Genomic DNA, 53,703 nt, shown 5'->3' with positions numbered 1-53,703 from the left:
TGCTAGCTGCCGAAGCCAAAGAAGGAGCGAGACTTTGTCTGTGGAACATTCCGACGGCATTGAGCCGGAAATCGAAGAACGTCCGGTCGACAGCAGTGAAGATGGCGAAATCGTCGAGCAGTGGAAGGACGGAGAGCATGTTGCTTACGTGGTGATCCCGGCAAAGACCGGGAAACGACACACAGTGGTTGGTGACCTGGGTATAGCCTATAGGACACTCGGAGAGCTGAATTCCGGCAAGGAAGCGTGAGTAGCCGCATACGCCTCAGCATGACGGATACGCTTCGGGTTCATGAGCCCTTTTGCACGTAAGTCCACAAAGACCGGGTCGTCGAGCTTCAAGAGAGCCCCCTCGCCCCATTCCGCCTCGATGGCCAGCCCTTTCTTCGCGACTTCCTGCCATCGTGCATACTTCGCCCTGACATCCTCCGACGCCGAGGTCGCCAAGTCCGAGAAGTTCCCTTTCAAGACGTTGGCCATCATTCTGACACTGCCGGACCGCTCGAGTTCGGCGAGGACACTAAGCTTTTCGTCCTCGGTCAGCCTGCAGAAATACCGTGGCTCGTTTTCCATCGCGTAACCTTTCTGTTCTCGATGAAGAAAGGGTCAGGCGCCAGGTTGCTAGCGTCAACCCGTGACACGAGCCTTTCTGGTTTCCGTCCTTACCAAGGCGTGAGGGCGCTCGGCAGCGAGGAAGAAGCCTCAGCGGAGGGATCTCGCAATAGGTGTCGAAGATGCCGTCTCAGCCAGGATTTTCAAACCATCGCGGTGACCGAATTCGATCAAATGCTATCGTCAGATAGACGGTAGTAGGGACGGCGAGGCGTCAGAGGCATCGCGTGTCCAGCAGAAACTGCAGCCAGCCAGATAAAGCGAAACTGGTAACCTAACACCGTAGAAATCTTAGGCAGGCGCCGTCGATGCTTCCTGCACCCAACTCGCCTTCTGGCGTTACTTTGAGCCGACTGGAAGCCTCCGGGAGGGTCGGAAAACTTTCACATGGGCTAGAGAGGGCGCCGATGCTGGTCTTGAAAGCCGAAAACAGCCTTCAGAAAACCTTCGACAGGCACTCAGGTATACAACTTTGCGTCTGGCAGGTACACAACTTTGGGTGTGGAATATCTTCCTAAAAAATTAGCCAATGATTTCAATAGGTTTTGGAGGGGTCAGGATACAACTTTGGGTGTCCGACCAAAAAATGGTGCCACACTCAAAGTTGTGTACCTGGAAGCCAAAGTTTTATACCTGCAGGATTCCTAATGGAATGTGCAAGGATTCGTAGCATTTGGCCCCTGCCCTCTTAACCCTCATGAGGGTCGGGTGAACAGTTCCGCTCCAGTCTCGTAGCCGGCTCCGCAGGATCTCGCAAGGGGCGCTGGAGAGCAGGGTTAACAACGGGCGTCTTGCTCCCTCCCGTTGCTGAAGAACGTAGTGGTGAACGACATCGGTCGAATGGCGTCGACCTGGCTGGCAAACCAGGTTTCAATAGCCACGGCATGCGGTCTAACGAGCGTGGGAGGAAATGATGGGTATCGTTAATTTGACCGATCTGGAGAAGCAGTCGCTTCAGGCAATAGATGTCCATGAAATGGATCGCCTGATCGAGAAGGCGATCCAAGAAGAGAACGCGTTGGTGCTCAACGGATTACCCCTGCACTCCTGCGGAGAATACGTCAGAACGGAGCTGTATCGCTTCGAGCAAGCATTGAGGGAACTTAGGGCAGCGAAGTCCAACAAGAAACGCGAGGAGGCTCTCTATCGCGTCCAGAGAGCCCGCGAGCCCTTGTCAGGATCAGTCTACGGCATGAAGCATCGGATGGCGGAAGACGAGAAGGAAGCTGAGCTTTTCCGCGTCAACGACCACGTCTTCCACCCTCACAGTTTCTTTGATCGAACGTTGGAGGTTCGGGTCTCATATGAGTGGCGGCGATCCAAGGACGACGAAGAGTGGAAATACGGGGCTATAACCTTCACTCATGAGGTCCTGCCGCAGCGTCCCCGTTATCCTCAAACCGCTCCCAAGAAGAAGCCGAGTGCCTCAAAGCAGCGCCATATACTTGGGAGCGCATGATGGAAAAAGCGCTATACGCGGTTCGTGATTATTTCCGGGAGGGCCGCGACGGGAGCCTGATCCCGGAGAGCTTCAAAGCGAAGCCTGACCCTTATGGTGGGTACTTGAATAATAGCAGCCTCAGGTTCTGGGAATAGGTCTAACGAGGTAGCTTCGTGGTCATCGTTGGGGCATACCGATACGACCTGTCAGGTGGCACGAATACCTAGCCGAGCGCGAGATAGACTTTCCGGCACGGAATGGCCTCGACACTGATCTTGAAGGCAGAAAACCACCCGGGAAAACCTGCTGAGCCCACTCAGGTATACAACTTTGCGTCTGGCAGGTACACAACTTTGGGTGTGGAATATCTTCCTAAAAAATCCGCCAATGATTTCAATAGGTTCCAGAGGGGTCAGGATACAACTTTGGGTGTCCGACCACGAGGCGCTAGTCTAAAACCCAACGTTGTCGGCCCGGTCGTAAGATCGGGCCGAAGTATTTTAAGGGTAGCGATCAGGTGAGTCTCCCCTTCTCCCCTTGTGGGAGAAGGTGGCCGAGCGAAGCTCGGTCGGATGAGGGGTGCTGGAAGGGTCACCGCGCCCAAGCCGTAAAGATTTAAAATCATTCGATATTTTATAACGCCCAGTTTCTTCCAGCACCCCTCATCCCACAAGGGGAGAAGGGAGAGTCGCCCGCCTAATCCGGATCAGCCCCTACCCCGCCGGCAACACCTGCAGGGTCTGCTCGTCAAACAACGGTTCGTCCTGGCCGATGCGGACGAACAGCAGCTTGTGCGCCGCACCCGCCGGCACCTCGAAATACTGGATGCCATCAGGCATTTCGCCCCAATCGCCGCAGGGTGGATCGGGGACTTCATTGGGATCGGCCTTCGCTTCCAGCTCTTTCGCATAAGCAGCGTCAGGGCTGAATGTGTAGCGTTTGATGCCGGCGGGCACGGTGCCCTCCTTGTAAGGTGCCAGCACGCAGCGGGCGCTGACGGCCTTGTCGGTCTTTTCCAGGAACAGGCGCTGCAATGCGGCCTCGGCGGTTTCGCCGGGCTTGATGTCATACAACTCGACAAGAGGATCGGCCGCCCCGCCATCGCTGTATTTGATGGCGAGAGCGTTGCCGGTGAATTCGAAATGGATCTTACGGAAGCCGAAATCGCAGCGCTGCACCCAGGCGGCAAGCCCGACAGTTTTGTCCGTCAACTTCTCCCAGACGCATTTGTCGATGGGCGGGCGCGACGGAGCACCCTCGTCAGCCCAAGCCACGGCGGATACCGTGACGCATGCAAACAGGGCGCAGGCCCAGGTGATCGATCTCATGGCGCTATTCATCGCTGCATCCTGTCAAAGTAAAGGCGTCCCATGCCGAGCCATTGGGATTGGCGTTGGCGAAATCGGCCCATTCGGTGAAAGCGGCGCCGAAATCGGGCAGCAACAGCCCTTTCGGCGCTGGTGTCGCTTCGCTCGAATTCAACTGCTCGGCGCCGCCGCCGGTCAAGGCATAGACCTGTCCATCCCATATCCTGCACAGGCCGCTGCCATCCTGCAGCCCCGCTTCGCGGTCGTCGTCGGTGCAGGGGTGGCGTATGGTGCCGAGCGGAAAGGAATTCTTGCCGTTGGTCCAGGTGATGTCGGCCGGCAGGTTTTTGTCGGTGTTGGGCACGCTCAGCGAGAACACCTGCACCGTCAGCGCCGCCGGCTCATTGTCCAGTGGCCGAAATTGCAGAACGGCGCCCGAGCGCGGCTCGCGGTAGGTGGCGTGGCTCAGCAAGCATTCCTTGGCGCTCGCTCCCTGGATCGGGACGAGCAGGCCCAGAAAAACAAAGGCCAGTTTGCGAATGATCATCAAATGTCTCCGGGAGAGCGTTGCCGAAGCCAAAAGCCTGTCCTCACACCAGCCCGACCAGAAAGGCAGCGCCGCCGAGAAATTCTGCCGAACAGACCCACAGCAGCCAGAGCCCGCGCACCCGGCATTCGAGCACGGCCGAGCCGGGGTTGGCGGGATCATAGTGCACGTCGACCTTGCTGCCCTCGACATAGCGACGCGCCTGGCCACCGACGAGGCCGGGCAGCGAAGCCGTGACCGTGGCGCCGAAGGTGACGCGGTCGGCGCTGTAGCGCTGGCCGGCGACGCCATAGCTGTAGACGATGCGAGATTTGAAAACAGTGCGCCAGCGTTGATAGCTTGAATGACTTCGCAGCGCCTGCAGACCTGACGCATCGATGCGGCCGGCGGCGACCGGCCATTTTGCCGCCTGCTCGGCAAGCGACTTCTGGGCAAAGCCCATGCGCAGGGCGAACAGGCCCATGAACAGCAGCAATGCCGCGGCACCGAGGTTTTGCGGTTTGGGCAGATGCGGCCGGATCGCCTCGAGCACGCCGCCGACGGAAAACACCAGAACCGCCGTGCCGATCACCAAACCGGCCGAGAGCTGGACCATGAACTTGAAGGCACCATCCGGCATGGTGCGCTCGATTACGGCTTTGCTCGGGTCGGCTGGATTGTAGAAGACGGTCACCTCCGCGCCGCGGGGAAACTGCGCAAGGGTTTCGGGGACTTCAAAGTTCCCCAAATTCTCCTTCACGCTGTAGCGCGAGCTTTGAAATTTCTTGCCGCCGACTTTGTATTCGAAGGTGATGGCCGGGAAATTGCGCATCTCCGTGGTATCGGTGCTGTCCGAGCCAGCGCCCGAGCTTCTGACCTCACGCGCCTCGACGCGTGACGAGATGATCTTTCCCGGCGTCGGCAACCAGCGGCTGAGGGTCTGCACCTCGCGCCATTTCACGAAGGTGATGAGCGACAGCATGCCGGAGACCGCGCAGGCAAAGCCGACAAGCAGAAATTTGAGTTCCAGCTCCACCCTGATCCCCCCGGAGTGCAGGAACAGGCACTAGACAGCACTGCGGCGGCAATGTCTCGCCTATTCGCAAAAATCGGAGGTGACGGACCCAGTCACGACGGTCTCACGGCCAGGAACGTGTTCCACTCTTCGTTGTTGCGGCCGATGTTGAAGTCGTCCCTGATAAGGACCAGCCCAGCGGCTTCGATGCGGGCGGCGAAGTCGTCCCTGCGCCAGTAGACCGTGTGATATTCGCCGCCCGTCTCGCCATCGCCATTGCGCATCGATACCAGGAACGCGCCGCCTGGGCGCAGCGACCCGGCTATCTTGGCAAGGACCTGGTCGGTCTGGTCGCGAGGCACATGGATCAGGACGCACAGGGCCAAGACTGCGTCGTAGGGGCCGCCGAGATCATCGGTGATGAGATCGAGCAGTTCACCCTGCTTGCCGCGCGCGGCCTGCAGCTCAAGAAACCGCCTTGTCGCGTCGGTGCGCCGAACCCTGGCGCCCAAGGCCTCCAGAAAGTCGGCGTCGTATCCCGCTCCCGAGCCGACCTCCAGAACCTGGCCGCCTGTGCCGGCGATCGCCACGAGGCGCTTTAGCGCTGCCTGCTCCCTCTGGTTGGGAACATGCCGCACGATTGCATCATACTGTTCCGCATAATCCTCGTAGGAGGAGATCGTTTGACGGCTCTTCGCCAGGGCCTCTGCAGATACGTTCATCTTTTCCTCCCGTTTGCACCAGTCGATGCACGCAAGTCAGCGGGGCACGCAAGTCAGCGGGTGCTGCCGGCAGAGGCGTGTCCGTCGAGCATGCCGATATCGCGCAGGAAATGATCCGACAGCGCACGCTGGTCGAGCAGGCCGCGTGTGCGGGGTCTGAACGGAGCGGTGAAGAGGTCGAGCACCGGACGACGAAGTGTGTTGTAGAGGGTCATTGCCGTGTCCTTTCGGGTTCGAGTTGATGACCAGAGTATGCCTGTTCGCGGCCTTGGCTTCCAATCGAACGTCGCGTACTATGCATCAGGAGGATTGATGCGTCATGAGTTGGGAGCTACCCCCACTGGGCGCCATTCGCGTCTTTGAAGCCGCGGCGCGGCTGGGCAGTTTCACCAAGGCGGCCGAGGAACTCGGCATGACACAGTCGGCGGCCAGCTATCAGATCAAGGTGCTGGAAGAGCGCGCCGGAACGCCGCTTTTCATAAGAAAAACAAGGCAAATCGCCTTGACCGAGGCCGGACAGCAGTTGGCGCCGCACGCAACGGGCGCATTCTCGGCCCTGGCCGACGCGTGGGTCGCCACGAAGGGTGGAGCGACTGGCGTGCTGTCCGTCACGACCTCGGAAACATTCGCATCGAACTGGCTGGCCGTTTGGCTCGGAACATTCCAGCTGATGCATCCCGATCTCGCCGTGAAGGTGAATACGTCGTCCCGGCTGGTCGATTTCACACGCGAGGACATGGATATCGGGATCAGAACCGGCACCGGAAAATGGCCCGGCCTGACGGCTCATTACCTGTTCAAAGCAGACTATACGCCAATGCTCAGCCCGAAACTGGCCGAGAGCGTGGGCGGCATTCGCCACCCCGAGGATCTCTACAAGGTGGCGCTGTGCTGTGCCGACGATCCCTGGTGGAAAATCTGGTTCGAAACAGCCGGCGTACCCTTCGAGCCCGATCGCGTCATGGCCGGACCGAACCTGGGTTCGCAGGCTTACGATGCAATGGCGGCGCTAACCGACCAGGGCGCCGCGATCCTGACCCGCAACATCTACAGCGCCCTGCTGGCAAAGGGCCAGTTGATACAGCCATTTGAAGTGCTGGGATCAGATGGCGACGGCTATTGGCTCGTCCACCTGGAAAGCCGCCGCAACACGCCGAAGATCAAGGTGTTCCGGGACTGGGTGCTGGCCCAGACGGCTGACATACGCCAGCGTGAGGTACGCCGGGCCTGATAGGCTGGCCTCAGTCGGCGTCGGCGACGGAAATCCGTCCGCCGGCCCAGGCGCGCCATTGCCGTTCGTCGCCATGGAAGACGTTGAGGTCGATGCGGCCGGTGACACCGTGCGACAGACCGGAACCGGAATACTGCCAGAACAGCCATTTGCGGTCGGGGTAGACCTTCGACGGATGCCGCGCCACCGCGCGCACCCAGAACGGATAATCGAGAAATTCGCCCCGGAGATTGTCGCGGTAGAAATCAGGCGCGGTGTAGATGATGGGCCGCTGGCCGTAATGACGCTCCAGCTTGTCCATGAACACCTGCATCTTCTCCAGCACCTTTTCGCGCGACGGCCGCCGCTTGCAGCTGGATTCGCCGTTCCATTCGACGTCGATCACCGGCGGCAGAGCGCCATCCATCTTAGGCACGTTGCGGATGAACCAGTCGGCCTGTTCGCCCGCTGTGCGGCACCAGTAGAAGAAGTGATAGGCGCCGCGCTTCAGGCCGGCGGCGTCGGCGTTGCGCCAGTTCTTCATGAACATCGGATCGAGATGGTCGCCGCCATCGGTCGCCTTGATGTAGGCGAAGTTGGCGCCCTGCGCGCGCAGCTTTTCCCAGTTGACGTTGCCCTGCCAGCGAGAGACGTCCACGCCATGCACGGCAAGGTGCCGGGGCGAGGACCGGCCAAAATTGATCGGCTTGGCATCGCGAAAGCCGTAACGGGTGACCGGCCCGGCGAGCATGGGCGGTGCCGCGCGGCTCAACAGCCTCGGCGGCGACACGAGCGCAGCCGGCTCGACTGGCGGTTCGGCGCTGTCGGGCAGCGCCGGAAATGACACTGTCTCTTCTTCCGCCAGGCCGAAAGGCCGAGTATTTTCGGCGGCAGCATTGTCGTCTTCCAGACCATTGTCAGGCTCGGGCGCCCTTTCGGCCCTCGGCGCGCTCCTGGCCATCGCCTTCGGAGCCGCGGCGATCGGCGCGGGCGGCCGTATCACGGAACTGGTGGTTTCGTTCGACGGTTTCTGCAAATCCAGCGCGTCGACGCCGGCCGTCGAGGTACAGCCGGCAAGGCATAGCGATGCGATCAAAAAACTGATGGCGCCCGGTATCCGCATCTGGACCTGTACTCAAAACACAACAGACCGAGGGCAAAACGACGGCCGACGGACAAACCAGATCGAGTTATGAACGAGAAATTACCAATAAAGTTTGAATCAAGTTTTTTTCGAGCGCGCCAGGCCGCGAAATCTGGCTTCCAGTGCGAGCGATCGGCGGGGCAAGCGGGTTGGCAAAGCCGCTAGGATTTCCTGAAGACGCCGATCATCGGCCCGAGATTCCAGTAGTCGTCGTTGCGGCCGATGGCCGGCGCGAACAGGCTCGATATCGTGCCGTCGAGGAAAAGCGCGTTGTCGCAGCCGAGCGCATCGCGGAAAAGACGGGCAAAGGCATGGAAGGTCACCGTGCCGTTCGAAATGGCAAAGACGGCGACGCCGTCCTTCCGCACGCCGACACCGTCGCGGGTCTTGCGCGAGGTGCTGTCGGCCTGGAATTTCGGATGCAGCTTGCCGTCGATCACCAGCATCGGCCCGGATTGCGTCGCATAGTCGAGCGGCGGTCGCTTTTTCAGGAAGTCCCTGGTGGCGCGGACCGTGGCCCTGCCGTTGCTGATGTAGAAAATGCCGTTGGGCTGTAGGGAAAAATTGCCGCTTCCCGATCCCGTCTTCACCGATGCCATTTCGTTGCCGCGCTCGACATACAGACCGACCGGATCGAGGTCCGGGTGATACATGCCGGCATTGATGGCAAACAGCATGGTGCGCCCGGCCGCCTGCTCCGAGGCATTGAGATTGTGCAGCGATTGAAACGGCTTGCCCGCCGGATCTTTCCAGAACAGTTCGATCGAATACCGTTTCGGGTCGACCTCGCAGACGAGGTAGCTGGTCGCCTCAAAGGCAAAGTCGCGGCATGGCGGCAGCGAAGCGACCCATTGGCCAAATCCCATGCCGAGCGCCGCCACCGACGGCAGCGCGCCCTTGGCGAGCGCCAGCAGCAGCGGCAGCGATTGCAGGAGGGTCAAAAAATCCATGCGTGTACCGGAATCGAAGTTCAGGAGGATCCGGTAGGGATATAGCCCGTTTCAAGCGAGACTGTGAAAGTGCCCTAGGCAAGCCATCCCATCGCCACGCAAAGCAGCAGGACGACGCCAAGCAGGCCGCGATAGACGACGAACGGCCAGGCCGAAAAACGCTCCAGCACGCGCATCAGGCCCCATATGGCGAAGAAGGCGGAAACCGAGGCGACGACCAGTCCGACGATCAGAACCGACCAGCCATGCGCGTCGAGATGGACCTTGTGCAGTTCCCAAAGCTCCTTGAGGCCGGCCAGTGCAATCGCGGGCAGCCCAAGCAGGAACGAGAACCGCGCCGCCTCGGCCCGCTTGAAGCCGAGCCCGAGTGCGGCCGTCAGGGTCGAGCCGGAACGAGAGACACCCGGAATCAGCGCGCCGATCTGGGCGACGCCGACTAGCAGCGCGTCAGTCAGCGATGCCTCGCCGACGGTGCGCCGGTGGCTGGCAAAAATCTCGGCCAGCGCCAGAAGGATCGCCATCACGATACAGGCCCAGCCGATCACCGTCAGGCTGCGCAGCGGCGAGTTGCAGGCGTTGAGCACGCCCGACAGCGCCACGCCGGCGATGACGATCGGGATGGTCGCCAGCACGATCCACAGCGCCAGCCGGAAACGCCGGTCGCCGAAATCACGTCGCGTCAGGGCGTCGAGCGAACCAAACAGGATATCCCTGACATCGCTCCAGAAATAGCTGACCACCGCGGCCAAGGCCGCAAGCTGCATGGCGGCGGAGAAGGCGGAGCCCGGATCCTGCCAGCCGAGTACGGCCGGCACGATGCGCATATGGGCGGTCGAAGAGATCGGCAGCAATTCGGTGATGCCTTGCACCAGGCCGAGGAACGCCACCTTGGCGAATCCCAGCCCGACAAAGCCGGTGTCGACGCCTTGGGTGCAGATGTCTGCCATATCGAGCCTTTCTGTCAAACAATCGTGAGGGGCGATCCCCGCCGAGCCATAGTCTGGCGATCCCCGGAATCCAATTTACGGATTTGTAAGGCGCCGCTTGACAAGCCACGCGGTTATATTAAAATCCGCTAATCTTACACTGTAAGGCATATGACGGAGGAGAGCCATGCAGACCGCCCTGTCAGAATTGCAGCCCCTGCCCGAACCATGCCCGCCTGTCATCGCGATCGAGGATGTCTCGCGCGACCTCAGCCGTATTATCGAGCACGCCGAGGTGAATGCCTGGCTCGACCTCTACGCCGCCGTGCCTGCCGATTTCGCCGCAAGCCAAGGCCTTTCGATAACGGAAGAAGGCGGCCTCGCCTGGACCAACTGCACGACAATTCCGTTCGTCCATTTCAACTGCGTGAAGAACTTCGGCGTCGACAGCCCGGCCACCGAAAGCCAGCTCGACGCGCTGCTGGCGCACTACCGCGCCGCCGGCATTTCGCGGCCCTGGTTCTATGTCAATCCGCACACTGAACCATCGCGCCTCAGATGCTGGCTCGAGGCGCGCGGCTTGCAGCGCCAGGGCGGCTGGGAACGGATTTATCGCAAGGCGGAACCGCTGCCATCCGAGCCGCTCTTCGCGGCTGACGGGGTTTCAGTCGAACCGGTAACAAAGGCATCGGCAAGCGAATGGGCCGGCTTCATCGACAGCCGCTACCGGCTGCCCACCTCACCATGGCTGATGGCTCTGGTCGGCCGGAAAGGCTGGCATCACTATATGGCCAAGCGGGACCGCGCGGTGGCGGCGGTGCGCTCGCTGTTCATCGGGCCCGACGGCGCGGCCTGGAGCGGCATCGACGCGCCGGTGCCCGGCGTCATGGCGCCGAGCTTCGATCTCGACGCGGTGGTTGGGGAAGCGCTGGTGCGCGACGGGATTGCGGCCGGCGCGAAACTGTTCGTCGCCGACATCGAGGCGCCGCACGAGGAGCGCGACGGCCCTGCCTATCGCAACTACGCACGCATGGGCTTCAGAATCGCCTATTTCCGCAGCCATTACAGCTATTTGCCGGCCAGCTCCAACTGACCGTACCTAAGTAAGCAGCCATTGCTGGAAGCAGCTTTTGGCCACCATATGGGCCGGCGGCACCATAGGCTCGTCGACGGAAGTCCGGCGAACCCGTTCGAGCAGCATGCGCACCTGTTCGGGGCGCACACGATCGCGCTCCATCACAAGCAGGACCATCGGATCGCTCAAAAGCTCGTCCAGGGTGCTGATGCTGTCGTTCATCCGTCGTCTCCTCGAATGCCGTGCCCGCGCCCCATAAATAGGGAGACGATGATGGCCCGCCAATGACGCTTTGCCGGCTATCTCGTGTCTCTTTCGATTAAATTTTGTTCATGCTTGCGCTCCCCCTTGGCCCGCCTGGGAGAAGGGAAAAACCTAGCCTGGAGGCGGTGCGCCTTCATACTGCGGCAGGCCATCATCGAGCACCACCCAAGGCTGCTTCGAGGCCGTGAAAATATGCATTTGCGGTTTGAAAACGGTCGGATCGTCGAGCGAACCGGTGGTGATGCCGATGATGCCGGCGGAATCGCGCCGGGAGAACATCGTCGTGCCGCAGCTTGGGCAAAAGCCGCGCTTGAGATCCGGCGAGGTGTTCACGGTCGCCAGCGGCCCCTCGATCGCCACTTCATCGATGCGAAACAGCACGCGTGCGTTGAAGGCGGCGCCAATCACCTTCTGGCACAGCCGGCAGTGGCAGACGCGTTCGTTGATGGGGGCTGCGTCGACGCGATAGCGCACCGCCTTGCACAGGCATCCGCCTTGATATTTGGCCATCGTCCTTGATCCATAGATGGAGAGAATAGGCGGCAAGGTAATGGCCGACCCGATTGGGTCAATTGAAAAGCTTTGATACAACGCCATCGCTTATCGTGATGCAGTGGACCTGAAGCCATGACACCGGAGATCGAAACTATCGGCATTGCGGATCTGTTCGGGCCGCCCTCGACCGCCCGTGACCGCACCGACGCCAGGATCATGGCCGCAGCTTCGGGGATCGGCTTCATGGCCGTCCGCGACTTTCCCGGCGATGACCGGCTGACGCCGGAAGGAAGAGCGCAATTGCTGCGCATCTTCGCGCTTCCCGACGAGGAGAAGCAGAAATTGCTGCGCTGGAATTTCGACCGCAGCAAAAAGAACGTCTATCGCGGCTGGTTCCCTTTGCAGCCGGCAGCCGTTTCCTACAAGGAAGGCATCGACATGGGTCCGGACCTTGCCAATCCGGCCGATGCCTCGGTTTCCGACGATCCGTTGTGCGAGCCGACACCCTTGCCGGCCGAAGAGGCCCTGCCCGGCTGGCGCGCGGCGGCAGCCGACTACTACCGCGCCATGGAGACGGTGGGCAACGCGCTGATGCGGTCGATCGCCCGCGGACTTGGCCTGCCGGAAACGATCTTCGACGCCTATTTCGATCACGGCATCTCGACGCTGCGGCTGATCCGTTACCCCTTGCGTGACGCCAATGCCGGCGTCGACACCAGCGGACCGGAGTTTGCGGTGGTGCACAAAGGCGAGACGCGCACAATCATCGGCCGCGAGCATGCCGATTCCGGCTTCGTCACTTTGCTGGCGCAGGACGGCGTAGAGGGCTTGCAAGCAAAGAACCTCGACGGCGAATGGATCGACGTGCCGCCGGCCAATGGCACACTAGCTGTCAATTTTGGCCAGTTGCTGGAGCGCTGGACCGGCGAACGCGTCCGCGCGACGCGACACCGGGTGATCGCGCCGAAGACGGCGCGCTTCTCGATCCCGTTCTTCTACGAGCCACGCGTCGACGCCGAGATCGCGCCGCTGCCGTTGACCGACGCGGACCCTTTCGAGCCGTTCCTCTACGGCGACCATCTTTGGGAGGCGGCGACGAATTTCGTCGAGATGAGCGGCATCAAGCATCTCAGGCAGCCGCGCCGCGCAAAAGCCTCGTAAGCAAACCAACGGCCGCCTCGATCGAGACGGCCGTTGGGGACGGCAGGCAGTTATTCCGTTTCGCTGACGACCTCATCCCAAGTCTTCACCTTGGTCTCGCCGTTGAGAAACGGCAATGCGGCAGCGGTCAGTTCGGGGGCGAAGAAGACGTCGTAGTGGGTGCGGTTGGGCAGGATCGCCAGGCGGTTCTGCGACAGGTTCTCGCGCATCCAGCCGGCGTCCTTCAGGCCGCCGCCGAGCATCTGGTAGAACTTGATCTCGTGCTCGGGCCGGTACATGTCGCTGTCGCCATAGGCCAGCATGACCGGCATCTTCAGCTTGGCGACGTCGGCGGAGTAATCGTAGTTCTGACGCATGAAGTTGCCGAGCGTGTCGAGGAGCCTGGGGAAGTCCTCGGGATGCGGCGCCACCGCGACGTAGGATTTGTACATCGGCGTGTCCTTCATGAAATCGGCCGCCGCCGCGCTGACTTGCGCCTGCTGGCCGCGCATCTCGGCGTAGAAACCGTCCGCGGCGTAGCCGGTCGAAACCAGCACAAGGCGGCGCACCGTTTCAGGATGCTGGACCGCCATGCGGAAGGAGACGCCGCCGCCCAGCGAATAGCCCATGACGTCGACCTTGTCGTAGCCGAGCGCCTTGACGAGATCAGCCATGTCGTCACCGATCGCCTCCAGGGTGAACGGCCGATCGCCGAGTGCCGTGCGGCCATGACCCTGCAGGTCGACGCCGATGACGGTGCGGTTCTCGGCAAGCTTCGGCAGGATCGGGGCGAACATGTCCGTGGTGCCAAGACCGCCATGCAGCAGAAGCAGCGGCTCGCCCTTGCCGTAGACGGCGTAATAGTAGTTCAGGCCGTTGACCGGCAGCAGGCCAGATTTTTCCGGCTTCGGCAGTGGGTTCGTAGCGGTCGTCATGGCGGGTTTTGCCTCCTCTGCATTGGTGGGGCCGGGTGAAGCAAGAAGCGCTGCAGCCGAAGCAAGAATGGCGAAAATCAGGGTTTTGAACATATCGATCTCCTCCTCGTCCCGGCGGTATCAAAGCGTTCTGGCGAGCTCTTCGAGCTGGTCGGTGCACTGGCCCCAGCCTTCGTGAAAGCCCATCTTCTCGTGCTGCTCGCGGTCGGCGGCATTCCAGTGCCTGACCCGTGCAATGTAGCGGGTCTTGCCATTGCCCTCGTCCTCGAAGGTCAGCACGCCGGTCATGAACGGCTTCTCCGATGGCTCCCATGCCTTTGTGTAGGCGTCGGTAAAGACGATCTTCCTGCCGGGAACGACTTCGAGGAAAACGCCGGGGTTGGGGAATTCATTGCCGTCGGGGCCTGCCATCACGACAAGGCTCGAGCCGCCGGTGCGCACATCCATTTCGGCGCGTGGCGTCGTCCACGGCTTTGGCGCGAACCACTGCGTAACCAGTTTCGGGTCTGTCCAGCAGCGATAGACGTTCTCGCGCGGCGCATCGATGATGCGGGCCAGAACCAGTTCGCGGTCATTGGCGGGGGCGATGTCGAGCTTCGTGGTCATGAGGGGGTCCTTGCATGGTTTGATCTGGCTTCCGTCCCTAGGACGAACGGATGACGCGCAAGTCGACATCGCCAGAGAAAAAATCTGGGCCAGCGAAAAAACCTGGAGAATGCGCCTGCTGGATAGAGATCACGAACGAAGGAGCGTCAGTGGCGCTTGGCTTGCACCAGATAGGCGTCGATCTCGGTCTCGCCGAGCCATTTGGCCGCCTCCAGCCGGTGCAGGCCTTCGACCAGGATATGGCGCTTGCCGTCATGGCGGACCTGGATCGGTGTTTTCATGCCGTTTTCGAGGATGTCCTCGGCCAGATGTCGGACGGTCTCTGGATGTAGCGTCTTCTTGCGTGCCGTCGGCACGTAGATGTCGTCGACCTTGACCTTCTGGATTCTCAGCATGCCGCCTCCGGTGGCGGAAAACGCCGCCCTTTGTGGAGATAGTCTTTTTGGCCACAGGGGCCAAGGGCGCGGCTAACGAATGCTGGCCCGATGGTTTCCATTTGACGCTCGACCGCCAGATCGCCGAAATGGCGCCTTTGAAACTTCAGGGCTTCATGATCAACCTTCCGACCGAATTCCCCGATTTCGGACTGACGCCGGAGCAGCGCCGCCACGCGGTACGCGGCCATTACTACGAATGGCCTGGGATGGATGGCGAGCGCGGCGAGATCTGGTGCTACAGCGACCGGTTTTCCTATCGCACCGGCGAGACAGTGGCGTTGCATGTCAGTTCGACGGCTCCGGCATTCAACATGGCGATCGTCCGCGACGGCGGCACCGAGACGAAAGTGTTCGAGAAATCGGGCATCACGGCGCGCTGGCAGGACAGCCCCGACCAGTGCTCGGGCGAAGGCTGCGGCTGGGAAGCCTCGTTTGAATTCCGCATCGGGGCAGACTGGCCGTCCGGCGCCTATCGCGTGACGCTTGAAGCGGACGGCCGCAACGGCAAGCCGATCCATTGCCATCATCTGTTCATCGTCAGCCCCGAACCCGGCAAGAAACCCGGCCGCGTGCTGCAGGTGGCGGCGACGGGCACCTGGCTTGCCTACAACACCTGGGGCGGCTCCAACCACTACCAGGGCATCACCGGGCCGGACCGCAACCAGTATTCGCCGATCGTGTCGACGCAACGCCCGTGGTGCCGCGGTTTCGTCGTGCTGCCGAAAGATGCGCCGCGTGTGCCGCTGGAAGTCGCCGTACCGCCAAAGACGGTGCCGCGCTATCCGCACATGGAATGGGCGCTCGCCACCGGTCATTCGAAGAAATACGCCTCGTCCGGCTGGGCCAGCTACGACAGCCATTTCCTCCGCTTTGCCGAACGGGCCGGCTATGGCGTCGACCTCGCCAGCCAGCACGATCTGCATTTCTCACCTGAGATTCTCGACGGTTACGACTGTGCCGTCTTCGTCGGCCATGACGAATACTGGACCTGGCAAATGCGCGATGCGGTCGACGCCTATGTCGAGCGCGGCGGCCATGCGGCGCGCTTTGCCGGCAATTTCATGTGGCAGACGCGGCTGGAGGACGAGGGCCGCCGGCAGGTCTGCTACAAATACCGCGCACGTGCCGAGGACCCCGCCTATCTCCACGGCGGCGACGTCACCCGCGCCACCAATTCCTGGGAAGCGCCGGAAATCGGCCGGCCGGGTTCAGCGACCTTCGGGCTCAACGCGACGCGCGGCGTCTATGCCGGCTGGGGTGGGTGCGCACCAAGGGGCGTGCGTGGTTTTCCGGTCTACCGGCCAGAGCACTGGGCCTTTGCCGGCACCGGCATCTATTATGGCGACCTGCTGGGCGCCGACAGCCATGTCTATGGCTATGAGGTCGATGGGCTCGACTTCGAGATACGCGGCGGCCTGCCCTACCCCACCGTGACCAGCGGTGCGCCCGACGGGTTGCTGGTTCTCGCCGTTGGCATGGCATCCCAGGTCGAGGAAAGTGCCGATATCCCGATAGAGGACCAGTTCCTTAGCGACGAGGATGGCCGCTTCACCGCCGAAACGCTGTTCGGCGAGGCCAGCGACGCCAATCTGGAAAAAGTCAAACGCGGCAACGGCATGATCGTCAATTTCCCACGCGGCAAGGGCGAGGTGTTCCATGCCGGAAGCTGCGAATGGGTCGCCGGCCTGCTAAGACAAGACCCGATGGTCGAACGCGTCACCAGGAATGTCCTCGACCGTTACCTCGGCCGAAAAAAGAGGGGCGAATGATCGCTGTGCAGTCCTTTGAAACCGACCGCCGACCGAACCTTTTCCATTTCACACGAATCCAGCGGCCAATTGTGGACCGCGCCGATGGGATCTACCTATGGGACAAGAGCGGCCGCCGTTACATCGACGGATCGAGCGGCGCGGTTAACGTCAACATAGGTCATGGTAACCGCAACGTCATCGACGCGATGACGCGGCAGCTTGATCGCGTCAGCTTCGCCTACATCTTTCAATTTGAGAACGAACAGGCCATCGAACTCGCGCGGGGGCTGGCCGATCGGCTGCCGAACGGACTCGACCGCATCTATTTCGTCTCGGGCGGCTCTGAGGCGATCGAGGCCTGCCTCAAGCTTGCGCGGCAATGGGCGGTAGCAACAGGTCAGGACAAACGCTGGAAAGTCATCGGACGTATGCCCTCCTATCACGGCGTGACGATCGGCACGCTTGCCGTCACTGGCGACGACATCCTCACCAAGACTTTCGATCCGATCGGTCGGCCGATGCCTTTGGTGCCGGCCCCTTTTGTCCATCGCGATCACGACAATCTGTCGATGGAACAGCGTGGCATCCGCTACGCCGATATGCTGGAGGAAAAGATCCTGGAGGAAGGGCCGGAAAGCGTGCTCGCCTTCGTCATGGAACCGATCGGTGGTGCCGCGACCGCAGCGCTGGTGCCGCCCAACAGCTATTTTCCGCGTATCCGCGAAATCTGCGACCGCTACGGGATCCTGTTGATCCACGACGAGGTAATGACTGGCATCGGACGCACCGGAAAATTCCTGGGTGGCGACCATTGGTCCTGCCGGCCGGATATCGTCGCGCTGTCGAAAGGCCTTTCATCTGGCTATGCCCCGCTTGGCGCACTTGCCGCGACACAGAGGATCGTCGGGCCGGTTGTGGAGACCGGTGGCTTCCTGCATGGCCACACATATGGCGGCAACCCGGTCGCTTGTGCAGCGGGCGTTGCGGTGCTTGGAGAGGTCGACCGCCTTGGCCTGGTCGAGAATTCGGCCAGCATGGGCGAATTGCTGAGGGGTGAACTCAAAGCCCTGACTCGGCGCTTTCCTTTCATTGCCGACGTGCGGGGCAAGGGGCTGTTCATGGGAGCCGAAATTTACGCGGATCCGCTGGCCAAAGAGCCATTGCCACAGGGCCTCAACGCCAATTTGAGGCTCATCGATCTGGCGTTCGAGCGCGGATTGATCATCTATTCGCGGCGCGTGCGTGGCGGGCCAGTGAGCGACAATTTCATGGTCTGCCCGCCTCTGATTGTGACCCGCGATCAGATTGGTGAGATCATCGCGGTCCTTGGCGACTCGCTGCAGGCGCTGGCCGCCGAACTCGACCTGCCGGTCGAAGGCTGAGGGGCAAAAATGGCAGCGCGAAAAGTCATCATCACCTGCGCCATCACCGGCTCGGTGCACACGCCGTCGATGTCGCCCTATCTGCCGGTGACGCCGGACCAGATCGCCACCGACGCAATCGCGGCCGCCGAAGCCGGCGCCTCGATCCTGCACCTGCACGCCCGCGATCCCAGGGATGGGCGGCCAACGGCCGATCCGGACGTGTTCATGCAGTTCCTGCCGCGCATCAAGCAGGCCACCGACGCGGTGATCAACATCACCACCGGCGGCTCGTCGCTGATGACGCTCGACCAGCGGCTAGCGGCGCCGCTGCGGGCCGAACCCGAAATGTGCTCGCTCAACATGGGCTCGATGAACTTCGCGCTGTTTCCGATGCTCGACAAGCCAAGGGAATGGCTACACGAGTGGGAGCCGAAGCTGCTCGAAGCCACACGCGACACCATCTTCAAGAACACCTTCGCCGACATGGAGGGCGTGCTTGAGCGGCTGGGCAAGGGCTGCGGCACGCGCTTCGAATTCGAATGCTACGATGTCGGGCACCTCTATTCGCTGGCACATTTCCGCGATCGTGGGCTGGCGTCGGGACCGCTGTTCATCCAGTTCGTGCTGGGCATACTGGGCGGCATCGGTGCTGACCCGGACAATCTCGTCCACATGAAGCGGATCGCCGACAAGCTCTTCGGCGATAGCTATCAGTTCTCGGTGCTGGCCGCCGGCCGCAATCAGATGCCGCTGATCTCGATCGCCGCGGCGATGGGCGGCAATGTCCGCGTCGGGCTGGAAGACAGCCTCTATGATGGCCGCCAACTGGCGAAGTCCAATGCCGATCAGGTGCGCCGTATCCGTGGCATTCTCGAGGGGTTGTCGCTGGAGGTTGCCTCACCCACCGAAGCGCGCGACATGCTGGCGCTCAAGGGCGGCGACCGGGTGGCGTTCTAGGACAACCGGAGGAGCTGACATGGAAAAGGTTCTCGTCTCAGCCTGCCTGCTCGGCAGCAAGGTTCGCTACAACGGCTCCTACCGCCTCAACGACCATCCCATTCTTGCTCGATGGCAGGCAGAGGGGCGGATCGTGCAGATCTGCCCGGAGGTTGCCGCAGGCTTCTCCACGCCACGTCCTCCAGCGGAAATTCGAGGCACAGGCGACGGCCGCGCAGTGCTGCACGGCCAAGGCCGCGTGGTCGAGCAAACGGGAAACGATGTGACCGCACTCTATCTCGAAGCCGGGCAACTTGCACTCGATCTCGCCCGAGAAACAGGGTGTCGGTATGCGGTTCTTACCGATGGCAGCCCGTCCTGCGGCAGCAGTTTCATCTATGACGGGAGTTTCAGGGGTACCCGGGTGGCTGGCCATGACACGACCACCGCGCTGCTGGAAGCGAACGGCATTCGCGTCTTTTCGGAAGACGGCATTGATGAGCTTGATGACCTTCTGACCAGACCGGGCCCGGCCGGCGCCGCGGCCTGACCCATGCCAGAGAAGACCCAAGCGATGACCACCGACACCGTTATCCGGCCCGGCCGGATCGACGACGTCGACACCATCCATGCGGCGATCCTGAAACTCGGCACGCACATTGGCGCGCCGGAGGAGATCATCTCGACGGCAGACGATCTCAGAACCTACGGCTTTGGCGAAAAGCCTGCTTTTTCCACCTTGATTGCCGAAGTGGGTGGCGAATTCGCCGGCCTGTGCCTGCATTTCCCGATCTTCTCGACCTGGATGGGGCGGCCTGGCGTCTATGTGCAGGATCTCTATGTCGAGGACCGGTTCCGTGGTCGCAAGATCGGCGAGCGCCTGCTGCGGCATGTCGCGGCGCAGTGCCGGAAGGAAGGCGGCGTCTATCTGCGGCTATCGGTCGACACCGACAATGAGGTCGCCAAGGCGTTTTATGAAAGGCTGGGCATCGCCTGGTCGAGCTACGAGCAGACGCAGAAGATCATCGGTGATGCCTTTTTTGCCTTTGCCGACGCGCCGCAGAATGGGGAGCAGGAATGAAAGCCTTCTATGCCGAGGAACAGAAGCGCCATGACCCCAAGGCCTTTCTTTCGAGCGGTGCCGCGAAGCCCAATCCGGAACAGCCCGAACGGGTCGAACGACTGTTGGCCGGCGCATTATCTGCCGGCTGCACGATCGAGCGGCCGCGCAATCACGGGCTTGACCCGGTCTCGGCGGTGCACACGCCGGAATATCTCGACTTCCTCGAGCACATTTTCGAGCGCTGGCAGCGCATCGAGGGCGCGTCGGCCGAGGTGATCCCCAACATCCACCCGATCGCGCGGTCAGGCAGCTATCCCGCCTCGGCGGTCGGCCAGGCCGGCTATCATATGGCCGACACTGCTTGCCCGATCTCGGGCGAGACATGGCAGAGCGCGCTTTGGAGTGCATGGAGCGCGGTCGAAGCCGCTGAAGCCGTGGCATCAGGCGCGCCGGCCGCCTATGCGCTGTGCCGCCCGCCCGGCCACCATGCCTTTGCCGATGTCGCCGGCGGCTTCTGCTTCATCAACAATTCGGCGGTCGCCGCACAGACCTTGCGCAAGCAGGCTGCGCGGGTGGCGATCCTCGATGTCGACCTGCATCACGGCAATGGAACGCAAGGCATCTTCTATGCGCGGCCGGATGTGCTCACCGTCTCGCTGCACGCCGATCCGGTGCGCTTCTATCCATTCTTCTGGGGCCATGCCGACGAGCGCGGCGAAGGCCCGGGCCTTGGCTACAATTTCAACCTGCCGCTGCCACGCAAATCCGCCGATGCGGCGTTTCTCGAAGCGCTTGCGGTGGCGTTCCAGCGTATCCGCGCCTTTTCGCCAGACGCGCTGGTCGTGGCGCTCGGCCTCGACGCGTTCGAGGGCGATCCGTTCGGCGGGCTTTCGGTGACGACACCGGGCTTCTCACGCATTGGCGAGGCCATCGCCAAGCTCGGCCTGCCGACCGTCATCGTCCAGGAAGGCGGCTATCTCTGCGACGAACTCGGCGACAATTTGACGGCCTTCCTCACCGGTTTCGGTGGCAAGAAGGCGTGATTGGTCAAGCTGGCGTCAGGTTCGCTGCTGCCTGAGCATGGCGATGACCCGGTGCACGCTCTCCAGCGTCTCGTCTATTTCGGCCGCCGTGTTGTAATGCGCGATGCCGATGCGCACGACCCCATGTTCGGCCGGAATGCCGAGCTGGTGGACGATCTCCCAAGCGTAGTTGTGGCCGGACCACAGGAAGATGTTTTCGGCGTTCATCTGCCGAACGATCGTCTCCGGCACAATGCCGTCGACGGTGAAGGACACTGTCGGCACACGTTCGGCGAGCCGCTTCGGATCGGTGATGCCGTGAATGGTCAGGCCTGAAATGTCCGACAGGCCGTCGATCAGCCTTTGCGCCAGCGGGTTTTCGTAGGCGATCGACACCTCGAACGCCTTGGCGATCTTGCGCCTTCGCGACCCACCCTCGCCCGCTGCCGCACCCAATCCTGAGAAATAATCGACCGCGGCCGTGAGGCCCGCCATCAGCTCGATCTGCGGCGTGCCGAGTTCGAACCGCTCCGGCAGGCCATTCGACGAACAGCGGCATTTGTAGGGTTTCAGACCATCGATGACATCGCGCCGCCCCCACAATATGCCCATGTGCGGACCGAAGAATTTGTAGGCCGAGCAGATCAGGAAATCGCAGCCGAGATCTTTGACGTCGATCAGGCCATGCGTCGCAAACTGCACGGCGTCGACATAGACCAGGGCGCCGGCATTGCTGGCGATGGCGGTCAACGCCTTCACCCGGTTGATCGAGCCGGTCAGATTGCTGGCGTAGTTCAGCGCGACCAGCCGGGTCTTCTCCGAAAGCAGACCCGCCAGCGTCGCCTCTTCGACCTGCCAGCTCTTTTCGTCGAACGGCAGCCAGTGCACCACCAGGCCAAGGTCCTCTGCCAGTTGCAGCCAGGGCGAGACATTGCCCTCGTGGTCCATGCGGGTGAGGATGATCTCGTCGCCGGGCTTCATCGTGCGGCCGAGCGTGCGCGACATGTGATAGGTCAGCGTCGTCATGTTGGCGCCGATGATGATTTCCTCAGGGGTTTCCGCACCGAGGAAATCGGCCATCGCCTGATGCGCCTCGTCGACGACGGCCTGCGCTGCGACAGTCGTTTCGAAATAGCCGCCAAGGTTGGCGTTGGTGGTCAGAAGGCAGCGCGACACGGCGTCCGCGACTGCCTGTGGCACCTGCGTGCCGGCAGGATTGTCGAGATAGATGCGCCGCCGCCCCTTGTCGGTCAGGGAGAGCGCCGGAAACCTTCCACGCACTGCCTCGATCGGAAAATCCATCATTGTCTCCACCCCTCTGTTATTCCTGGATAATTCTGTCCCCCATCAAGGACACGGATTGCCGACGCGCTGATGGATCGCGTCCACCGCCTTCTGCATCTCTTCGGTCCAGACGACGTCGATCGAAGACAACGCCATGTCGAGCTGCGCAAGGGTGGTCGCGCCGACGATGTTCGAGGTGACGAAGGGCCGGCTCGAGACATAGGCATTGGCAAACAGCGCCGGTTCGAGGCCAAAGGAGCGCGCCAGCTCATTGTATTCGAGCTGTGCCTCGGCCGCGTTGGGTGTCTCGTAGCGCTGGCCGCGGTTGAAGAGCTGCGTGCGCGACCCCTGAGGGCGTGCGCCATGGTCGTATTTGCCGGTCAGATAGCCCTGCGCCAGCGGCGAGTAGGGAAGCAGCGACACCTGTTCGCGCTCGCAGACCTCGGCGAGGTTCACTTCGAAGGTGCGGTTGACGAGATTGTAGGCGTTCTGGATCGACGCGACGCGGGGACCGATGCCTTTGTCGGCCTCCGCCAGGAACCGCATCACGCCCCAGGAACTTTCGTTCGATAGGCCGAAATGGCGGATCTTGCCGACCTTCACCAGTTCGTCGAACACGGCAAGCGTCTCGGCGATCGGCGTTTCGTCGGTTGGTGCGCCCACAGAATCGGCGCGGCGCGGTACAGCGCCGACGCGCGTCGGGTTGGCGCCCCAGGGGATGTCCCGTTCCGGCCAGTGGATCTGGTAGAGGTCGAGATAGTCGGTGCCGAGCTTGGCCAGCGATTTGTCGATGGCGTCAAAGATATCGGCACGCACGAGTTGCGACGGCCTGTCGCCGCGGAACCAGCCGTTGGCGGTGCGGCCGACGACTTTCGAGGCCAGGATCACCTTGTCGCGGTTGCCGTTGGCCTTCATCCAGCTGCCGATGATCTTCTCGGTTCGCCCTTGCGTCTCCGCCTTGGGCGGGATCGGGTAGAGCTCGGCGGTGTCGATGAAATTGACGCCGCGCGAGAAGGCCAGATCCATCTGGGCGTGGCCATCTGCCTCGGTGTTCTGCTGGCCCCAGGTCATGGAGCCCAGGCAGATCTGGCTAACAAGAAGATCGGTCCGACCGAGACGGCGTTTGTGCATGGAATTCTGCTCCGGAGGGAAAGCTTGCGTGGCGGCGTGGGAAGGAAGCCGCATCTATAGGGAAAGCAGAGGCGCTCTCCAAGCCTCGCCAGCCCGACTTTTGGGTGAACCAGTGGCGCCTAGCGGCGAGCGCCAGCCAGCGCGCGGCGCTTTGCCTCGTCGATCAGCATATTGGCCACCTGCATGCGGATCATGGCGCGCTGGCGCAGGTGCGGAGCGACACGGTCCGGATGGTTGGCAAAGGCGAAGCTGCGGCGCATGCGGCCAAAATCGGCGACCTGCTTGGGCTGATTGAGGCCAAGTTCGACGGCAATGGATTCCGGATCGATCGGCGGCAGGCTTTCCTCGGGCTTCAGCTCTTCGCCGGCGAGTGCCAGTCTGGCATGCTCGAGCAAGGCGGCGAATTCGGTCGCCAGATCGGCGCCGGCCTCGCGATATTCAGTGGAAAAGCTGCTGCCCGAAACCTTGATGCGGCCGGAATGGAGTTCATCGGCCACCGAGAGATAGTCGAACGGGATGGAAGGACGAGCGCCGGACTCTTCGCCCTCGATCCCGTCGAGCTTGTCCGAAGCGACGAAGAGGTCGTCGAGCAACGAAGCGAAATCCCGCTTGGCGCCAGTAGCGATGTCAGCCTCCCCCTTGCTCGACTATCCAAGCTTCAGACCATAGAACCGGCCCGTTAAAAATGCATGCCACCGATGTTAACGAATTTAGCCGTTGCCGGGACCAAAGCTGCGGTATCTGCCGTCCCAAAACAAAAGCCGGACTGCACTTTCATGCAGTCCGGAATTCGCCAGGAGTGGCGAGGAAAAGCCGGCCATGTGCCGGCGTTCAGCCTACGGTGCGCATCGGGAAAAAGTTTCACCCGCTCGCAAAACTATGCTCGGAAAAATCATCAGGACATGGCAGGCATGCAAATGCTGCACTGCACAATCGTCACGATTCACCTATATTAGCAGCCGTGGAGGAATCAACCAGGAGCCTGAACCATGGGTTTCTTCACTGAAATGTTCGCCCGGCCGCGGCCGCAGGAACATCTGAGATACCGCTCGGCACTCGCACTGCTTCATTCGATGAGCAATGCCGACCGCGCCGACATCGGCATCAAGCCCGCCGACTTTCCGCGCATCGCCCGCGAAATGTCCATTCGCTAAACACATACGCTTGCGAGATGTCCCGGATCCGTCCAGGACATCTCAAAAACCTCAAGTCCTCAGCGCGCGCCGAGGAACGTCGCCTTGCCCAATGGCACGCCATTGTGGCGAAGGATGTCGTAGGCGGTGGTGAGGTGGAAATAGAAGTTGGGCATGGCCACATGCAGGAGATACTGCAGGCCGGGCATCGAGCGTTCGCGCCCGCCAAGCTTCAATTCGATCACCTTGTCATCCGACCCGTCGAACTCGGCGGCTGAAAATGTCGCCAGCAGGTCCAGGGTCTTGGTGATGCGCGCCTGGATATCGGCAAAACTCGCCTCGTTGTCCTCGTAACTCGGCACTTGCCGACCGGCGAGCCGCGACGGCGCACCCTTGGCATGGTCGGTGGCGATCTGCACCTGCCTGGTGAGCGCAAACATGTCGGGCGCCAGCCTGGAGGTCAGGAACACCTGCGGGTCGATCTTGCGCTCAAGCGCATTCTGTTCGGCTGCCGCCAGTATGGTGGAAAGGGCTTTCAGCCTCTCCGTAAACACAGGCACGGATACCTCATACATCGATATCGTCACGTCAAATCTCCTTGTCCGGCCGGAACGCCGGCGGATGGACGTAGCGCCTTCAGGCACGATTCTTCAAGCACCACCAGCGCCACGTCACCACGTTGCCGCAATCGCCATAGTAGAATCTCCCCATCGAGCGGAGATTCCCGATGAGACGCGCCCTTTTCGCAGCGACTGCCTTTCTCTCCCTTGCTACAGCAGGCCAAACAGTACTGGCCGCCGACGATACACCCGAAGCGCCGTATGTCGACGATCGATCAAGCGCCGACGCCGTCGTCCGCTCACTTTACAGCGCGATCAACCGGCATGAATTCGCTCGCGCCTGGGGTTATTTCGGAGATACAAAGCCAGCAAAGGACTTCGACAGTTTCGTCAAGGGCTATGACGGCACCGACAAGGTCGAGGTCGAGACCGGTGCAATTTCAGACGAGGGCGCTGCCGGCAGCATTTTCTACAATGTCCCTGTCGCCATTCGCGCCACCGACAAGACCGGCGGCGAAAAGGTCTTTGCCGGCTGCTATACGCTTCGCCAGGTCAATGCCCAGGTCCAGGCCGCGCCGCCCTTCGATCCGATCCACATCGAAAAAGGTGCACTGAAACCCTCCACCGCCGATTTCGAGGAGGCGCTGCCGCCAAGCTGCGGCGACGGCCCGCCACCTCCGAAGAAGGACACGGCACTGGAGCAGGCCAAGAAGGCCTTCCTGGCGACTTATGGCGACCAGTGCGACAAGCAGTTCCTGGCCGATGAGCCGACCGTTTTTTCGATCAAATACAAGGACAAGGATGCAGCGCCCGGCGACCCCGACAAGGAAACACGGCTGTTCCATTTTTCCTGCTCCGCCGCCGCCTACAATGAAAGCTCGGTCTACTACATGACCGACGAGCTATCGGCCGTGCAGCAATTGCAGTTCGCCGAACCCAAGATGGATATCCGCTACGAGAACAATGACAGCGACGGCAAATTGCTGGGCATGAGCATCGTCGGCTTCCAGACGACCGGCTGGGCGGTCAATTCCGATTATGACGAGGAAGCCCACACGATCACCACCTTCAACAAGTGGCGCGGCGTCGGTGATGCATCCGACTCGGGGACCTATCTGTTCCGCAATGGCAATTTCTCGCTGGTACAGTTCGACGTCGACGCGTCCTATGACGGCGAGGAAAATCCGCAGACGGTTGTCGACTACAACACCGCGCCCTGAGGGTTAGCCGGCTTCCCGCAGCGTCGATCAAGGTGCTTTCGACAGCATCCAGTTGAGGGTGCCGCGCCAATCGGTCATGCGGATCGGCGTGCCGTGGGTGCCTGTCTCGAAACGGACGAAGCGGGTCGGATAGGGATAGGCTTTCGATTTGGCGATGATGGCACGGAAGAAGGCTTCCTGCTTTTCCACCGGGAAAACCACGTCATGGCTGCCCTGTCCGAAGAAGACCGGGACGTGACGCCTGAAGGCCGGGCTTGAGAAAAAACTCTCGTCCCATAGCGAGCCGAGCAGCAGCAGGCCGTTGATGCGCCGGCCCGTGTCGTTGCGTGCAGCAAGCTTCCAGCACAGGGACCCGCCCATCGAGCCACAGGCGATGAAAATCTTCGCGCTGGGAGATTGTTCGGCATAATGATCGATCAGCGCCGCCACCTGGGCCGCGCCCTTGTCGCCGAAATCGGGAAAGTCGGGGCTGAGATAGAGGCCGCCATTGCCGGCCATCAGGTTCTTGAGCCGGTTGAAATTGCCGCCGAAGGTGAAGTCGTCGACGCCTTGCTTGCGGCTGCCGCCCTGCCCGTGCAGGTAAAGCACGATGATGCCGGCGCCCTCGGTCTTGCCGACGGCAACGTGCCTGACATCGCCGGCATCGGTTTTCAGCAGCAGATCCTGCTGCACCTTGCGCACGCTGGTGTCGGTGTATTGAGCGCGCACCCTGCGCTCCGGCACCTCGTCACGCTGGTTGATGTCGCGTAGCTCGTGGTAGTCGAGGACGGTGTAGGCGCCGCTGGTGTCGGACGACAGCACGGCCGGATAGGCGAAGAGATCGTCCTTGAAGGGTTTTAGCGACAGCGTCTGACTTTGCGCGGTCGCCGACAACAGGGCCGTCGCGGTTACAAAGACACAGAAAAATCGGAAGCGGAAAGACATGCCAGCAGGCATGCGTTTTTCAGCTTCGGTTTGTCAATCCTGCAATACACCGCCGGCGCCTTCCAGCGCTTCGCGGGTGTCGACATCGACGGACGCCCCTGCGCCGATCTCGACATCGATGACATCGAGCCCTTCGGCCTCGACCAGATGGCGTGCACCGGTGTCGCCTTCCAGATGGGCGATCGCCGGAAACAGCGAGCGCGGCAAAAGCGCCGGGTTGCCGCGTTTGCCGTCATGCGAGGCGCGCACCACCGAATTGCCGCCGGCCTTGCGGAATGCATCGATCAACCTGTCGAGGTCATCAGACGAGACACCCGGCATGTCGCCGAGAACGATCATCACGCCGGCGGAGTCTTCGGGCAGATAGGCAATGCCGGCCTTTAGCGAGGTGGACAGGCCGTCGGCGAAATCGGGATTGTCGGCGAAAGCCACATCCAGCCCCGCCAACGCCGCCTGCACCCGCTCGCGCTGGTGGCCGGTGACGACAATCGTGCCCGAAGCCTTCGAGCCGAGCGCGCGTTCGGCGGTGCGGCGCACCAGCGGCTTGCCGTCGAACAGGGCCAAGAGCTTGTTCGGCCCGCCCATGCGGCTCGACCGGCCCGCCGCCAGAAGCACGATGCCGACCTTGAGCTTGTTTTTGGGCGGCAGCGGTTCACGCGGCTGCGGCCGGGTCGGGATTTCCATCAACAGCCCGCCGACTCCCATGCCGGCGATGTCCTTGGCGGTCACGTCAAGGCCAGCGATCAACCGGTCCAGCACCCAGTCGAAGCCATTTTCCTTGGGGCTGCGGGCGCAGCCGGGTGCACCGATGACACGCTTGCCGCCGAGCGTGCCGAGCACCAGCAGATTGCCGGGGTCGACCGGCATGCCCGCGCGGATAACAGTACCACCCGCCCTCTCGATCGCCGCCGGAATGACATCGGCGAAATCGCTCATCGCCGAGGCGCCGAAGATCACCACCATGTCGTTGTCGCGCGCCAGTAAGGCCGCGGCCTCCGCCACCGGAGCGATCTCGTGCGGGGTGCGACGCTCCGCCGTCAGCCTGCCGCCGGTGCGCGCCAGCCGCGCTTCGGTGACGCGCAGCGTCTTGTCGAGCACGCTCGGCTTGATGCCCGGCAGGACGGTCTGGATGACGCCGACACGGACGGGCTGATAGGCGTTGACGGCAAAGATTTCCCCGCCGGCGCAGATTTTCGTGACCGCATCGACCAGGGCAGAGCTGACCGCGAAGGGAATGATCTTCACCGTCGCGACCATCTGGCCTTTCTCGACCGGCGCATGCTGCGCCAACGTGGCGATGGTGATGGCGGGATCGACGGCGTTGATGGCGTCGATGACAGCGGCGTTGACGGTGAAGATTCCGGCTGACCCGGCGTGGAGATTGACCCGCCCGGTCGCGGCCGGCCGGGCGTCGATGCCGCGAAAGGCCATGCTCTCGGCTATTTCCTGCGCGGCGGCGTCCTCACTGAGATCGTCGGCGGCCAGCACGGCCGCAACAACCTGAGAAATGCCGGCGCCGCGCAGCAAGGCCACGTCTTCGGCGTTCAGCCTGTGCGCCTTGCGAAAGCGCCATTCGCCGGCCGTGGTGGCATGCGCCAGCACCGCACCTTCGGCCGCTTCGATCGGAATCGGGCCGAATTTCACGCTGCCGCGCCTTTCACTTCCAGACCGCGCGAGCGGAAGGCATGGACGACCTGCGCCAGCACCGCGACCGCGATCTCGGCTGGGCTGGCGGCACCGATGTCGAGCCCGATCGGCGCGTGAATGCGGGCGATCTCGTCGGCGCTCGCGCCAAGCGCCAGCAAGCGTTCGACACGCTTGGCGTGGGTTTTGCGGCTGCCAAGCGCGCCGACATAGAAGCAGTTGGCGTCGAGCGCTGCCTTCAGCGCAAAATCGTCGATCTTCGGATCATGGGTGACAGCGGCAAGCGCCGTGTAGCTGTCGAGCGGCTCGCGCTTCAGCACGTCCTCCGGCCATTCGGCGTGCAGGGTGACGTCGGGAAAGCGGTCTGATGTGGCAAAGGCGGTGCGGGGATCGATGATCTCCAGGCGATAGCCTGCGATCCTGGCCATCGGAGCCAGTGCCTGGCTGATGTGCACAGCGCCGACGACAACCAGCCGCGGCTGCGGCAGATGCGCGTTGAGAAAGAAGGTCCGTCCTTCGGCCTCGACCGAACCGGAATTGCCTGATCGAAACGCCCTGGCGACAGCAACGCCGAGATCGCCTGCAACCTGGTCGCCTTCGCGCACGATACGGTCGCGGCCGTCACCGAGATCGGTGACGAGGATCGCCGCGCGGCGGGCGCGGCGTTCGGCGTTCAACATCTTGAGCGCATACGGGTCCATAAAGGTCAGCCCAATCTTTCAACATAGACTTTGATGCGGCCGCCGCAGGACAGGCCGACCTGCCAGGCGGTTTCGTCGGCAACACCGAACTCGAGCATCCTGGCCTTGCCTGTGTCGATCACATCGATCGCTTCGGTAACCACCGCGCCTTCGACGCAGCCGCCAGAGACGGAGCCGTGGAAATTGCCGTCGGCGTCGATGACCAGATGGCTGCCCACGGGGCGAGGCGCCGATCCCCAGGTCTCGACCACCGTGGCGATGGCGACATCCTTGCCGTCCTTCATCCAGCCTTCCGCGATGATCAGCGGATCGCGGGCCTCGTCGAGATAGATGCTGTTTTCCATGATCGCTTCTCTTGGAGTCTGTTTATGATCTGGGCACCGCCAGTTCGCGCAAGCGGGTTCGTCGTGATCCACTTGGCGCGTGGCAAACGCATGGTCAATCAATCACCGCGAATGCGTCAACTTCGATGAGGTAGTCGGGGGACAGGCTCGCCACGCCAAGCACCACGTCAGCTGGTTTGTGATCTCCGAACAACCCTATCCGCGCCTTTTCGATGATCGGCAGGCATTCATCGCGATTGTAGTTGACGACATAGATCGTGATCCTGGTGACCTGCCTAGACGCCGCACCGGCGGCGGCAAGTGCTCGGCCGAGATTGGCAAACACCTGGCGCGCCTGAGTCGCAAGATCACCACGGCCAACAAGCTTACCATGTAGGTCTTCGGGCTCCTGGCCCGAGATGAACACCAACTTGCTCCCTGTCGCAACGACGACCTGGCTGTACGTCTGCGGAATTGGCAGATCCTTGGGGTTGATGCTTTGGAGCGTCATCGATCGGGCCTCCTGTGCGGTGATTTCAGTTTTTTCTGGGAGTCTGTTTTCCGATGGATAGACATATGGCTATGCGGCGCGCCTGACACCAGCGTCCAGCCATCGGCGCGGGTCAACGGACTGCACAGATTTCTTGTCCAGCGAGGCACAGAGATCGGCGAGTGCATCGAGATTGTGCACCGAGCGGAACTCGTCGACATGCGGCAGCATCGCCTTGACGCCGCGGGCGCGCGCCTGGAAACCGTCGAAGCGCAGCAACGGGTTAAGCCAGATCAACCGCCGGCAGGATTTGTGCAGGCGCTCCATCTCCTCCGAGAGGCCGACGACATCGTCGCGCTCCAGCCCGTCGGTGATCAAAAGCACCACCGCCCCCTGCCCCAGAACGCGGCGCGACCACAGCCGGTTGAACTCGGCCAGCGTATCGCCAATGCGCGTGCCGCCCGACCAGTCCTTGACCGCCGCCGAGCAGTCGGCCAGTGCGGCATCCGGATCGCGGTGGCGCATCTGCCGGGTCAGATTGGTCAGCCGGGTGCCGAAAACGAAAGTGTGGACACGGCGGCGCTTTTCGGTCAGCGCATGCAGGAAGTGCAGGAAGATGCGCGTGTACTGGCTCATCGAGCCGGAAATGTCGGCCAGCACCACCAGCGGCGGGTGAACCTCGCGCTGTGAGCGGAATTTCGGCAGGATCAGTTCGCCGCCGGTGCGGGCGGCCGAACGCATCATGGCGCGCGGATCGATGCGGCGGCCATGCGCATCGGCCTTGAAGCGCCGGGTCCGCACCATGTCGAAAGGCAACCGCAACTGGGCGATCGCCTTCTTGGCATCCGCCATCTCGGCTGCGTTCATCTGGGCAAAGTCCTTGCCGCGCAGCACCTCGTTGCCGGAAAAAGTAAAGCGGGCGTCGACCTCGATTTCGGGGATTTCCTGCGTCGGCTGGTTCTTCTGATGGCCCTCGAACATCGCCTGGCTGACGCGGTTTTCGGCGGCGCGCGGCTTCTGTTTTTCCCTGGTGTCGGGCGCCACCGGCGAGAACATCGCCAGCATCTTCTCGATCAGTTCGCGCGACTTCCAGAACAGCCGGAAAGCTTCGTCGAAGATGGCGTGGTCCTCGTGACGGGACACAAGCACGGCATGCAGCGTCCAGTAGAAATCATCGCGCGAACCGATGCCGGCGACGAGCACCGCCTCGATGGCATCCTTGACCGACGCCGGTCCGACCCGCATGCCGGCCTTACGCAAAGTGCGGGCGAAATAGACGATATTGTCGGCAATCCGACCGTCCACTGTCGCCTCTTTCGGCTCGGGGCGCGGCATCGCCTACTCCGCCGCCGAAAGCTCAGCCTTCACCTCGTTGAGGATGCGCCGGCCTTCGCCCTGTTCGATACGGGCAATGTCGTCCTGGTATTTCAACAGCACGCCGATGGTGTCCGATACGGTTTCCGGATCAAGCGCCACCTTGTCGAGCTCCGTCAGCGCGCCGGCCCAGTCGATGGTTTCGGCGACGCCCGGCACCTTGAACAGCTCGATCTGGCGCAGCTTCTGGATGAAGGAGACCACCTCGGCCGAAAGCCGCTGGTTGGCCTGCGGCACCTTTCGGCGCACGATCTCCAGTTCGCGCTCGGCATTGGGATAGTCGACCCAGTGATAGAGACAGCGCCGCTTCAGCGCGTCGTGGATCTCGCGGGTGCGGTTGGTGGTGATGATGACGATCGGCGGTTCTTCCGCCTTGATCGTGCCGAGTTCAGGCACTGTCACCTGGAAATCGGACAGGATTTCGAGCAGGAACGCCTCGAAGGCCTCGTCGGTGCGATCGAGTTCATCGATCAGGAAGACCGGCGCGGCACCCGTCTTGCCGGTCAGCGCATCGAGCACCGGGCGACGGATCAGGTATTTTTCGGAGAAAACGTTGCGCTCCATGTCGGAGCGGTCGACCTTGCCGGCCGCCTCCTCCATGCGGATCTCGATCATCTGCGCAGCGTAGTTCCACTCGTAGACGGCAGACGAGACGTCAAGGCCTTCATAGCACTGCAAGCGGATCAACCGGCGGCCAAGTGCTTGCGCCAGCACCTTGGCGATCTCGGTCTTGCCGACACCGGCCTCGCCCTCGAGGAACAGCGGCCGTTTCATGCGCAGCGACAGGAACAGCACGGTTGCCAATGACCGGTCCGCCACATAGTCCGCACCGGTCAGGAGATCGAGCGTCTCGTCGATCGTCCGCGGCGCGGCACGCGGTTTCAACTCGTTCATTCTTTCTCCGTGAACGCCGCCGCCCCGCTGTCCAGAACATGGTAGCCGCGGGCGTGATAGATCAGCGGCCGCAAATTATCGCCCATGCGCAGGCCTGTCACCTTGCCAAAAAGCACACGATGCGTGGCCAGGTCCTTGCTGTCGATCAGCTCGCAGTCGAACACCGCGAGCGCGCCCTTCAGCGTCGGCGCGCCGGTCGAAATCACGTCCCATTCGCCCAGCGCGAAGCGTTCCTCGACCGGCAGGCCGGTGATGCCGGAAAAGCCGATCGAGAGCGGCTCCTGATGCGAAGCCAGCGTGTTCAGGGCAAATCTGCCGTTTTTCACGAACGGCTCATTCTTGGGGTTTTCGCGGTTGAGGCAGACGAGAATCGTCGGTGGCGTGTCCGACACCGAACAGGCCGCGATCACCGTCGCGCCGCGCTTGCCCGCCGGCCCATCGGTGGTGACCACATGGACGTGGCCGGCAAAATGGCTCATCGCATCGCGATAGGCCTGCGGCCCAATGTCATTCTTCTTCAGCACCGGAAATTGTCCACAGCCAGAAACCTACCGCTATATATGGCGACATACGACATGCCACAAGCGAAGTGCTTGGCCCATATCGTGAAATTCGCGTGTTGCACCAAGGCCGGCCAGCCTTTAGGTCTTGGCGGGAATTGGCGGCTGCGAGATGTCGCCAGTTGGGAGGAATTCATCACCAGAATGCGCCCCGGGGTAACGATATCTGCCGCACTGGCCTGGCTGTTCATGGCCGGCGTCGCCAGCGCCCAGACGCTGCTGGTCGGCGTGGCTGCACCCTTGTCCGGACCATCTGCCATCCTCGGCAAACAGATCGACGCCGGCACCGGTATCGCGGCCGAAGCGAACGGCGTCGAACTCAAAACCATCGATGACGCCTGTACCGCCGATGGCGGAGCCGCCGCAGCCAGGGAATTCGTGGCGGCCAAGGTCACTGTGGTGGTCGGCTTTCTCTGCACCGACGCGATCGAGGCGGCGATGCCGATCCTGAAAGACGCCAACATTCCGGTCATCACCGTTGGCGTGCGAACCGAAAGCCTGACCGACCGGCGCGCCAAGACCGGCTGGCCAGTCTATCGTCTCGGGCCACGCGGCGACGACGAGCGCAATGCGGTCGCCGCCAGCCTCACCCGCCTGTGGCAGGACGAACTGTTCGCCATCATCGATGACGGCACCATCTATGGCCGCGAAATGGCCGAGACGTTTCGGGCGGCGGCCGAACAGGCGGCGCTGAAGCCGGTTTTCGTCGATACGTTCCGGCCGCAGCTCGACAACCAGATCGGCCTGGTCGGCCGGCTGAAGAAGGCCGGCGCGACGCATGTCTTTGCGGGCGGCGACGGCGACGATGTCGCCATCATGGGCCGTGACGCGGCGCAACTTTCCGCCGGTATCGTGTTCGCCGGGGGCGAAAATCTGCGCACGCCGCCCGGCGATGTGCCCTATGCGACGGGCACGCTGATGATCGCACCGCCTGAATGGGCCGATGTCGCCGATCCAAAAGTGCTGGAAAGCTTCTCCGCACGGAGGATCGTGCCGGACGGCTACACACTGCCGGCCTACGCGGCGGTCGAGATCGCCAAGGCAGCATCAGGCCTGGCCGAAACTTCAGGCAAGCCGCTGGCCGACGCGCTGACCGGGCATGATTTCACCACCGCGATAGGCACGGTCCGCTTCGACGCGAAAGGCGACCTCAGCCAGAGCCCGTACCGCGTCTTCCGCTTCGACGGCACACGTTTTGCGCCTTTGGAAAGCAACTGATGTTTCGCACCGGCCCGCGCAATCTGATCACCGATGTCGCCGGGCTGCGGGTCGGCAACGCTTCCGACGCCAGGCTGAAGTCCGGCGTCACGACCATCCTTTGCAACGAGCCGGCGGTGGCCGGCGTGCAGATCCTGGGCGGTGCGCCGGGCACCCGCGAGACCGATCTGCTCGAACCGCACAATTCGGTCGAGGCGGTCCACGCGGTGGTGCTTTCAGGCGGTTCGGCTTTCGGTCTCGATGCGGCATCCGGCGTGCAGGCGGCCCTGCGCGAGCGCGGCATCGGGTTCGAAGTCGGTGGCTTTCGCGTGCCGATCGTGCCGGCGGCGATCCTGTTCGACCTGCGCAATGGCGGCGACAAGGACTGGGGCCGTTATCCACCCTACCGCGACCTCGGCTATGAGGCAGCGCAAGCCGCCTCAGCCGATTTCCAGCTCGGCACGATCGGCGCCGGCACCGGTGCACTCACCTCCGGTTTGAAGGGCGGCCTCGGCTCGGCCTCGACGCTGCTCGACAATGGCATCACCGTCGGTGCGCTGGCCGCCGTCAACCCGACCGGCTCGGTGACCGTCGGCCGAACCCGCCATTTCTGGGCGGCACCCTTCGAAATCGGCGACGAATTTGGCGGACTTGGCTACCCATCGCCGATGCCGGACGACGCGAAACGGATCCTGTTGAAATACCGCGACAAGCATGTCGACGGACAGATGGAGACCGGTGGCAACACCACCATCGCCGTTATTGCCACGGACGCGGTTCTCACCAAGGCCGCCGCAAAACGACTGGCGATAGCAGCGCATGACGGGTTCGTGCGCGCCATCTGGCCGACGCACACCCCGGCCGACGGCGACCTGGTGTTTGCGCTGGCGACGGGTACCAGTGGTGTCGAGCTTGCGGCCGATGCGGCGATCGACCTCTATGCCGCGGCCGGCGCCACGATGGCGCGCGCCATCAGCCGCGGTGTGTTTGCGTCGACGCCTGCCGATGACGACCTGTTTCCGGTCTGGTCGTCGCGCTCGGGGTGAAGCAGCCGATCAGACGGGATCGGACTTTTCTTCCTCGAAGGTCACCGCGACATCGGAATTCGCCGACAGCCACACCTTCTTGCCATCGACCTCGGCAACCAGAGCCAGGGAAATGTAGTGGTGATGGCCCTTGTGAGCGCCCTCGCCGCTGTCGGCCTTGGTCAGCTTGATCCGCTTCCCGTCGACGTTGTCGACGGTGCCGACATGCACGCCATCGGCGCCGATGACTTCCATATGCTCACGAATTTTGCTGGTGTCGGTCATGATGGTTCTCCTTTGGATTGCCGACATTAACAAATGACCGGCCGATTGGATGCATCGGCTCTCGGACTGCACGACGTTTTGATTCCGTCGTGCTAATGCATGTCGCGCAAAAGTGGTCCCGGTTTTGGGAGAACGACATGCATAGAAAGTAAAGATCTAAAGCGCGTCGCCTGAATCCGTTAAACTGCGACGCGCTTTAGGGGATTGAAACGATCACGGCTGCCGGAGCGAAAACCGATGCGACTGCTCTTCCTGTTTGTCGTTGCCATGCTTGCACAATTTGCGACGTCGATCGCCGCCCATGCCGGCGATGTCGCCGAGCTCGAAATCCTCGGCTTCACCAAGGACGGTGGTGTCTTCGCCTTCGAGGAATATGGCGTCCAGGACGGCTCGGGATTCCCTTATGCCAACCGTTATTATATCGACACGAACGACGACAGCTTTCTCAAGGGAACGCCGGTCAGGGTCCGGATCGACGATGAGAATGCCACGCTCGAAGCGGCCCGCCTCGAGGCCCGGCAAAAAGGCGAAGCGATCGTCAAACAGGCTGAGTTGACGGCCAACAGGGGCATCACCGCAGGCTTCAACCCGGTGACCGAGCTTTCGGCCGATCCGCACCGCATGGCGGTCAACCCACGCCCGATCTTTTCGCCGGTCGACCAGCCGCTTGAATTCCGGCTAGACGAGGTCGGGATGAACAACACCGAAGGCTGCGAGAGCCAGGGCGAGATCAACGGCTTCCGGTTGCTGCGCATCGAGGCGCAGGATGGCGGCACGACCAAGCTGTTGCACGAGGACAAGTCGATCCCCAAGAGCCGGGGTTGCCCGAACGGCTACCGGATCGGCGCGGTGCAGACGTTTTCAATGGACAGTCTCAGCGGCTATGCGGTGCTGATCAGCGTGCGCCAATACGGCTTCGAGGGGCCGAATTTTCGCTGGATCGCAGTGACCGGCCGCCTGTGACATCGCTTGTTCAACCCGCTGGGCGCAATCGTGCCCTGAGCCGCCTTCGCCGCGCTATACCGGCGTCGCGAACAGCGCTTTTCGGCGCCTTGTTGTGGGCCGTGGCGATGGGCGCCAGCGCGCTCGTCACCCTGCTGTTGGATGGCTGGGAGACGCCTGAAAAGATCGGCACCGTGTCGCTGCTCTATGCCTGCGGCGGAGCACTTGCCTTTCCGTTTGGCCTGTTCGCGGCGCGGCTGGTCTCGCTCGGAAGGCGCTGGGAGGTTGCGTTCGCGGCGGCGTTCGTGTGCCTGCTCGGCGCAACCATCGGCCTGACCGGCGGGCTCTATGCCTTGCAATATCGCTCCTATTATGCCGAGTGGCATGCACCGGCTTTCACCCGCAACTGGGCCATCCAGTTCGTCTTCACGGTGTTGATTGCGCTCTACCAGTTCGTGGTGCTGGGCATCCGGCTCTATTTTCCGCTCGGTTTCGCCGCCTTGCTTGCCGCGAGCGTCTGGTTTGCGCGGCAGCGGCGTTGAGCATTTTGCCCGCCTCTGTTAGGACGCGGGCAAACTCCTCGACAAATCAGGACTGACCGATGATCCCTCGTTATTCCCGGCCGGAAATGGTCGCCATCTGGTCGCCCGAAACCCGGTTCCGCATCTGGTTCGAGATCGAAGCTTATGCGTGCGATGCGCTGGCCGAACTCGGTGTCATCCCCAAGGAAGCGGCTAAAACCATCTGGGAAAAGGGCGGCGCGGCAAAATTCAACGTGGAAGCGATCGACGAGATCGAGCGCGTCACCAAGCATGACGTCATCGCCTTCCTCACCCATCTTGCTGAATTCGTCGGACCCGACGCCCGCTTCATCCATCAGGGCATGACCTCTTCGGACGTTCTCGACACCTGCTTTGCCGTCCAGCTTACCCGAGCCAGCGACATCCTTCTGGCCGACATTGACGGCCTGCTTGCGGCACTCAAGCGCCGTGCCTTCGAGCACAAGGACACCGTCACGATCGGCCGCAGCCATGGCATCCATGCCGAGCCGACGACCTTCGGCATCAAGCTGGCGCAGGCCTATGCCGAGTTCTCGCGCTGCCGCGAGCGGCTGGTGCATGCGCGGGAAGACATCGCCACCTGCGCCATTTCGGGCGCGGTCGGAACCTTCGCCAACATCGACCCCTATGTCGAGGAACATGTGGCGGCAAAGCTCGGGCTGAAGCCCGAGCCGGTGTCGACGCAGGTGATCCCGCGCGACCGCCACGCCATGTTCTTCGCCACGCTCGGCGTCATCGCCTCGTCGATCGAGCGGCTGTCGATCGAGATCCGGCATCTGCAGCGCACCGAAGTGCTGGAGGCGGAAGAGTATTTCTCGCCGGGTCAAAAGGGCTCGTCGGCGATGCCGCACAAGCGCAATCCGGTGCTGACCGAAAACCTCACCGGCCTGGCCCGCATGGTGCGGTCCATGGCGCTGCCGGCGATGGAGAACGTGGCGCTCTGGCACGAGCGCGATATTTCGCACTCCTCTGTCGAACGCATGATCGGCCCGGACGCCACGGTGACGCTCGATTTCGCGCTGTCACGGCTGACCAGCGTCGTCGACAAGCTGCTCGTCTATCCCGACAACATGCTGAAGAACATGAACAAGTTCCGCGGCCTCGTGCATTCGCAGCGCGTCATGCTGGCGCTGACGCAGGCCGGCCTGTCGCGAGAGGACTCCTACCGGCTGGTGCAGCGCAACGCCATGAAGGTGTGGGAGCAAGGCGCTGATTTTCTTGAAGAACTATTGGCCGACAAGGAAGTGACCGCCGCCCTGCCGGAAGCCGAAATCCGCGAGAAATTCGACCTCGGCTATCACACCAAGCATGTCGATACGATCTTCAAGCGGGTGTTCGGCGAAGCCTGAGGCGAGCTTTGTCTTCTCCCCGTCACTATGCGAGGAGAAGACGCTCTCCAAATGGCAATCAGGCCTTGCCGGGAACGGTGTTGATCACAGTCCCCCACGGGTCTTCGCGGGTTACCGGGCTGGTTGCATTGTCCGAACGCATCTCGACCCAGGCCAGACCCGCCCGGCTCGGATCGCGGCGGCCGGCGCCGGGGCTGCGCCAGGCATTGGCGCCGATGTGGTGGTGATAGCCGCCCGACGACAGGAACACCGCCTGGCCGCCATATTTCGCAACAGTGTCGAAGCCGAATTCCTGATTCCACCAGGCTTCGGCGTCCTCTGGCCTGCCAACGCGCAGATGGACATGGCCGACAATGCTGTTTTCCGGCGCGCCCTGCCAACCGGCGTCACCCGCCGGCACTTCGGCAACGATAGACGGAATGTTCAGCCGCTCGGTCGCCATGGCAATCTTGTCGCCATTCCACTTCCAGTCGTGCGCACGGCGGTCGGCGTAGATCTCGATGCCGTTGCCTTCCGGATCGGTCAGGTAGAGCGCTTCGCTGACCAGATGGTCGGAAGCCCCCTCGATGGCGATCTTGTCGGCAATGGCGTGGTTGATCCAGCGGCCGAGATCGGCGCGGCTGGGCAGCAGGAAAGCGGTGTGGAACAGGCCCGCACTTTGCGGATCGTCCGGCTTTGCCGCGGCATCCGCCTCGATGACCAGCAACGGACGGTTGCCGGCCCCGAGTGTGATCGCGCCATCGGCGCGGCTCAGTTCCTGTAGGCCGACGACGCTGCGATAATAGGCGGCAAGACTTTCAGCGTCGCGCGCCTTCAGCCCGACGCGGGCGACGCTGACGGGAGTGGTGGCGGCAAAAGGCAATTCGCTCATCAAATTCTCCGTTCGGCCGGCCGCGGTTAAACTTCCAAGGCAAAGAGCCCCACGCCGCCAATCATAGTACGCCGCGTAGGGTTCCCGCACACGGCTGTTTCTCTCTCCACACGACAAATCGTCGATCGGCATCGTTCACACAAGACTTGAAGAAGCGAACATCGTGTTCACTATTTGTGATCAAGAGCGCGATTCATGGCCGTTGCACGAAGCGACGCCGCTCGCTATTTCAGCGCCATGAAGGTCAAGGAAGCAGATATTCTCATCGTGCCGGGCTACACCAATTCCGGCCCGGACCATTGGCAGAGCCGCTGGCAGTCGAAGCTGTCGACGGCGCGCCGCGTCGAGCAGGCGGAATGGTCCAAACCGGTGCGCGAGGACTGGACGGCGAACGTGGCCAAGGCGGTCAACGAGGCCGAGCGGCCCGTTGTCATCGTTGCGCACTCGCTTGGTGTGGCCGCGGCAGTGCAGGCCATGCCGCAGTTCCAGAAGCCGGTCGCAGGCGCCTTCTTCGTGGCGCCGCCCGATGTCGCCAACCCCGGGATCAAGCCCCGGCACCTGATGACCTTCGGTCCTTATCCGCGCGAGCCGCTGCCGTTTCCTTCGATCGTGATCGCCAGCCGCAACGACCCGTTCTGCGCCTTCGATGTCGCCGAGGACATTGCCGGGGCCTGGGGCTCGCTGTTCATTGACGCCGGCGAGACCGGTCACCTCAACGCGGATTCGGGCTTTGGTCCGTGGCCCGAGGGCTCGATGACCTTCGCCAAGTTCCTGACCGATCTGAAACCCTGAGCTCTCTCAGGCGTCGATCGAATCCCTGACGCTCTTCAACAGGGTTTTTGCGCCGAGCCCGATCAGCGCGTGCTCCGAGCCCATGGCCAGCAGCCGATAGCCCATCGAGACGACGCGACCGGCAATTGCCGGCTCGACAACATAGATCGCCGCATGTTTTCCCGCCTTGCGGGTGCGCTCGGCGACCGACGCCACCGTTTCCATCATGCTTTCCAGCGTCGAATTGATGGTCGCGCCATTGCTCCAGGCGATCGAGAAATCCGACGGGCCGAGGAAGATGCCGTCGATGCCCGGCGTGTCGAGGATGCCGTCGAGCGCATCGAGGGCAGCACGCGTCTCGACCATGGCGAAGGCCATGGTGCGCTGATTGGTGTCGCGCAGCCATTCAGCCTGGTCGCCCTTGCCGTGGCGCGGAAAGGCATAGGTCGGGCCCCACGAGCGCTCGCCGAGCGGCGGATATTTCATGGCCGCGGCGAACAGTTTTGCATCGGCCACCGAGTTCACCATGGGCGCAATGACAGCCTCGGCGCCGAAATCGAGCGCGCGGCTTGCCATGTCGAAGCGGCCGACCGGAATGCGCACCAGCGCCGGCTTGTTTGCAGCGAGCACCGGCACCAGACCGCGCAGCACGCTGTCCTCATGATGGCCGCCATGCTGCATGTCGAGAGTGACGGCATCGAAGCCCTGCTTGGCGACGATCTCGACAGTCAGGGCATCCGGCACGCCGGACCATGCGGTGAACAGCGTTTCATCGGCTGCAAGGCGGGACTTCAGGGACATCTACGCTTTCCTCGTTAGGGATCGCAGTTTCAGCCGGAAACCGCTGCAAGGCAAAGAAAAACCGCCCGGATAGGTCGGGCGGTCGATTGGTCCAGCGTGTGGTCGGATCAGGTGTTCTTGATCTCCTTGATCGCCTGGGCCATCAGCTCGTCCATCGTGCGGCGGATCTGATGGTCCGACTGGTCGACACCGGCGTCGTCGAAATCCTTGCGTATCTTGCGGAACACGTCGTGATCGCCGGCTTCCTCGATGTCGGAGACGACCACTTGCTTGGCATAGGCGTCGGCGTCGGCGCCTGACTTTCCAAGCTTTTCGGCCGCCCACAGGCCGAGCGCCTTGTTGCGGCGCGCCAAGGCCTTGAACCGAAGTTCCTCGTCGAATGCGAATTTGCGTTCAAAGCCCTCTTCGCGATCCTTCATGCTGCTCATGGCATCCCTCCGATGGAAATCGATTCGCTGGTGATGACGTATATGTGTTGGGGAAGCACAAACCAAAAGGTCGCGAGCCGGTCAATACGCTTCGTTGCATGCTGCGCTGCGGCATTTCAGTCCCGAAAGCGGTTGATTGGAAGGATTTGCCGATTGAGCAAACGATGTGATTGGGATAGACCCGGCATTGAACCCTACAGTAGCCGCACTATTTCAGGCAGACGGACAGGAAATGGTCGATTGCCGCCTGTCTGGAACCCCAGAGAAAAAATCAGATGAAAAATCGCCGCCGCATTTATGAAGGCAAGGCCAAGATCCTCTATGAGGGACCCGAGCCGGGTACGCTCATCCAGTTCTTCAAGGACGACGCAACCGCGTTCAACAAGAAGAAGCATGAAGTCGTCGACGGCAAGGGTGTGCTCAACAACCGCATTTCCGAGCACATCTTCAACCATCTCAACCGGATGGGCATCCCGACCCACTTCATCCGCCGGCTCAACATGCGCGAGCAGCTGATCAAGGAAGTCGAGATCATTCCGCTCGAAGTGGTGGTGCGCAATGTCGCCGCCGGTTCGCTGTCCAAGCGCCTCGGCATCGAGGAAGGCACCGTCTTGCCGCGCTCGATCATCGAATTCTATTACAAGGCCGACGCGCTCGACGATCCGATGGTGTCGGAAGAGCACATCACGGCGTTCGGCTGGGCGAGCCCGCAGGAAATCGACGACGTCATGGCACTCGCCATTCGCGTCAACGACTTCCTCTCCGGCCTGTTCATGGGCGTCGGCATTCAGCTCGTCGATTTCAAGATCGAGTGCGGCCGCCTGTTCGAAGGCGACATGATGCGCATCGTCGTCGCCGACGAGATTTCGCCGGATTCCTGCCGTCTGTGGGACGTGGCGACGCATGACAAGCTCGACAAGGACCGTTTCCGCCGCGACATGGGCGGCCTCGTCGAAGCCTACCAGGAAGTTGCCCGCCGCCTCGGCATCATGAACGAGAACGAGCCGCCGCGCCCCACCGGCCCGGTGCTTGTTGCCTCGACCGATGGCGCCAAAGGCAAGCCGCACTGATAGCGGCTTGCGTCCCGATATTGAGAACAGGAGCATGTCCAGCGTGATCAAGGCCCGCATTACCGTCACCCTCAAGAACGGCGTGCTTGACCCGCAAGGCAAGGCAATCGAACACGCGCTGTCCGGACTGGGTTTCGGCGGCGTCGGCGCGGTGCGGCAGGGCAAGGTGTTCGACGTCGAGCTTTCCGAGACCGACAAGGCCAAGGCCGAGGCTGATCTGAAGGCCATGTGCGACAAGCTGCTGGCGAATACGGTGATTGAGAATTATAGTGTGACACTTACCTGAGGTTGTGTCGGAGGCACTATGTCGGAAGTCACGAATGAATTGATGTTCGAGCTTCTGAAGCGCGTGCATCACGAAATCGGTGAGCTTCGTCAGGATGTTTCCGAGACGAAACGAGAATTGAATGTGATGCGGGGCCACATGGTGGCAACGCAAAGCGATATCCACAATGTCTACGGCATTCTAGCCCGACAAGACGAGCGTCTTGAACGCATCGACAGACGTCTCGACCTGCGCGAACTTGCCGAAGCACAAAAGCCTTATGAGCCGACTTGACACCAGTTCGGCAATTGGGGCTGAAACCGCAATGCCGCCATGCCGAACGACACACAGATTTCAAAATTCATGAGCCTGGTCCTGCGACACGCGCCGCAGGAGGCAGGACTGTCGCTCGACGAAAACGGCTGGGCCGATTTCGACGCGCTCTGCGCGGTCATCCAGTCGAAGTTCGGCGCATCGGTCGCCGATGTTGCGCGCATCGTCGAAGAGAATGCGAAAAAGCGCTTTGCCATCGACGGCAATCGCATCCGTGCCGTGCAAGGCCATAGTCTCGATATCGATCTCGGCCTGCCGCCATCGGTGCCGCCCGATATCCTCTACCACGGCACCAAGGAAGAGTTTCTCCCCAGCATTCTCCGCGAGGGCCTCACCAGCCTGTCACGCCAGCATGTTCACTTGTCAAGGGACGTCGAAACAGCCCTGATCGTCGCCCGCGTCGCAATGGAAAAAGTGTTATCCTGCAGGTCGACTCGGCAACCATGACCAAGGACGGGGCGTCATTCTTTCTCTCCGACAACGGCGTCTGGTTGACCAACCACGTTTCACCCCGGTATCTGGTTCAGATGCTCGAACGGGAATTGCCATGAAATCCGCCGTCGTCCTTCTGCCTGGCCTCAACCGCGACCGCGACATGATCGCGGCGCTGACCAAGATTTCCGGAAAACCGCCGGTCACCGTCTGGCAGACCGATACCGAAATTCCGGATGTCGACCTGATCGCCATTCCCGGCGGTTTTTCCTTCGGCGACTATCTGCGCTGCGGCGCCATCGCCGCGCGCATGCCGGTCATGCGGGCGGTTGCCGAACAGGCGGCCAAGGGCGTGATGGTCATCGGCGTCTGCAACGGCTTCCAGATCCTGGTCGAGGCCGGGCTGCTGCCAGGGGCGCTGATGCGCAACACGTCGCTGAAATTCGTCTGCAGGCAGGTGAAGCTGCAGATCACCAACGCCAACACCATGTTCACCCGCCGCTACCAGCCGGGCCAGATCATCCGCACTCCGGTGGCACATCATGACGGCAACTATTTCGCCGACGCAGATACACTTGCCCGCCTCGAAGGCGAAGGCCAGGTGGTGTTCCGCTATGCAGACGGCACCAATCCCAACGGCTCGATCAACGATATTGCCGGCATCATCAACGAACGCGGCAATGTGCTCGGCTTGATGCCGCACCCGGAAAACCTGATCGAAGCAGCCCACGGCGGCACCGACGGCCGGGCTTTGTTCGAGGGCGCGCTTGGCATTGCTGCCTGATATCATCAAGGCGAACAGCCTGAAAACAGCCGGACATTCCAGCCCATTTTATTGGGTAAGTCCGCTTCATGAGGGAGAGAGACGGTCATGAAACTCTATTCGCGGCCGTTGTCGCCCTACTCGTCGATCGTGCGGGCGCTGGCCTACATCAAGGATGTACCGCTCAAGATCATCGCGCCGCCGCCCGGTTTTCCGATCCCGGAAGAGTTTCGCGCCATCTCACCGCTCAACCGGATTCCGGTGCTGATCACCGGTTCGGGTGAAACGATCGTCGAATCGGTGGTCATCGCCGAATATCTCGAGGAGCGCTTTCCGGAACCGGCGCTGCTGCCGCCCGATTCCAAGGACCGCGCGCTGGTGCGCATGTTTGCCCGCATCACCGATCTCGACGTGCTGACCCCGACGATGAAGCTTTTCGAGCTTCATTTCGTGCCCAAGCGAAACAATGCCGAGATCGACGCCCAGTTCGCCCGCCTGCACCACGGGCTGGCGGCGATCGAGGAACGCATGGCGCAAGGCCCCTTTGCGCTTGGCAACGACATCAGTTTCGCCGATGCGTGGCTGACGCCGACGCGGTTCATCTTCAACAATTTCCGGGCCATGACAGGACGCCACGACCTGCTCGACGCGTATCCCAAATTCGATGCCTACGAACAGATCGCCTCGCAGCATCCGGCATTGTCGCGTGTGTGGGGCGAGATGACCGACGGGTTGAAGATTTTTCTGTCCGAACTTGAGATGGGTGCTGCTTGAGCAGGAGCAAGACGATCGCCCTGGTAGCGGCCGCGGGTTTCGCCCTGGCATCCTGCCAATCGAGCCCGAAGAGCGCACCTGTCCCCTCGGGCAAAAGTGCCTCGTTGCTGGCCATGGAACAGGTGGCGATATCGGCCCACAAATGCTGGATTGCCAGCAAGGACCCGGCCTTTAAGCAATATCAGATGGCCAACGAACTGAATTCGTTCAGCGGCACGCCGCGTTTCCTGCTGGTGCCGGCCAAACACTATGGCGGCAAACCGTTGCTGGTCGTGCAGGCACAAGGCAATTCAAGCCGCGTCGACGTGTTCGGACCGCTGATGAATGACCCGCTCGGCGCGCGCATCGGCTCCGACATCGCCCGCTGGCAGGCGGGTAATCCCTCCTGCGCGGCGGCCGCATAGGGCAATGGGCCGGTTCCTGCAGATTGCGGGTCTGGTCATCGGTCTGGCCGGACTCGTCCTGCAGTTCTGCATCAGCATTCCGGCGTCGATGGAAGCTGGCCGCAGCCTGCTCGGTTCCATCATCTTCCTTTTCAGCTTCTTCACCATCCTGACCAATATCGGCGCGGTGCTCGTCCACACTTCGCTGCTGTCGTCCACCGGCTATGCATGGCTGCCTGCCTTCGCGGGATCACGGATGCGCGCGGGCATCGCTGTTTCGATCGCACTTGTGTTCATCGTCTATGCGAGCGTGCTGGCGCAGCTCTGGCAGCCACAAGGCCTGTTCCTGCTCTGCGACGTCCTGCTGCACTATGTGACGCCGGTGCTGTTCGTGCTGTGGTGGCTGGTCGCAGGCGCCGACGGTAGGACCAGATGGAGCGACATCTCATGGTGGATGCTCTATCCCGTGGCCTATCTGATCTATGCCCTGGCGCGGGCGCCGTTTGCCGGCGAGGTGCCCTACCCCTTCCTCGATGTCCCCAAGAATGGCGCAGCCAGCGTCGCCATCTCGGCGGCGGCCATCACCGGGCTTTTTCTGGTGCTGTGCGTGGTCGCCGTCGTCGTCGACCACGGCGTTGCTCGCATCAGAACATCGAGCGTCCGTTAGTCAAGCGGACTCCGGTCCCGTTTCTTGGGATGGTCAGTCCCAGAACGGCCTGATGGCCTCGCGGTGGGCATCGCAGCGCGAGACACCGATATCCTTGAGCTGATCATCGGTCATCTCAACCAATACCAGCCGGCTGCGCCGGCGCTCCAGCAGATAGTCGATCCATTTCGCCAGCGACCGGACCACATGCACCAGACGGCCGGCAAAGCCGCGCCGGCCCGATGGGCGTGTCGATTGACCCGATGACTCGGCTCTCGAATGGCTGATTGTCGCGATTGTATTCATTTTCTTTCTACCAGAGTTCCAAATTGCACCCTTTTTAGCGCGTGACTGATATGTATTGACTCACAATTCGGTGCAATATAGAAAATTGTCACCATGACAAGTTGGCTTCCAGATCTCACCGCCGGCTCCGGGCCGCTGTATCAACGGCTTGCGGATTCCATCGAAACGGACATCGACCGGGGGGTGATCGATGCGGGGGCAAAGCTGCCGCCGCAACGCGATCTCGCCTACGACATCGGCACCACCGTCGGCACGGTCGGCCGGGCCTACCAATTGCTGCGCGAACGCGGGCTGGTGAGCGGCGAAGTCGGGCGTGGAACCTATGTGCTCGGCCAGCGCGGCGATGATGCGAGGCCGAGCTCGCTGGCCCCAGACGTCACCGGCGAAGGCACACGCCATATCGATGCACCGCGCGGCAAGCTGCGTTTCGACAGCACGGCCGCGCCCGACATCGGCCAGGGCGCCATAGTCGCCGATGTCCTGACGCGCGCGGCGCAGGATTATCCGCATGAGATTTCAAGCTACACGCGGGATTTTCCGGACCGCTGGTATGAAGCCGGCGCCCGCTGGCTGTCGCGCAATTCGTTTCGCCCGAACGCCGACGCCATCGTTCCAACGCTGGGCACACATGCCGCAGTGATGGCGGCGATCGCAGCGCTGACAACGCCCGGCGATTATGTCGCCTTCGAGCACCTCACCTACTCACAGATTTCCCGCAGTGCCGGCCTGATCGGCCGACGCACCGCGCTGGTGGCGTCGGATGACCAGGGCATCGACCCGGCCGATTTCGAGCGCGTCTGCGCGCAAAAGCATCCCCGAATGATCTTCCTGATGCCGACGGCGCAGAATCCCACGCTGGTGACATTGTCGGCGGCGCGCCGCGAGGCGATCGCGCGTGTCGCACGCGAATACAATGTCGTTCTCATCGAGGACGATCTCTACGGCAACCTGACCGATGATCCGACGCCGCTGCTGGCCGAATACGCGCCCGAACGCACCATTGTCGCCGGCGGCCTGTCGAAATCGGTCGCGGCGGGTGTGCGCGGCGGCTGGCTGTCCTGCCCGCCCGCCTATCGCCATCGCATCCGCGTCGCCCACAAGATGATGACCGGCGGCATGCCTTTCCTGCTGGCGGAGGTGAATACAAGGCTGGTGATGTCCGGCCAGGCGGACGAGATACGCAAACGCAGTATCACCGAAATCGGCGCCCGGATTGCCATCGTGCGCCAGACGCTGGCCGGATTCGCGTTCAAGTCACACGAAAAGGTTCCCTTTGTCTGGCTGACCCTGCCCGACCCCTGGCTTTCCGGCACCTTCAAGAACGCTTGTCTCGAACATGGCGTTCTGATCGACGACGAGGACGAGTTCAAGGCCGGCCGCTCCGAGCAGGTTTTCCACGGCGTCCGCTTCGGCGTTTCACAGCCGAGGCAGCGCAAGGACATTGCCGAAGGCGTCGCGGTCATCAGGCGTCTGCTGGATGAGGGCCGCGCCGGCTACGACAGCTTCTCCTGAGCCGTGAGGCGTCTTGTCGCGAGGGATCGCTGCCTGCTCGGGATCGGCCTGCGGCTTTGTCCGGCTTTCGCGCGTTTTTCGTCGATTCATGGGGTGTATCGGCCGCAAGGCTTGCGATAAGACGGGACTCAAATCCCAACGCTCCGGATACAAACCGCCGCCCATGACCATTTCCAATTCCGTGCCGATCACCCCCGAGCTCATCGCCGCGCATGGGCTGAAGCCCGACGAGTACCAGCGCATCCTCGACCTCGTCGGCCGCGAGCCGAGCTTCACCGAACTCGGCATCTTCTCGGCGATGTGGAACGAGCATTGCTCGTACAAATCCTCGAAGAAATGGCTGCGCACCTTGCCGACCACGGGCCCGCAAGTCATCCAGGGTCCAGGCGAGAATGCCGGCGTGGTCGACATCGGTGACGGCGACTGCGTCGTCTTCAAGATGGAGAGCCACAACCATCCCTCCTTCATCGAGCCCTACCAGGGTGCGGCGACCGGCGTCGGCGGCATCTTGCGCGACGTCTTCACCATGGGCGCACGGCCGGTCGCGGCGATGAATGCGCTGCGCTTCGGCGCGCCCGACCACCCCAAGACCAGGCACCTGGTCTCTGGCGTGGTTTCCGGTGTCGGCGGCTACGGCAATGCCTTCGGCGTGCCGACGGTGGGCGGCGAGGTCAATTTCGACGCCCGCTACAACGGCAACATCCTGGTCAACGCCTTTGCGGCCGGCATAGCCAAGACAGACGCCATCTTCCTGTCGGAAGCCAAGGGCGTGGGCCTGCCGGTCGTCTATCTCGGCGCCAAGACCGGCCGCGACGGCGTCGGCGGCGCCACCATGGCGTCGGCCGAATTCGACGACAAGATCGACGAGAAGCGCCCGACCGTGCAGGTCGGCGACCCCTTCACCGAAAAGTGCCTGCTGGAAGCATGCCTCGAACTGATGGCCTCAGGCGCGGTCATCGCCATCCAGGACATGGGTGCGGCCGGCCTCACCTGCTCGGCGGTCGAGATGGGCGCCAAGGGCGATCTCGGTATCGAGCTCGACCTCGACAAGGTGCCGGTGCGCGAAGAGCGCATGAGCGCCTATGAGATGATGCTGTCGGAAAGCCAGGAGCGCATGCTGATGGTGCTGCGCCCCGAAAAGGAAAAGGAAGCCGAGGCGATCTTCCACAAATGGGGCCTCGACTTCGCCATCGTCGGCAAGACCACCGACGATCTGCGTTTTCGCGTGCTGCACCAGGGCGACGAGGTCGCCGACCTGCCGATCAAGGATCTCGGCGACAAGGCACCGGAGTATGATCGCCCCTGGGTCGAACCCAAAAAACCGGCGCCGCTTGCCGCCAACGACGTTCCGCAGGCCGATGTCGCCGAGGCGCTTTTGAAGCTGCTCGGCGGACCGGACCTATCGTCGCGCCGCTGGGTGTGGGAGCAGTACGACACCCTGATCCAGGGCAATTCGCTGCAGCTTCCCGGCGGCGACGCCGGCGTGGTGCGCGTCGACGGCCATGCCACCAAGGCGCTCGCCTTCTCCTCCGACGTGACGCCGCGCTATTGCGAGGCCGACCCCTATGAGGGTGGCAAGCAGGCGGTGGCCGAGTGCTGGCGCAACCTGACTGCCACCGGCGCGCTGCCGCTGGCGGCCACCGACAATCTCAATTTCGGCAACCCGGAACGGCCTGAGATCATGGGCCAGCTGGTCGGCGCGGTGAAAGGCATCGGCGACGCCTGCCGCGCGCTCGGCTTCCCGATCGTCTCAGGCAACGTCTCGCTCTACAACGAGACCAACGGCCAGGGCATCCTGCCGACGCCGACCATCGGCGGTGTCGGCCTGATCGCCGACTGGTCGAAGATGGTGCGCACCGGTTTTGCGGCGCAGGGCCAGATGATCCTGCTGGTCGGCGCGCCCGCTTCCTGGGGAACGCATCTTGGCCAGTCGGTCTATATGCGCGACATCCATGGGCGCAGCGACGGTCCGCCGCCGCCGGTGGATCTCGAGCATGAAAAGCGCGTCGGCGACCATGTGCGCGCTCTGATTGCATCCGGCATCGTCACGGCGGCGCATGACGTATCCGACGGTGGCATCGCCGTGGCGCTGGCTGAGATGGCGATGGCGTCGGGCATCGGCGCCACGGTTCCCGGGCTTGTCGGCACCGACCCGATCCCGGTCTGGTTCGGCGAGGACCAGGGCCGCTATCTCCTGACGCTGTCGATCGATCCGGATAGCGATGAATGGGACGCCATTCGCAAGCAGCAAGGCGAACTCGGCATCTTCGCGCCGTGGATCGGTTCGACCGGCGGCAGCGCGCTGAAGCTTGGCGAGGCGTGGGCGATCCCGGTCGGCGAACTGAGCGTGGCGCACGAAGGCTGGTTCCCCCGCTTCATGGATCAGGCCAGTTGAGCAGACTGGCTGCCCGGGCACTGCTTGCAGTCGTTTTCTGGCCGTCGCTGTTCTTCTTCTGGTTCCTCGGGCCGTTCGTCCTGTTCCTGCTGTCGACGACCTCGAGCGAGGTTTGCGCGCGGCTGGAAACACGTGCCGAGTTCCTCGCCGCGGCCAACGGCACCATTCCGATGCTTGTCGTCCAGAACTTCATCTACGCGGTTCCGATCGTTTGCCTGGTGTTGTGGGGCCGCCTTGTGCCGGATCCGGCACGGGCAAGGCATATTGTCACCTGCATCAAGCTTTTCCCCGCGGCGATGGTCGTTGGAGCGCTGTGGGAATATGGCTCCTCGCTTGTCTGCGATGGCTACGGCCAGCCATTCTTCTCGCCCGCCTGGCAAATGACGAGCTATCTCCCCATCGTCAGCCTGATAATAAACTTTCCGCTCTATGTCCTGGCCTTCAGCCTTGGCCGCACCTTTTCGACGCGCGAGGATGTGGGCGAGGACGAAGCACGCCCACCAGCCTAAGTCTGCTTCTGAGGCCCCAGGACCTTCTTGCCGGTGGCAAGGACTGAACGGCTTCAATCCGGACCCGAAAGGCTTTAGGCTCACCCGACTCTTATCTTAAGGCCGACCATCGGCCGCTCGAAACAGGATTTTGCCATGGCAATGGATGCCCACGACATCGAAAAACTGATCAAGGACGGCATTCCGGACGCCAAGGTGACGATCCGCGATCTAGCCGGTGACGGCGACCACTACGCGGCCGAGGTGGTGGCCGAGAGCTTTCGCGGCAAGAGCCGCGTGCAGCAGCACCAGATGGTCTATGACGCGCTGAAGGGCAATATGGGCGGCGTGCTGCATGCTCTGGCGCTGCAGACAAGCGTTCCCGACTAACCCGCACCAGAACAAGACCGCTTGACCGGCAGCAGCGAAGACCGCTTGGCCCAAAACGGCCCATCGTTTGCGCCATTTCAGCTAGGGCACGGCTAACGTCTTGTTTCGAGCAATCGTTGGGTTTATTTGAAAGGTATGTTTCGAGCCTGACTCCCACAGGCGGGAAAGGATATTTTATGAGCGGCATCAACGACTACATCGACAATGAAGTGAAGGGCAACGACGTCGTCCTTTTCATGAAGGGCACGCCCGGCTTTCCGCAGTGCGGATTTTCCGGCCAGGTCGTCCAGATCCTCGACTATATCGGCGCCGACTACAAAGGCGTGGACGTGCTGACCTCGGCCGAGCTGCGCCAGGGCATCAAGGAATATTCCAACTGGCCGACGATCCCACAGCTTTACGTCAAGGGTGAATTCGTTGGCGGCTGCGACATCATCCGCGAGATGTTCCAGGCAGGCGAACTGCAGACGTTCCTCGTCGAGAAGGGCGTCGGCGTCAAAGGCGCCGCCTGATTTCTGTTTTTGTATGAACTGAAAATCGACGTCGATTTCGGTTCATGCACCAGGCGCCCGGGCAGCCCCACCTCGGCAATTAATATGTCTCGGATACCGGGACCAAGACGAGCCAATGCGCCGGCCCGCCGGCGCGTTTTCGTTTGAGAGATCGGACTTGCCGTGGACCAGCCAACAGTAGCGCCGCTATCGGCAAGTAAACTGCCCATTCCGCGCTGGGAGTTCATCGCGCTGTGCGCCGCGCTGATGGCGCTGAACTCGCTGGCCATCGACATCATGCTGCCGGCCCTGCAACAGATCGGCGCCTCGCTCGGCGTCGAGAATGAAAACCATCGGCAGTATGTCATAACAGCCTATATTCTGGGCTTCGGCGGCGGCCAGCTCTTTTTCGGTCCGCTCTCGGATCGTTTCGGACGTCGTGCGCCGCTGGTTGCCGGGCTGGTGATCTATGTCACCGCGGCTGCAGCGGCAGCTGTTGCGCCAAGCTTTGAAACACTTCTGCTGTGCCGCGCCGTGCAAGGCATTGGCGCTGCCGCCACACGCGTCATCGCCATCTCGATCGTGCGCGATACGTTCGACGGCCGTCGCATGGCCGAGGTGATGTCGCTGATCTTCATGGTGTTCATGGCGATACCCGTCATTGCGCCGGGGATCGGCCAGTTCATCATGCTGTTTGCAAGCTGGCACTGGATCTTCGTCACCATGGCTGTCGGCGCGCTGATCGTGTCGGCGTGGTCGCTGCTGCGCCTGCCCGAGACGCTGCATCCGGAGTATCGCAGGCCGCTGACGGTTTCATCCGTCGTCGGCGGCTTCCGCATCGTTCTGACCAACCGCATGGCGCTCTGCTACGCCTTCGCCAGCACTTTCATCGTCGGCGCCATGTTCGGCTTCATCGCTTCGGCGCAACAGATCTATGTCGACGTCTTCAATGTCGGCGAGATGTTCCCGGTGATCTTCGCCGGTGTCGCCGGCGTGCTCGCCTTTTCCAACTATTTGAACTCACGCCTTGTCGGCCGCATCGGCATGCGCCGACTGTCGCAGAGCGCGCTGCTGCTGTTTTTGACCATCAGCATGGTCTGGCTGGTGGTTTCCCTGGAAATGAAGATGCCGCTCTGGCTGTTCATCACCCTTTTTGCCAGTGCCATGCTTCCGTTCGGTGCGCTCGGCGCGAATTTCAATGCGCTCGCCATGGAACCGCTCGGCCAACTGGCCGGCACGGCGTCATCCATACTGGGCTTCATGCAGACCTTTCTCGGCGGCATTCTCGGCACGCTGATCGGCCAAGCCTTCAACGGCACGGTAACGCCATTGGCCGCCGGCTTCTGCAGCGTGTCGGTGGCAGCACTTCTGATGATCCTGATCGCCGAACGCGGCAAGATGTTTCAGCCACACAACCCGCCGGTTTGAGGCGACCCCCGCACGGGAGCCGTGCGACTACTCAGCCCAGAGTTCGTGACGCAGGACCTGCCAGCTTTCCCTATCCGGCGCGACAAGCAGACCGCCGCCGACATGCGACGGCAGATAGGCGCTGCCGTCGAAACGCGCGGCGTGGCCGCTGGCCTCGACATGGATCAGCACACCGGCCAGATGATCCCACGGCATCAGCTTGTTGTAGACGACGAAATGAGCATGGCCGCTGGCCAAGAGGCGATATTCGTGCGCCGCGCAGCGATAGGCGAATTGCGACAGGATCTTGGTCTGGTTGCGCGCCAGCCGCGACCGCTCCGGTTCGGGCATGTATTGCCAGGAGACAGAGCCGGTCATTTCCGAGATCGGCGCGGGCGCCGCGACGTGCACCTTTTCCAGGCTGCCATGCGCGTGCCGGATATGGCTACCGGCGCCCTTGGCGCCGATCAGCCAGTCCTTGCCGACCGGATCGTGGATGATGCCGGCAACCGTCTCGCCCTTGACCACCACCGCCAGCATGACGCCGAACAGCGGCACGCCGGACGCGAAATTGAAGGTGCCGTCCACCGGGTCGATGACGAAAGCAAGATCGGCATCGCCCAGGCCATCAAGCAGCGCC

64 protein-coding genes and 1 pseudogene (1 of these 65 cut by a window edge) are annotated in these 53,703 nt (G+C 62.2%); 33 read left to right on the top strand and 32 right to left on the bottom strand.

Annotated features, from left to right (window positions below):
- The first annotated feature begins 34 nt into the window (after positions 1-34).
- A complete protein-coding gene (locus CGZ66_RS39170; protein WP_143748777.1) occupies positions 35-250 on the top strand; it encodes a hypothetical protein in 216 nt (71 codons plus the stop codon).
- Here CGZ66_RS39170 and CGZ66_RS17175 read toward each other — a convergent pair.
- Positions 208-573 carry a hypothetical protein gene (locus tag CGZ66_RS17175; protein ID WP_095085627.1) on the bottom strand — a complete coding sequence of 122 codons (366 nt, stop codon included), beginning with the start codon at positions 571-573 and terminating at the stop codon, positions 208-210. The genes CGZ66_RS39170 and CGZ66_RS17175 overlap by 43 nt on opposite strands.
- A gap of 952 nt (positions 574-1,525) precedes the next feature.
- Here CGZ66_RS17175 and CGZ66_RS17170 point away from each other — a divergent pair.
- Positions 1,526-2,071 (top strand): hypothetical protein, encoded by a 546-nt coding sequence (locus CGZ66_RS17170; protein ID WP_143748776.1) that lies wholly within the window; start codon positions 1,526-1,528, stop codon positions 2,069-2,071.
- 695 nt (positions 2,072-2,766) lie between these two features.
- Here CGZ66_RS17170 and CGZ66_RS17165 read toward each other — a convergent pair.
- The 5 genes from CGZ66_RS17165 to CGZ66_RS39910 form a co-directional block, all read right to left on the bottom strand.
- Entirely contained in the window at positions 2,767-3,264 is a 498-nt protein-coding gene (locus CGZ66_RS17165) for a hypothetical protein (protein WP_245331131.1), read from the bottom strand.
- A gap of 121 nt (positions 3,265-3,385) precedes the next feature.
- Positions 3,386-3,907: a hypothetical protein gene (locus tag CGZ66_RS17160; protein ID WP_095085618.1), complete on the bottom strand. Its 522-nt coding sequence runs from the start codon at positions 3,905-3,907 to the stop codon at positions 3,386-3,388.
- Between the two features lie 43 nt (positions 3,908-3,950).
- A complete protein-coding gene (locus tag CGZ66_RS17155; protein ID WP_167392141.1) occupies positions 3,951-4,922 on the bottom strand; it encodes a DUF3592 domain-containing protein in 972 nt (323 codons plus the stop codon).
- A 92-nt stretch (positions 4,923-5,014) separates the two neighbouring features.
- Positions 5,015-5,623 (bottom strand): class I SAM-dependent DNA methyltransferase, encoded by a 609-nt coding sequence (locus tag CGZ66_RS17150; RefSeq protein WP_095085615.1) that lies wholly within the window; start codon positions 5,621-5,623, stop codon positions 5,015-5,017.
- 53 nt (positions 5,624-5,676) lie between these two features.
- Positions 5,677-5,838, bottom strand: a complete 162-nt coding sequence (locus tag CGZ66_RS39910) for a hypothetical protein (RefSeq protein ID WP_167392140.1) — start codon at positions 5,836-5,838, stop codon at positions 5,677-5,679.
- A 104-nt stretch (positions 5,839-5,942) separates the two neighbouring features.
- Between CGZ66_RS39910 and CGZ66_RS17145 the strand changes: the two genes are divergently transcribed.
- Entirely contained in the window at positions 5,943-6,854 is a 912-nt protein-coding gene (locus CGZ66_RS17145; RefSeq protein ID WP_095085612.1) for a LysR substrate-binding domain-containing protein, read from the top strand.
- 10 nt (positions 6,855-6,864) lie between these two features.
- Here the strand turns inward: CGZ66_RS17145 and CGZ66_RS17140 are convergent, their stop codons facing one another.
- The 3 genes from CGZ66_RS17140 to CGZ66_RS17130 all read right to left on the bottom strand — a co-directional run bounded on the left by CGZ66_RS17140 (position 6,865) and on the right by CGZ66_RS17130 (position 9,874).
- Positions 6,865-7,956 (bottom strand): glycoside hydrolase family 25 protein, encoded by a 1,092-nt coding sequence (locus tag CGZ66_RS17140; protein WP_095085609.1) that lies wholly within the window; start codon positions 7,954-7,956, stop codon positions 6,865-6,867.
- A 182-nt stretch (positions 7,957-8,138) separates the two neighbouring features.
- Positions 8,139-8,927 carry a phosphodiester glycosidase family protein gene (locus CGZ66_RS17135; RefSeq protein WP_095085606.1) on the bottom strand — a complete coding sequence of 263 codons (789 nt, stop codon included), beginning with the start codon at positions 8,925-8,927 and terminating at the stop codon, positions 8,139-8,141.
- Between the two features lie 74 nt (positions 8,928-9,001).
- Positions 9,002-9,874 (bottom strand): undecaprenyl-diphosphate phosphatase, encoded by an 873-nt coding sequence (locus tag CGZ66_RS17130; RefSeq protein WP_095085603.1) that lies wholly within the window; start codon positions 9,872-9,874, stop codon positions 9,002-9,004.
- 166 nt (positions 9,875-10,040) lie between these two features.
- On the opposite strand from CGZ66_RS17130, the gene CGZ66_RS17125 reads away from it, so the two are divergent.
- Entirely contained in the window at positions 10,041-10,946 is a 906-nt protein-coding gene (locus CGZ66_RS17125; RefSeq protein ID WP_095085600.1) for a hypothetical protein, read from the top strand.
- Positions 10,947-10,952: 6 nt separating this feature from the next.
- Here CGZ66_RS17125 and CGZ66_RS17120 read toward each other — a convergent pair whose 3' ends face one another.
- The gene (locus CGZ66_RS17120; protein ID WP_095085597.1) at positions 10,953-11,150 is read right to left on the bottom strand and encodes a hypothetical protein; all 198 of its coding nucleotides are present in this window, start codon (positions 11,148-11,150) and stop codon (positions 10,953-10,955) included.
- Between the two features lie 153 nt (positions 11,151-11,303).
- Positions 11,304-11,702 carry a GFA family protein gene (locus tag CGZ66_RS17115; protein ID WP_095085594.1) on the bottom strand — a complete coding sequence of 133 codons (399 nt, stop codon included), beginning with the start codon at positions 11,700-11,702 and terminating at the stop codon, positions 11,304-11,306.
- A gap of 117 nt (positions 11,703-11,819) precedes the next feature.
- On the opposite strand from CGZ66_RS17115, the gene CGZ66_RS17110 reads away from it, so the two are divergent.
- Positions 11,820-12,848 carry an isopenicillin N synthase family dioxygenase gene (locus CGZ66_RS17110; protein ID WP_095085591.1) on the top strand — a complete coding sequence of 343 codons (1,029 nt, stop codon included), beginning with the start codon at positions 11,820-11,822 and terminating at the stop codon, positions 12,846-12,848.
- Between the two features lie 50 nt (positions 12,849-12,898).
- On the opposite strand, the gene CGZ66_RS17105 is transcribed toward CGZ66_RS17110, so the two are convergent.
- The 3 genes from CGZ66_RS17105 to CGZ66_RS17095 all read right to left on the bottom strand — a co-directional run bounded on the left by CGZ66_RS17105 (position 12,899) and on the right by CGZ66_RS17095 (position 14,763).
- The gene (locus tag CGZ66_RS17105; protein WP_095085588.1) at positions 12,899-13,855 is read right to left on the bottom strand and encodes an alpha/beta fold hydrolase; all 957 of its coding nucleotides are present in this window, start codon (positions 13,853-13,855) and stop codon (positions 12,899-12,901) included.
- 27 nt (positions 13,856-13,882) lie between these two features.
- A complete protein-coding gene (locus CGZ66_RS17100; protein ID WP_095085580.1) occupies positions 13,883-14,368 on the bottom strand; it encodes an SRPBCC family protein in 486 nt (161 codons plus the stop codon).
- Positions 14,369-14,514: 146 nt separating this feature from the next.
- Entirely contained in the window at positions 14,515-14,763 is a 249-nt protein-coding gene (locus CGZ66_RS17095; RefSeq protein ID WP_095085577.1) for a ParB N-terminal domain-containing protein, read from the bottom strand.
- A gap of 155 nt (positions 14,764-14,918) precedes the next feature.
- Between CGZ66_RS17095 and CGZ66_RS17090 the strand changes: the two genes are divergently transcribed.
- From CGZ66_RS17090 to CGZ66_RS17065, 6 genes are read left to right on the top strand one after another with little or no spacing between them, the layout of a single operon-like run.
- Complete coding sequence (locus CGZ66_RS17090; protein ID WP_167392148.1) at positions 14,919-16,574, top strand: N,N-dimethylformamidase beta subunit family domain-containing protein; 1,656 nt, start codon at positions 14,919-14,921, stop codon at positions 16,572-16,574.
- The gene (locus tag CGZ66_RS17085) at positions 16,571-17,938 is read left to right on the top strand and encodes an aminotransferase family protein (RefSeq protein ID WP_095085574.1); all 1,368 of its coding nucleotides are present in this window, start codon (positions 16,571-16,573) and stop codon (positions 17,936-17,938) included. The genes CGZ66_RS17090 and CGZ66_RS17085 overlap by 4 nt, the downstream gene beginning before the upstream one ends.
- Before the next feature lie 9 nt (positions 17,939-17,947).
- Positions 17,948-18,877 (top strand): 3,5-dioxohexanoate:acetyl-CoA acetone transferase, encoded by a 930-nt coding sequence (gene kce / locus CGZ66_RS17080; protein ID WP_095085572.1) that lies wholly within the window; start codon positions 17,948-17,950, stop codon positions 18,875-18,877.
- 19 nt (positions 18,878-18,896) lie between these two features.
- On the top strand, positions 18,897-19,406 hold the full coding sequence (locus CGZ66_RS17075) for a 2-thiouracil desulfurase family protein (RefSeq protein ID WP_095085569.1): 510 nt from the start codon (positions 18,897-18,899) through the stop codon (positions 19,404-19,406).
- Positions 19,407-19,430: 24 nt separating this feature from the next.
- Positions 19,431-19,937, top strand: a complete 507-nt coding sequence (locus CGZ66_RS17070) for a GNAT family N-acetyltransferase (RefSeq protein WP_095085563.1) — start codon at positions 19,431-19,433, stop codon at positions 19,935-19,937.
- Entirely contained in the window at positions 19,934-20,962 is a 1,029-nt protein-coding gene (locus tag CGZ66_RS17065) for a histone deacetylase family protein (protein WP_095085560.1), read from the top strand. Before CGZ66_RS17070 ends, CGZ66_RS17065 begins: the two co-directional genes overlap by 4 nt.
- A gap of 15 nt (positions 20,963-20,977) precedes the next feature.
- Here CGZ66_RS17065 and CGZ66_RS17060 read toward each other — a convergent pair whose 3' ends face one another.
- From CGZ66_RS17060 to CGZ66_RS17050, 3 genes are all read right to left on the bottom strand, one after another.
- Positions 20,978-22,246: a cysteine desulfurase-like protein gene (locus CGZ66_RS17060; RefSeq protein WP_167392138.1), complete on the bottom strand. Its 1,269-nt coding sequence runs from the start codon at positions 22,244-22,246 to the stop codon at positions 20,978-20,980.
- A gap of 42 nt (positions 22,247-22,288) precedes the next feature.
- On the bottom strand, positions 22,289-23,356 hold the full coding sequence (locus tag CGZ66_RS17055) for an aldo/keto reductase (protein ID WP_095085558.1): 1,068 nt from the start codon (positions 23,354-23,356) through the stop codon (positions 22,289-22,291).
- Between the two features lie 119 nt (positions 23,357-23,475).
- On the bottom strand, positions 23,476-23,949 hold the full coding sequence (locus tag CGZ66_RS17050; protein WP_095085555.1) for a hypothetical protein: 474 nt from the start codon (positions 23,947-23,949) through the stop codon (positions 23,476-23,478).
- Between the two features lie 396 nt (positions 23,950-24,345).
- Here CGZ66_RS17050 and CGZ66_RS17045 point away from each other — a divergent pair, with 396 nt between their 5' ends.
- Positions 24,346-24,510: a hypothetical protein gene (locus CGZ66_RS17045; RefSeq protein ID WP_023810361.1), complete on the top strand. Its 165-nt coding sequence runs from the start codon at positions 24,346-24,348 to the stop codon at positions 24,508-24,510.
- A gap of 59 nt (positions 24,511-24,569) precedes the next feature.
- Here the strand turns inward: CGZ66_RS17045 and CGZ66_RS17040 are convergent, their stop codons facing one another.
- The gene (locus CGZ66_RS17040) at positions 24,570-25,076 is read right to left on the bottom strand and encodes a DUF1993 domain-containing protein (RefSeq protein ID WP_095085553.1); all 507 of its coding nucleotides are present in this window, start codon (positions 25,074-25,076) and stop codon (positions 24,570-24,572) included.
- 140 nt (positions 25,077-25,216) lie between these two features.
- Here CGZ66_RS17040 and CGZ66_RS17035 point away from each other — a divergent pair, with 140 nt between their 5' ends.
- On the top strand, positions 25,217-26,269 hold the full coding sequence (locus CGZ66_RS17035) for a DUF1176 domain-containing protein (protein ID WP_095085550.1): 1,053 nt from the start codon (positions 25,217-25,219) through the stop codon (positions 26,267-26,269).
- Positions 26,270-26,296: 27 nt separating this feature from the next.
- Here the strand turns inward: CGZ66_RS17035 and CGZ66_RS17030 are convergent, their stop codons facing one another.
- The 8 genes from CGZ66_RS17030 to CGZ66_RS16995 all read right to left on the bottom strand — a co-directional run bounded on the left by CGZ66_RS17030 (position 26,297) and on the right by CGZ66_RS16995 (position 33,143).
- Positions 26,297-27,193: an alpha/beta hydrolase family protein gene (locus CGZ66_RS17030; protein ID WP_095085696.1), complete on the bottom strand. Its 897-nt coding sequence runs from the start codon at positions 27,191-27,193 to the stop codon at positions 26,297-26,299.
- Between the two features lie 33 nt (positions 27,194-27,226).
- On the bottom strand, positions 27,227-28,837 hold the full coding sequence (locus tag CGZ66_RS17025; RefSeq protein WP_095085547.1) for an NTP transferase domain-containing protein: 1,611 nt from the start codon (positions 28,835-28,837) through the stop codon (positions 27,227-27,229).
- Positions 28,834-29,538: an XdhC family protein gene (locus CGZ66_RS17020; RefSeq protein WP_095085545.1), complete on the bottom strand. Its 705-nt coding sequence runs from the start codon at positions 29,536-29,538 to the stop codon at positions 28,834-28,836. Before CGZ66_RS17020 ends, CGZ66_RS17025 begins: the two co-directional genes overlap by 4 nt.
- Positions 29,539-29,543: 5 nt before the next feature.
- Entirely contained in the window at positions 29,544-29,882 is a 339-nt protein-coding gene (locus tag CGZ66_RS17015; RefSeq protein WP_095085542.1) for an XdhC family protein, read from the bottom strand.
- A gap of 94 nt (positions 29,883-29,976) precedes the next feature.
- Positions 29,977-30,372, bottom strand: coding sequence for a RidA family protein (locus CGZ66_RS17010; protein WP_095085539.1), 396 nt, complete (start codon positions 30,370-30,372; stop codon positions 29,977-29,979).
- Positions 30,373-30,441: 69 nt separating this feature from the next.
- Positions 30,442-31,686 (bottom strand): vWA domain-containing protein, encoded by a 1,245-nt coding sequence (locus CGZ66_RS17005; RefSeq protein WP_095085534.1) that lies wholly within the window; start codon positions 31,684-31,686, stop codon positions 30,442-30,444.
- A 3-nt stretch (positions 31,687-31,689) separates the two neighbouring features.
- Positions 31,690-32,619: an AAA family ATPase gene (locus CGZ66_RS17000; RefSeq protein WP_095085532.1), complete on the bottom strand. Its 930-nt coding sequence runs from the start codon at positions 32,617-32,619 to the stop codon at positions 31,690-31,692.
- Positions 32,616-33,143, bottom strand: coding sequence for a flavin reductase (locus tag CGZ66_RS16995; protein ID WP_095085520.1), 528 nt, complete (start codon positions 33,141-33,143; stop codon positions 32,616-32,618). The genes CGZ66_RS17000 and CGZ66_RS16995 overlap by 4 nt, the downstream gene beginning before the upstream one ends.
- A gap of 180 nt (positions 33,144-33,323) precedes the next feature.
- On the opposite strand from CGZ66_RS16995, the gene CGZ66_RS16990 reads away from it, so the two are divergent.
- Both CGZ66_RS16990 and CGZ66_RS16985 read left to right on the top strand, forming a co-directional pair.
- Positions 33,324-34,397: a branched-chain amino acid ABC transporter substrate-binding protein gene (locus CGZ66_RS16990; protein WP_095085516.1), complete on the top strand. Its 1,074-nt coding sequence runs from the start codon at positions 33,324-33,326 to the stop codon at positions 34,395-34,397.
- Complete coding sequence (locus CGZ66_RS16985; RefSeq protein WP_095085513.1) at positions 34,397-35,422, top strand: P1 family peptidase; 1,026 nt, start codon at positions 34,397-34,399, stop codon at positions 35,420-35,422. The genes CGZ66_RS16990 and CGZ66_RS16985 overlap by 1 nt, the downstream gene beginning before the upstream one ends.
- A 9-nt stretch (positions 35,423-35,431) precedes the next feature.
- On the opposite strand, the gene CGZ66_RS16980 is transcribed toward CGZ66_RS16985, so the two are convergent.
- On the bottom strand, positions 35,432-35,686 hold the full coding sequence (locus CGZ66_RS16980) for a DUF2171 domain-containing protein (protein ID WP_095085505.1): 255 nt from the start codon (positions 35,684-35,686) through the stop codon (positions 35,432-35,434).
- Positions 35,687-35,923: 237 nt separating this feature from the next.
- Between CGZ66_RS16980 and CGZ66_RS16975 the strand changes: the two genes are divergently transcribed.
- From CGZ66_RS16975 to purB, 3 genes are all read left to right on the top strand, one after another.
- On the top strand, positions 35,924-36,649 hold the full coding sequence (locus CGZ66_RS16975; RefSeq protein WP_095085503.1) for a DUF2259 domain-containing protein: 726 nt from the start codon (positions 35,924-35,926) through the stop codon (positions 36,647-36,649).
- A 107-nt stretch (positions 36,650-36,756) separates the two neighbouring features.
- On the top strand, positions 36,757-37,170 hold the full coding sequence (locus CGZ66_RS16970) for a hypothetical protein (RefSeq protein ID WP_095085500.1): 414 nt from the start codon (positions 36,757-36,759) through the stop codon (positions 37,168-37,170).
- Positions 37,171-37,229: 59 nt separating this feature from the next.
- Positions 37,230-38,537 carry an adenylosuccinate lyase gene (gene purB / locus CGZ66_RS16965; protein WP_095085498.1) on the top strand — a complete coding sequence of 436 codons (1,308 nt, stop codon included), beginning with the start codon at positions 37,230-37,232 and terminating at the stop codon, positions 38,535-38,537.
- Between the two features lie 58 nt (positions 38,538-38,595).
- On the opposite strand, the gene CGZ66_RS16960 is transcribed toward purB, so the two are convergent.
- Positions 38,596-39,408: a VOC family protein gene (locus CGZ66_RS16960; RefSeq protein WP_095085496.1), complete on the bottom strand. Its 813-nt coding sequence runs from the start codon at positions 39,406-39,408 to the stop codon at positions 38,596-38,598.
- 237 nt (positions 39,409-39,645) lie between these two features.
- Between CGZ66_RS16960 and CGZ66_RS16955 the strand changes: the two genes are divergently transcribed.
- On the top strand, positions 39,646-40,200 hold the full coding sequence (locus CGZ66_RS16955) for an RBBP9/YdeN family alpha/beta hydrolase (protein WP_095085693.1): 555 nt from the start codon (positions 39,646-39,648) through the stop codon (positions 40,198-40,200).
- A gap of 6 nt (positions 40,201-40,206) precedes the next feature.
- Here the strand turns inward: CGZ66_RS16955 and CGZ66_RS16950 are convergent, their stop codons facing one another.
- Together CGZ66_RS16950 and CGZ66_RS16945 are read right to left on the bottom strand one after the other, a co-directional pair.
- Positions 40,207-40,980, bottom strand: coding sequence for an HpcH/HpaI aldolase family protein (locus CGZ66_RS16950; protein WP_095085493.1), 774 nt, complete (start codon positions 40,978-40,980; stop codon positions 40,207-40,209).
- 107 nt (positions 40,981-41,087) lie between these two features.
- Entirely contained in the window at positions 41,088-41,408 is a 321-nt protein-coding gene (locus CGZ66_RS16945; RefSeq protein WP_095085491.1) for a DUF1476 domain-containing protein, read from the bottom strand.
- Between the two features lie 275 nt (positions 41,409-41,683).
- Between CGZ66_RS16945 and purC the strand changes: the two genes are divergently transcribed.
- From purC to CGZ66_RS16905, 8 genes and pseudogenes are all read left to right on the top strand, one after another.
- On the top strand, positions 41,684-42,478 hold the full coding sequence (gene purC, locus CGZ66_RS16940) for a phosphoribosylaminoimidazolesuccinocarboxamide synthase (RefSeq protein ID WP_095085488.1): 795 nt from the start codon (positions 41,684-41,686) through the stop codon (positions 42,476-42,478).
- A gap of 43 nt (positions 42,479-42,521) precedes the next feature.
- The gene (gene purS / locus CGZ66_RS16935) at positions 42,522-42,764 is read left to right on the top strand and encodes a phosphoribosylformylglycinamidine synthase subunit PurS (RefSeq protein WP_095085690.1); all 243 of its coding nucleotides are present in this window, start codon (positions 42,522-42,524) and stop codon (positions 42,762-42,764) included.
- Between the two features lie 18 nt (positions 42,765-42,782).
- Positions 42,783-43,037 carry a hypothetical protein gene (locus tag CGZ66_RS16930; protein WP_095085485.1) on the top strand — a complete coding sequence of 85 codons (255 nt, stop codon included), beginning with the start codon at positions 42,783-42,785 and terminating at the stop codon, positions 43,035-43,037.
- A 39-nt stretch (positions 43,038-43,076) separates the two neighbouring features.
- Positions 43,077-43,627 (top strand): annotated as a pseudogene (locus tag CGZ66_RS16925) (RNA 2'-phosphotransferase).
- Positions 43,624-44,292, top strand: coding sequence for a phosphoribosylformylglycinamidine synthase subunit PurQ (gene purQ / locus CGZ66_RS16920; protein WP_095085482.1), 669 nt, complete (start codon positions 43,624-43,626; stop codon positions 44,290-44,292). Before CGZ66_RS16925 ends, purQ begins: the two are co-directional and overlap by 4 nt.
- A gap of 87 nt (positions 44,293-44,379) precedes the next feature.
- Entirely contained in the window at positions 44,380-45,045 is a 666-nt protein-coding gene (locus tag CGZ66_RS16915; RefSeq protein WP_095085469.1) for a glutathione S-transferase family protein, read from the top strand.
- Positions 45,042-45,449, top strand: a complete 408-nt coding sequence (locus tag CGZ66_RS16910) for a hypothetical protein (RefSeq protein ID WP_095085467.1) — start codon at positions 45,042-45,044, stop codon at positions 45,447-45,449. The genes CGZ66_RS16915 and CGZ66_RS16910 overlap by 4 nt, the downstream gene beginning before the upstream one ends.
- A gap of 4 nt (positions 45,450-45,453) precedes the next feature.
- A complete protein-coding gene (locus CGZ66_RS16905; RefSeq protein WP_095085464.1) occupies positions 45,454-46,095 on the top strand; it encodes a Pr6Pr family membrane protein in 642 nt (213 codons plus the stop codon).
- 33 nt (positions 46,096-46,128) lie between these two features.
- Here the strand turns inward: CGZ66_RS16905 and CGZ66_RS16900 are convergent, their stop codons facing one another.
- Positions 46,129-46,380 carry a DUF1127 domain-containing protein gene (locus CGZ66_RS16900; protein WP_095085449.1) on the bottom strand — a complete coding sequence of 84 codons (252 nt, stop codon included), beginning with the start codon at positions 46,378-46,380 and terminating at the stop codon, positions 46,129-46,131.
- A gap of 93 nt (positions 46,381-46,473) precedes the next feature.
- Here CGZ66_RS16900 and CGZ66_RS16895 point away from each other — a divergent pair, with 93 nt between their 5' ends.
- The 6 genes from CGZ66_RS16895 (at position 46,474) to CGZ66_RS16870 (ending at position 53,084) form a co-directional block, all read left to right on the top strand.
- Positions 46,474-47,892, top strand: a complete 1,419-nt coding sequence (locus CGZ66_RS16895) for an aminotransferase-like domain-containing protein (RefSeq protein ID WP_095085446.1) — start codon at positions 46,474-46,476, stop codon at positions 47,890-47,892.
- A gap of 163 nt (positions 47,893-48,055) precedes the next feature.
- Positions 48,056-50,287 carry a phosphoribosylformylglycinamidine synthase subunit PurL gene (purL, locus tag CGZ66_RS16890; RefSeq protein ID WP_095085436.1) on the top strand — a complete coding sequence of 744 codons (2,232 nt, stop codon included), beginning with the start codon at positions 48,056-48,058 and terminating at the stop codon, positions 50,285-50,287.
- Positions 50,284-50,796 (top strand): hypothetical protein, encoded by a 513-nt coding sequence (locus CGZ66_RS16885; RefSeq protein ID WP_095085433.1) that lies wholly within the window; start codon positions 50,284-50,286, stop codon positions 50,794-50,796. Before purL ends, CGZ66_RS16885 begins: the two co-directional genes overlap by 4 nt.
- Positions 50,797-50,931: 135 nt before the next feature.
- Complete coding sequence (locus tag CGZ66_RS16880; RefSeq protein ID WP_010909092.1) at positions 50,932-51,165, top strand: BolA/IbaG family iron-sulfur metabolism protein; 234 nt, start codon at positions 50,932-50,934, stop codon at positions 51,163-51,165.
- 176 nt (positions 51,166-51,341) lie between these two features.
- Entirely contained in the window at positions 51,342-51,677 is a 336-nt protein-coding gene (grxD, locus tag CGZ66_RS16875; RefSeq protein WP_095085430.1) for a Grx4 family monothiol glutaredoxin, read from the top strand.
- 162 nt (positions 51,678-51,839) lie between these two features.
- The gene (locus CGZ66_RS16870) at positions 51,840-53,084 is read left to right on the top strand and encodes a multidrug effflux MFS transporter (RefSeq protein ID WP_095085427.1); all 1,245 of its coding nucleotides are present in this window, start codon (positions 51,840-51,842) and stop codon (positions 53,082-53,084) included.
- 27 nt (positions 53,085-53,111) lie between these two features.
- Here CGZ66_RS16870 and CGZ66_RS16865 read toward each other — a convergent pair whose 3' ends face one another.
- Positions 53,112-53,703, bottom strand: the 3' portion of a protein-coding gene (locus tag CGZ66_RS16865; RefSeq protein WP_095085424.1) for an inositol monophosphatase family protein. It continues 236 nt past the right edge of the window; 592 of the gene's 828 nt are visible here — the last part of the coding sequence; its start codon lies beyond the right edge, outside the window; it ends in the stop codon at positions 53,112-53,114.

The sequence above is a fragment of the Mesorhizobium sophorae genome, assembly GCF_002270415.1.
GTDB lineage: Bacteria > Pseudomonadota > Alphaproteobacteria > Rhizobiales > Rhizobiaceae > Mesorhizobium > Mesorhizobium sophorae.
The sequence above is the reverse complement of the archived record's forward strand: the minus strand, read 5'-3'. Positions and strand labels throughout refer to the sequence as shown.

Excerpts from the sequence above, each read along its gene's own strand:
- CGZ66_RS17090 (WP_167392148.1), top strand. The coding sequence starts at position 14,919 with ATGATCAACCTTCCGACCGAATTCCCCGATTTCGGACTGACGCCGGAG.
- CGZ66_RS16975 (WP_095085503.1), top strand. The coding sequence starts at position 35,924 with ATGCGACTGCTCTTCCTGTTTGTCGTTGCCATGCTTGCACAATTTGCG.
- CGZ66_RS17105 (WP_095085588.1), bottom strand. The coding sequence starts at position 13,855 with ATGTTCAAAACCCTGATTTTCGCCATTCTTGCTTCGGCTGCAGCGCTT.
- CGZ66_RS17015 (WP_095085542.1), bottom strand. The coding sequence starts at position 29,882 with ATGGAAAACAGCATCTATCTCGACGAGGCCCGCGATCCGCTGATCATC.
- CGZ66_RS17075 (WP_095085569.1), top strand. The coding sequence starts at position 18,897 with ATGGAAAAGGTTCTCGTCTCAGCCTGCCTGCTCGGCAGCAAGGTTCGC.
- CGZ66_RS17170 (WP_143748776.1), top strand. The coding sequence starts at position 1,526 with ATGGGTATCGTTAATTTGACCGATCTGGAGAAGCAGTCGCTTCAGGCA.
- CGZ66_RS17035 (WP_095085550.1), top strand. The coding sequence starts at position 25,217 with ATGAGACGCGCCCTTTTCGCAGCGACTGCCTTTCTCTCCCTTGCTACA.
- CGZ66_RS17010 (WP_095085539.1), bottom strand. The coding sequence starts at position 30,372 with ATGACGCTCCAAAGCATCAACCCCAAGGATCTGCCAATTCCGCAGACG.
- CGZ66_RS16955 (WP_095085693.1), top strand. The coding sequence starts at position 39,646 with ATGAAGGTCAAGGAAGCAGATATTCTCATCGTGCCGGGCTACACCAAT.
- CGZ66_RS17070 (WP_095085563.1), top strand. The coding sequence starts at position 19,431 with ATGACCACCGACACCGTTATCCGGCCCGGCCGGATCGACGACGTCGAC.
- CGZ66_RS17005 (WP_095085534.1), bottom strand. The coding sequence starts at position 31,686 with ATGCCGCGCCCCGAGCCGAAAGAGGCGACAGTGGACGGTCGGATTGCC.
- CGZ66_RS17020 (WP_095085545.1), bottom strand. The coding sequence starts at position 29,538 with ATGGACCCGTATGCGCTCAAGATGTTGAACGCCGAACGCCGCGCCCGC.
- CGZ66_RS16980 (WP_095085505.1), bottom strand. The coding sequence starts at position 35,686 with ATGACCGACACCAGCAAAATTCGTGAGCATATGGAAGTCATCGGCGCC.
- CGZ66_RS16930 (WP_095085485.1), top strand. The coding sequence starts at position 42,783 with ATGTCGGAAGTCACGAATGAATTGATGTTCGAGCTTCTGAAGCGCGTG.
- CGZ66_RS17150 (WP_095085615.1), bottom strand. The coding sequence starts at position 5,623 with ATGAACGTATCTGCAGAGGCCCTGGCGAAGAGCCGTCAAACGATCTCC.
- CGZ66_RS17140 (WP_095085609.1), bottom strand. The coding sequence starts at position 7,956 with ATGCGGATACCGGGCGCCATCAGTTTTTTGATCGCATCGCTATGCCTT.
- CGZ66_RS17030 (WP_095085696.1), bottom strand. The coding sequence starts at position 27,193 with ATGTCTTTCCGCTTCCGATTTTTCTGTGTCTTTGTAACCGCGACGGCC.
- CGZ66_RS17145 (WP_095085612.1), top strand. The coding sequence starts at position 5,943 with ATGAGTTGGGAGCTACCCCCACTGGGCGCCATTCGCGTCTTTGAAGCC.
- CGZ66_RS16895 (WP_095085446.1), top strand. The coding sequence starts at position 46,474 with ATGACAAGTTGGCTTCCAGATCTCACCGCCGGCTCCGGGCCGCTGTAT.
- CGZ66_RS16905 (WP_095085464.1), top strand. The coding sequence starts at position 45,454 with ATGGGCCGGTTCCTGCAGATTGCGGGTCTGGTCATCGGTCTGGCCGGA.
- CGZ66_RS17095 (WP_095085577.1), bottom strand. The coding sequence starts at position 14,763 with ATGCTGAGAATCCAGAAGGTCAAGGTCGACGACATCTACGTGCCGACG.
- CGZ66_RS17175 (WP_095085627.1), bottom strand. The coding sequence starts at position 573 with ATGGAAAACGAGCCACGGTATTTCTGCAGGCTGACCGAGGACGAAAAG.
- CGZ66_RS39910 (WP_167392140.1), bottom strand. The coding sequence starts at position 5,838 with ATGACCCTCTACAACACACTTCGTCGTCCGGTGCTCGACCTCTTCACC.
- CGZ66_RS17065 (WP_095085560.1), top strand. The coding sequence starts at position 19,934 with ATGAAAGCCTTCTATGCCGAGGAACAGAAGCGCCATGACCCCAAGGCC.
- CGZ66_RS17120 (WP_095085597.1), bottom strand. The coding sequence starts at position 11,150 with ATGAACGACAGCATCAGCACCCTGGACGAGCTTTTGAGCGATCCGATG.
- CGZ66_RS17135 (WP_095085606.1), bottom strand. The coding sequence starts at position 8,927 with ATGGATTTTTTGACCCTCCTGCAATCGCTGCCGCTGCTGCTGGCGCTC.
- CGZ66_RS16950 (WP_095085493.1), bottom strand. The coding sequence starts at position 40,980 with ATGTCCCTGAAGTCCCGCCTTGCAGCCGATGAAACGCTGTTCACCGCA.
- CGZ66_RS17130 (WP_095085603.1), bottom strand. The coding sequence starts at position 9,874 with ATGGCAGACATCTGCACCCAAGGCGTCGACACCGGCTTTGTCGGGCTG.
- CGZ66_RS17045 (WP_023810361.1), top strand. The coding sequence starts at position 24,346 with ATGGGTTTCTTCACTGAAATGTTCGCCCGGCCGCGGCCGCAGGAACAT.
- CGZ66_RS17085 (WP_095085574.1), top strand. The coding sequence starts at position 16,571 with ATGATCGCTGTGCAGTCCTTTGAAACCGACCGCCGACCGAACCTTTTC.
- purQ (WP_095085482.1), top strand. The coding sequence starts at position 43,624 with ATGAAATCCGCCGTCGTCCTTCTGCCTGGCCTCAACCGCGACCGCGAC.
- CGZ66_RS17060 (WP_167392138.1), bottom strand. The coding sequence starts at position 22,246 with ATGATGGATTTTCCGATCGAGGCAGTGCGTGGAAGGTTTCCGGCGCTC.
- CGZ66_RS16945 (WP_095085491.1), bottom strand. The coding sequence starts at position 41,408 with ATGAGCAGCATGAAGGATCGCGAAGAGGGCTTTGAACGCAAATTCGCA.
- purB (WP_095085498.1), top strand. The coding sequence starts at position 37,230 with ATGATCCCTCGTTATTCCCGGCCGGAAATGGTCGCCATCTGGTCGCCC.
- CGZ66_RS17055 (WP_095085558.1), bottom strand. The coding sequence starts at position 23,356 with ATGCACAAACGCCGTCTCGGTCGGACCGATCTTCTTGTTAGCCAGATC.
- CGZ66_RS17110 (WP_095085591.1), top strand. The coding sequence starts at position 11,820 with ATGACACCGGAGATCGAAACTATCGGCATTGCGGATCTGTTCGGGCCG.
- CGZ66_RS17160 (WP_095085618.1), bottom strand. The coding sequence starts at position 3,907 with ATGATCATTCGCAAACTGGCCTTTGTTTTTCTGGGCCTGCTCGTCCCG.
- CGZ66_RS17000 (WP_095085532.1), bottom strand. The coding sequence starts at position 32,619 with ATGAACGAGTTGAAACCGCGTGCCGCGCCGCGGACGATCGACGAGACG.
- CGZ66_RS16900 (WP_095085449.1), bottom strand. The coding sequence starts at position 46,380 with ATGAATACAATCGCGACAATCAGCCATTCGAGAGCCGAGTCATCGGGT.
- CGZ66_RS16970 (WP_095085500.1), top strand. The coding sequence starts at position 36,757 with ATGGGCGCCAGCGCGCTCGTCACCCTGCTGTTGGATGGCTGGGAGACG.
- grxD (WP_095085430.1), top strand. The coding sequence starts at position 51,342 with ATGAGCGGCATCAACGACTACATCGACAATGAAGTGAAGGGCAACGAC.
- kce (WP_095085572.1), top strand. The coding sequence starts at position 17,948 with ATGGCAGCGCGAAAAGTCATCATCACCTGCGCCATCACCGGCTCGGTG.
- CGZ66_RS17125 (WP_095085600.1), top strand. The coding sequence starts at position 10,041 with ATGCAGACCGCCCTGTCAGAATTGCAGCCCCTGCCCGAACCATGCCCG.
- CGZ66_RS17115 (WP_095085594.1), bottom strand. The coding sequence starts at position 11,702 with ATGGCCAAATATCAAGGCGGATGCCTGTGCAAGGCGGTGCGCTATCGC.
- CGZ66_RS16990 (WP_095085516.1), top strand. The coding sequence starts at position 33,324 with ATGCGCCCCGGGGTAACGATATCTGCCGCACTGGCCTGGCTGTTCATG.
- CGZ66_RS16880 (WP_010909092.1), top strand. The coding sequence starts at position 50,932 with ATGGCAATGGATGCCCACGACATCGAAAAACTGATCAAGGACGGCATT.
- CGZ66_RS16960 (WP_095085496.1), bottom strand. The coding sequence starts at position 39,408 with ATGAGCGAATTGCCTTTTGCCGCCACCACTCCCGTCAGCGTCGCCCGC.
- CGZ66_RS16985 (WP_095085513.1), top strand. The coding sequence starts at position 34,397 with ATGTTTCGCACCGGCCCGCGCAATCTGATCACCGATGTCGCCGGGCTG.
- CGZ66_RS16915 (WP_095085469.1), top strand. The coding sequence starts at position 44,380 with ATGAAACTCTATTCGCGGCCGTTGTCGCCCTACTCGTCGATCGTGCGG.
- CGZ66_RS17100 (WP_095085580.1), bottom strand. The coding sequence starts at position 14,368 with ATGACCACGAAGCTCGACATCGCCCCCGCCAATGACCGCGAACTGGTT.
- purC (WP_095085488.1), top strand. The coding sequence starts at position 41,684 with ATGAAAAATCGCCGCCGCATTTATGAAGGCAAGGCCAAGATCCTCTAT.
- purL (WP_095085436.1), top strand. The coding sequence starts at position 48,056 with ATGACCATTTCCAATTCCGTGCCGATCACCCCCGAGCTCATCGCCGCG.